The sequence below is a fragment of the Streptomyces sp. NPDC058145 genome (assembly GCF_042884245.1).
Classification (GTDB): domain Bacteria; phylum Actinomycetota; class Actinomycetes; order Streptomycetales; family Streptomycetaceae; genus Streptomyces.
In genome coordinates this window covers 113036-170706 of the sequence record NZ_JBHVUH010000017.1, presented here as the reverse complement: position 1 = coordinate 170706, position 57671 = coordinate 113036, and the positions used below count along the sequence as shown (strand labels likewise).

Genomic DNA, 57671 nt, shown 5'->3' with positions numbered 1-57671 from the left:
CCTTCAGAGCGGGGAGATGGTCGGCGGGGAGATGGAGGTCTACGAGCAGGGTGAGCGCGAAGTAGGTGTCGAGTTCGTTCGCCTGCACGGGCCGGATCGTGATGGCGGGGGTGTGCGGGAGGCTGGTCATGTGCGGGGCCCTTTCGGTCCAGGAGAGCGGGGGCCGGACTCGCCTCAAGGGGGCGGGGTCCGGCGGCGTCCGGACCGTGACGGGGCCAGGGGTTAGCGGGGCAACCGCCGCCGTCACCGGATCTTCGGGACGGCGGCCGAACGCGGGCGGGCTCATGCCTGGCAGGGCCGGGGAACAGGTCAGCCCCACGCCCGGGGGCGGGGCGCGGTGGCTTGGGGGCCTGCGGTGCGTCAGCCGGTTCGTCGGGTGGTTTGGGCGCGGGGGTCGGCGGCGCGGGTGGTGATGAGTGCCCACTGCTCGCGGCTGACGTGGTGGTGGGAGAGGGCGCGCAGTGCGGTGAGTTGGCGGCGCAGCCGGGCGGCGTCGGCCAGGGCCTCGCGGGCCCACCGGCGGCACTGGCTGGGCCGGTAGTTGGGACAGTGGGGCGGAGGCTTCCGGCCACGAGTAGCTGGCGGTGTGCAGGGCGCGGCGGGCCCGGCGCAGGGTGAGGTCGTCCAGGTGGCAGCGTGCGTACACGGCGGTGGTCATCGCGTTCCTTTCGGTCGGGGTCAGTGCAGGGAGACGGTGAGCGCGAGGGCGGTCAGCACGATCAGTACGGCCGCGGTGATGGCGGTCTTCAGACGCTGGACGGTGCGGCGGGTGCGGGTGCGATGGTGTGACATCACGAGTCCAAGGCGCCCCTTCGCAAAGGAGGGCGGGTTCGGAGGCCGGACCGCCCCCGGGGTGTGAGGAGGGGGTGGGGGCGGCCCGGTCGGCCGGGGGCTTCGACCGACACCCGGCAAGGGGGGTGCGGGAGCAGGCCGCGGCGCCTACACTGCCCCGAGCGCGGCCAAGCCGTGCAAGACCCAGCCGGGTGGAAGCGCACCAGGCGGCAGACGGGCGGGGCACGGCCGGGCGGGGGCGCACGGGTACGGGCGGCGCGGCCGGACGACGTCAACGGAGGACCCGCGGCGCGGACACCCAGCCGCCGGGGCACGCCCGGGGCGCTGGGGGCACTCGACGAACCAGAGGCGCCCGGGACGGATGCGATCGCACCGATGCGGCGCAGCCACGAGGTCAGGCCGGTGTCGTTTCGGCCGAGCCTGATGTGTACGTACAAGCCTGATGTGTACGCACAGGAGGGTGTCGGTGACGGGTTGGCAGATGCAGACCCGGGGCTGGTCGACGAGGTCGGTGTGCGCACGCATAACGGGGTGTGTTCGGCGGGAAGCGTGAACACCGCGGCCAGGCTGCGCAGGATCCGGCCGACGGGTCGCGCGTGTGTGGGCGGGTGCTTGCAGGCAGTCGATGTCGCCCGTGACGCCTTCGGCCCGTGGCGGCCCGCCCGTCCTCGCCGACGTTTCCCGCCTCACGTCCCCACCGCACTGACGTTACGGGTACTGCTCTCAGCGCTGCGGGAAGCGGTGCCGGGTCTGCGGGCGTCAGGTGGCGGTGGGCCAGGTCCGCAGCAGAGCGGCGATCTTCCCCGCGGTGCAGGCGGGGTCAAGGAGCAGGTCTTTGAGCGCGATGGCGTCCTCGCGGGCGGGTTTGAGGGTGATCCCGGCGGCTTCGAGGTACATGACGCCGGATGCGGCGGCGACGGCGAGGTTGGAGCGCTCCAGCCAGCGGCAGCGGCCCAGCGTGTGCACTAGGGCGGCGGCCTTGGCGTAGGGGCCGTCGTAGACGGGCTGCTCGAACAGTTCCGCCCGGTGGCGGGCGACCGCTGAGACGGGCACGCCGTAGTCGTCGGGGGTCGGATCGTTCGCCCCGGCGGCTTCGGCGACCTGCAGGATCCAGGGAACGTCGATGTTCAGATCCATCAGGCTGCGCGCGCTCCGCGAGGCGTCTGCTGGGAGTGTTCGGCCTCGTCGAAGACCGCCTGGTGTTCGGCCAGGAAGCGGGCGGCCGCGTCCACCGCTCGGGCGCGCAGGCCGCTGGTGTCGTCCTGCACCAGCCGGCCGAGGTAGTCGCCGATGCTCAGCCCCAGGTCGGCGGCGCGCTTCTTCGCGAGTTCCGCCACGTCCTCGTCTACGCGCGCGCCCAGCTGTGTCTTTGCCATACCAGCATGGTAACAGCTGTTACCGAAAGTGGGGCGGCAGCGGGCGGCGTGCCCGCCCGGCCAGTCCCGCCGGAGACGGGCGGTCTACGGGCGCACGTGGCTGATCATGCCGGTCACGGTGGAGGGGGGCTCGGTGTCATGGCGGGGATCTCCTGCCGGCGGGGCGGGAATGGGACCGGCTTGCGGGGTTTGCGGAGGTCAGCGCCCCCATGGACCGGTGCCCCGGGCCATGAGCAGGGCTCAGGCTAGACCCGCAGCCGGCCATCGGCGCGGGGGCAGACGTCGGCCCTCGGCCCCTCCGTGCGCGGCATCACTGAGGGAGGGCGACGAGCGGGGCGGGGCGGCGGTCGGCCGGTCGATGCAAGCTGGGGCGGCCGTGCTCGTGCTGGCGGCCGGGAGAATGCGGGACGGGCCGCCCCCAGGTATGGGGGCGGGCCGGAGGGTGCTGCGGGCGGTAGCGCGGGGTCAGTCGTAGCAGGGGCCCGCTGTGGTCGGGCCGTAGCTCTCACCCGGCTGGCCGGCTGCCTGGGGACCGCTACCGCCGCCACCATGGCTGAGAACGCGCCAGCCGCGGACCGCGTAGTAGCCGGTGCACTGCGGGCTGCACGGCTCTTCCTGGTAGCCGAGGAAGTTCCCGCCGCAGGCACAGGCTTCGGACCACTCGGTGACGATGAGCTGGCCCGGACGGGGGCGCTCCGCGGCAGCCAGGCTGCGCAGGATCCGGCCGACGGGGCGTTGCGTTGAGCGGGTGCTTGCGGGCATGGATGGGCTCTCCGGAAGCTCGGGGTCTCGTTCTGGATGCGGCGCGGGTGCAGGGGCCGGGCCGCCCCTTGAGGGGTGAGGGACGGCCCGGCGGCCGGGGGCTCGACCGCACGCGGCAGGGTGGTGCGGGAGCGGGTTCTTCTGGCAGCACCGACACTGCCCCGGCCGGCACCAAGCCGTGCAAGGCCCAATGCCGTTGTTTTAGTCCGCGGGCGTACGCTGCTGCGTAGTGCTTCCCGGGGGTGGTGCGGGTGTCTGCGGATATCGGCGAGTTATCGGGGTTAGGGCTGCTGACCTGGGTGTATCGGCCCGGGTTGGTGGATCGTGTGGTGGCTGCCTGTGGTCGTGGTGAGCAGCGCAGACGTCTGCTGCCGACCCGGCTGGTGGTGTACTTCGTGCTCGCCCTTGCCCTGTTCTCGCCGGCGCCGTATCTGGAGGTGATGCGGCACCTGGTCGAGGGCTTGCGGGACCAGGGGCTGCTGGGCGAGTGGCACATCCCGGCGAAATCGTCCCTGTTCCGGGCCCGCCAACGCCTGGGCTCGGAGCCGCTGCGGGTGCTGTTTGCCACGACCGTAAAACCGATGGGCACCGAGGCCACACCGGGGTGCTTCTGAGCGGCAGTTGCGGGACGGGTCCTGGCTCTCGCGCATCCACGCCGCCACCGATCGCGCGCACCGTGATCCGGTCACGGTGCGGGTGGTCGCCTATCAGCTGCACGGCACTGCCCGCGAAGGCGAGGACTACCGTCTGGTGACCACCCTGCTCGACGCCCGTCGCTTTCCCGCCCGCCAGCTGGCCGCGCTCTACCAGGAACGCTGGGAGGCGGAGGCTGTCTTTGCCGAGCTCAAAACCCATCAACGCGGAGCCCGCACCGTGCTCACCAGCAAGACGCCCGACGGCGTCCTGCAGCAGATCTGGGCGCACCTGCTGGTCCACCACGCGCTGCGCGAGCTGATGGTGAGAACGGCCGCCACCCGCGGCCTGGATCCCGACCGGGTCTCTTTCACCGAAACCCTGCGCTCTGCCCGGCGCAGCGTGACCGTGACGCCGGGCAGTTTTTCCCCCTGAGCTGCTGGTCAGAGCCCTCGTCCTGCTCCAGCACGACCTGCTCGAACGCCTCCTACCGCCCAGACGCCTGCGCAGCCAGCCCCGCGTCGTCAAACGCAAGATGTCCAACTACCGGCTCAAACGGGCCGACCACCACGGCTGGCCCCAGCCCAACCGCGCCGGCACCCGAGCAGTCCGCATCCAACGACCCCAACCCGCGGAGCCCTAAAACAACGGCATTGGTGCAAGGCCCTGACGGCTGCGGGGTGGCGTCCGTGCTGGGTCGGCGCCTCCCTTGCCGTCATAACCAGCTGAGGCAACGGGCAGAACGGCAACAGGCGGGCGGTGGGGGGAGTCGTGTGCGGGTCGGCGCGTTGTGGTGCCGGGGGGGTGTGCGAGGGCGCCGCTGGCGGCGGTCTCCTGTAGCGCGGGGCGGGCAGGGCGCGGCCCCCGGACTCCCGCCGTGCGGGGGCGGGGGCCAGGGGTTCGGGACGGGCGGGCGGCGGGTCAGCCGATCGTGAGGTGGACGCGGAGCCGGTCCAGGCCGCTCGCGTTGCGCCGCTGCCGGGCACGCAGAGTCCGAACGACGGCTTCTTTGCGGTGGCTGGTGTAGGGCAGGGCGAAGTCGCGGACCACTGTTGTGGCGCGGGTGGCGTCGCGTGCCGCGGGGTCGGCCGGGTCGTAGGCTTCGGCGACCTCGTCGAAGATCAGCCGGGCTATCCGGTGGGGGCAGCCGTTCAGGAACGGCTCGGCGTCGGGGCCCTCGCTCTCGAACGCGGTGATCGCCCTCTCGGTGAACTCCCGGTGGCTGCGGGTGCGGGCGGCCTCCTCACGCAGGTGGTCGAGGATGTTGGGACGGGTTAGGACGTAGCCGCTGGGGGTGACACGCATCTGGGGGGCCTTCCTGTGGGTCGGGCACCACGGGCTGGTGACCGGTCGTGGGGCCGACAGTGGCCTGTCACACGGTTACGACGTTGTCGGCTATTGATGTTGAGGCGGGACGACCTGAGAGTTCGGCTGGTGGGCGATTTAGCAGGTCATCGGGCTGACGGGCACGAGTTCGGTGCTCGGTTCGCGGCGGGTGGGCCGCTGGGCGGCTCGGTCGGAGACCAGGCCGGCGACGGCTCGGTGCGTGGCCGGGTAGTGCTCGCGGCGGCCGAGGAAGCGCTGAAGCGGGCGCCACTGCTTGTGCTCGGCGTTGGCGTGTTCGACGCAGATCCGCGCCGAGGACTGGCGGCGCCGTTGCTCACGCCAGGCGTACCGGTCACCGAGCGGCACGTCTTCCCTTGGCTTTTTCGGCGGCGCACTGACCTGTTCGGGGAACTCGTTCGCCAGACCCCGCTAGCCCTCATCCACTTCGGCTCTCACGTCTGGGTGGAGGCGGAACTGCTCGGCAATGCCCTCGGTGCGCATGGCAGTCTGATCGTGCATTCTTCCGGGCCGGTCGGCCCCGGACCACATGGTGCGGCCCTGGCCATCGCTGATCGTGGTGGACTTCATGGTGTTCTGCTTTTTCTTGCCGGAGACGAACGCGCAGCGGCCCGGGCGGTGGGCCTTCGGGCGGCGGACCTGGGTCTCGGTCCCGTCGATCCGCAAGGTCACCCCCTCCGCATCGGCGTAGGCGAACACGTCGGCCAACGTTCGCAGGCGCAGTCCGGGCTGGTTGGGGACGGCGAAGCCGCGGTCGGCGAGCAGCGGGCGGATCTCGCCGATGGCCTCGGTGACGGTGGAGCGGCCGACCCCGTACAGCTCGGCGAGCGCGGCGTGCGGGAGCTGAGTGCGCAAGTGGACCAGTGCGACCAGCACCCGGTCGGTGAACACCAGCTCGTGCTTACGGCCCGCCCCGGCGGCACGGTGACGCTTCCCTCCCCGCCGCTGATGCAATGCCGATTCCCGTCGGGCCTGCCACGGCCCGGCCAACTCCTCGATTAAACCGCCGAGATGGGCACGCGAGACGCCTGTGAAGACAGGATGGGACAAGGCCGCACGGGCCCACTTCTTGGTCACACTCGAAGAACCCGTGCGACCGTCCACACGACACGGCCTGTGACCGTGCTCATGGTTGGCGGGCAGGACGGGAGTTCTCCTACAGGAACGCCAAAACCGCCTCGGTGAACGCCTCCGGCGCTGCGTGGTGGATCAGGTGTCCAACCGGGATGGTGACCACTCGCCCGCCGGGGATGCGGCGGGCCAGCTCGGCGACGCCGTCCTGGGGAACATGGCTGTGTGGGCCGCCGGCGAGCACGAGGGTCTTGGCGGTGATCTGGCTGAGTCGCTCCAGCCATCTGGGGTCAGGCACATCGATCTGCCGCCTGACGGCCAGCGCCATCTCCCAGTCGAAGGTCAGGGCGCCGTCCGGCCTGGTCGGGGTGGTCTGCTCCCGAGGACGCGGGATTGGAACGTCCTCCAGGATGAGTCGACTCACCCGCTGCGGATGGTGCTGTGCGAGCAGGTAGGCCACAATCCCGCCCATGGAGTGCCCGATCAGATCCACTGGGCCAAGTCCCAGTGTGTCCAGGAACCGAAGCACATCGGCCTGCATGAGTTCAAGCGAGTAGTCCCCCGGCCAGTCGCTTCGGCCGTGCCCGCGAAGATCGAGGGCATACACCCGTCGACTCCGGGCGAGAGCGGGCACAGCCGCCTCCCAGTCGGTGGCATCCTCGCCCAGCGCGTGCAACAGGACTAGCGGCGGAGCGTCCGGCGGACCCGAGATCTGATAGGCCAGCCGGACCGCGCCAACGTCGACCGAACGTTGATCAACCATGTCCGGAGGATATGCGGGCGGGTCCTGTCGGAGGATCGGCGTTCACCAGCGGCCGAACCACCATCCCCAGTCAGCACTTCGGGCCCACAGCCACACGGTTCTCGCCCCGATCTTCAATAGCCGACAACGCCGTTAGCGGGGCAACAAGCACGGGGCGGCGGCCATCCGCCTGAAGGTGCCACGACCACACGACACCCCCACCCCGCGCTACCCGGGGACGCGCGGGGGCGCAGGGGCGTGGGGGTATGGGGTTCCTAGTCGCCGGGGGTTGGGGCGGGTGGGGCGTTGCGTAGGGCTTGCCGCGCCATTTCGCGGACCAGGCGTGCCGAGGACGTCGGCGACCTGGCGCACGGTGGCGCCATTGAAGAGCGCCAGGTCCGGCCAGTCTGCCTTGACGGCGGCAAGCTGGTCGTCGGTGAGGCGGTCGATGGTCCACGCCGACGGGGCGGCGCTGTTGATGATCCGGCGCTCGGGCATCGCCTCGTCTATCGCGCCGAAGTCCTGCACGATCTGCGCGGCGATGTCGTCGCGTTGGTCCAGCAGAGCGATGTCGTAGGCGAAACCCTTGCCTCGCCGCTCGTCACATGTGTGCCGCTTCAGGCTCGCCTGCCACTTCGTGATGTTCTCGCGGAGCCGGGCGAGCCGGGTGTCCAGGTCAGGCTTCTCGTACACGGGAGGATGCTTGCCGTTCGGGGTCGGTGAGCGCCTCTCCCGGCCCCGCGCCCCCTGGGTCCCGCCCCCCGAGGGCGGGACCCAGGGGGCGCGGGGCGGGTGGGGTGGTGTCAGGCGGCGGGGTGGAAGAAGACGTCGCCGACCGCGCTGGAGTGCAGCGTGACGATGCAGCTCGGCAGCTCCAGGTGGACGCTCACCGTGCGGGTCTGAGCGGCCTGCCAGGCGATGGAGCGCAGCCAGTCCCCGGAGACCGGCTCGTCGTAGGTGAACGCGCCCTTACGCAGGCTCAGGCAGCGCACCCGGCTCAGGTAGCGGTCACCGGGGATCAGGCGTGTCTCCGTGGGGGTGAGTCGGCGTACCAGCGTGAACTGGCTGCCCGGCATCGTCCTGGTCCGCCACCAGCCGGTCACCTCCCGATCGGTGAGGAACACGCCGTCCGGCTGTCCGGGAGCGATCCACCGGCTGAGTCTGCGCATCCACTCGGTGCCGCGCGGGCACAGCACGCAGTCCCCGTCCCTGAAGACCGGCAGTGTGGTCACCGCACGCCCCTGCCTGGCCCGGGCGAAGAAGTCCGCGGCGGCGATGCGGGGCCCGTCGTAAGGCGCCAGATCGGCGGATGCGGCTGGAGCGGCAGCGACTGGAGCAGGCTCGACCACGGTGGACGCGATCGGGGCGGGGTTCAGGGGCTGGGGGGCAACGACCGGGGCAAGGGACGCGGGCATGACGACTCCTTGGAACGGGAGGGGCGGGAAGAGTGCGAGAGCGGGCCACGACAGGGCCATCGCCGATTCGAGGCGGGAAGGGCTCGACCACCCCCGGCCAGTGGCCGGGGGGGAGCCGCGTCCTCGATGCCCTCACACTGACCCGACACCCACCAAGCCACGCAAACCCCCTCGCAGCCGGGCGCGGTCGTCGGGGGCGGCAGATGGGCGGTGACTCCGGCGCGCGGCCGCCGAAGTGGGGGCGGGCGGCGCCGCCGGGGCACGGCCGCCGGGGGCGGCGGGTGGCTGACCCCCGGCGGGCGCCGCGACGGGGTGCGGCCCGGCCGGTGATGGTGCGGGTGGGTTGGTGTGCGGGCGGCCCCGCGCCGGGGTCAGGGGGTGTCCAGGCGCGAGGCCGGGGCCAGCAGCAGGCCCAGCCGGTGGTAGCCCGGTGGGGCGCGGCCAGGCGCGGCGGCGGGGCCGGCCGGGCGGTGGGCTAGGAGGGCTGCCCGTTGGCGAAGGCGTGGGCGCTGACCACCTGCCGGTGATCGCCGTCGGCGTGGACCAGCCACTCCCCCGGCCGGGGCTGCGGGTGACCGGCCGTGCTTTGGGTCAAGGGCGGGCGCCGTGCCGTGGCGTCTTGCTCATGCGGCGCAGGGTATTGGTGTGGTCCGGGGCTTGAACACCACGATGTGAGCGGGCCCCGGGCCGGGACGGATGTCCGGGCGCGGGGCCGGTCGTCACGGAGCAGGGACGTCAAACTTGAAGGTTGTTCCTCCTGGTACGCGCAGCGGCTTGTCCGAGGGGCCCTTGATACGGAGCGGGATGATCTCCTCGCGATGTTCGTGGTGGTCGAGGGCGGTGTCGTTGAGTTTGTGGTGCAGGTAGGGGTTCAGGCAGGTGCTGCGGCGGTAGGGCGGTACGGGCCAGCGGCATGACCACTGAACCGTGCGGCGGCCGTCGGACGCGGCGGCGTCGCGGTGGGCCGCCGTGGACGCCGGGCGAGAGGGGGCTGCTAGGTCGATCACCCGCACGGAGCCGTCACCGATCTTCTGGACCGCTCCTGACCTCTTTGCCTTTTGGCCTGCCTTCTTTCGAGCGGCGGGCGGCAGTGAGTGTCGGATGGTCTCGGTGAGCTGGGATTTGCCTGTCTGCTGCATGATCTGCCAGGTGGTGTAGACGGTAGCGGCCCAGTGCTGGACGGTGCCCGGCTTGGGGTCGGCGAAGGTCTCTCCTTCGGGAAGTACGAGTTCGTTGTTCCAGGCGAGGGGCCCGAACAGGTCGGGGTCCCATCGTTGGAAGGCTGTGTCTGCCAGAGCCGACTCAGCGGCGGTGATCAGGCTGCCGTCGGGGCCGACTGCTACTGCCTGGCTGGCGTCAACACCGAGCATTTCGCTGGTGCGTGGGGCGTAGAACGTCATCCAGATGCCCCTCATCCCCCGGCAGGGGACGATGGCGCCGTGGCTGCTTTGCCTGAGCCAGGTCACCGCGTGTCCGTCGACGTGGTCCTGGCTTCCGTCCCACAGCGACCAGGAGACGGCCACGATCGGCGTGTGGATCTCTGCGCTGCTTCCGTTGGCGGTGCGGTAGGTCTCGGCGTCGGAGCCGATCGGGTCGGTGAAGAGCATCAACCCGCTGGGGCTCGGGGGGCGGTTGAGGCTGATTGGCTCCTGAGGGGCAGATCCGGAGCTCGCCGCGACAGCGAGGCCGGTGGCGTTGGGTCCGATGCTGTAGGTGCGCGCTTCGCGCAGGCGGTCCGACTCGGTCAGCATCAGTGCGCGGGCGGCGAAGTCTGTGACGGTAAATGTGGTGGCCTCATCGGCCAGGGGCATCATCGTCCAGTGACCGCCCCGGATCGCCGTCTCCAGCATGCGTTGCGTCAGATTCGACCGGGTGAACAGTTCCTGGCGGCGTTGCCAGTCGAGGACGCTGAGCGGGGAAGGGGCACGCCAGCCCGTCGGCTTGGTGATCTGGGGCGCGGATGACACGGAAGGCTCCTGACAGCAGTCGTGATAGGCGCGGGGTGGCCCGGGCCTGTCTTGGCGGAGCGCACGGTGCAGTGGCGTGACGTAAGGGGCGCAAGGATGGGTTCGGCGGGACGAGTTCGGGCTCGTGGATGAGGTTCGCCAGCCGGTAGTCGCTGCTGAGGGCGGTGTCCTGCCGGCGGCGGTGCGGGGCGACGGCCAGACCGTGGCTCACGATTGCGGGGCTGACACCCCGCACCGCGGCGTGAGCATCCCCGTCGGCGTGCAGGCGTTCGCGACCTGCTCCCGTACGGCCTGGGGCCCAAGCCCCACCCACGGCGGCCTGAGCCCCGACGAAGCAGCCGTCTACATCAGGCGCCTGTCCGCGGACAAGCGCTACGTCCGCGAAGTCTGCTGACAGCACGGCATGCGGTGGGCATAGCGGGTGGCGACGGCCTGGCCGGGGAGGCCGGGAGCGTAGAACGGACGCTGTTGGTCGCGTGTCGCGGGCAAAGCAGAAACGGCAGTGGGGGCGGCTGGCGGAAGGGAGACTCGAGATCTCCTCGCTGGGTTGGAGTCGGGCGGTCGGGCCTCTTCGTAGGCCGATGAGCCCGTATCGCCCCGTACCCTTCGTGTTGTCTACGGCGTCACATAGCGGGCGCCAAACCACTGGAGGCAACACCCCGTGCTCATTGCTCAGCGTCCCTCGTTGACCGAAGAGGTCGTCGACGAGTTCCGCTCCCGTTTCGTGATCGAGCCGCTGGAGCCGGGCTTCGGCTACACCCTCGGCAACTCCCTCCGCCGCACTCTCCTGTCGTCGATCCCCGGCGCTGCTGTCACCAGCATCCGCCTCGACGGCGTCCTGCACGAGTTCACCACCGTGCCGGGCGTCAAGGAGGACGTCACCGACCTGATCCTCAACATCAAGCAGCTGGTCGTCTCCTCAGAGCATGACGAGCCGGTCGTGATGTACCTGCGCAAGCAGGGCCCGGGTCTGGTCACCGCCGCCGACATCGCGCCCCCGGCCGGTGTCGAGGTGCACAACCCGGACCTCGTCCTCGCCACGCTCAACGGCAAGGGCAAGCTGGAGATGGAGCTCACGGTCGAGCGCGGCCGCGGTTACGTCTCCGCCGTGCAGAACAAGCAGGTGGGCCAGGAGATCGGCCGTATCCCTGTCGACTCCATCTACTCGCCGGTTCTCAAGGTCACGTACAAGGTCGAGGCCACGCGTGTCGAGCAGCGCACCGACTTCGACAAGCTGATCGTCGACGTCGAGACCAAGCCGGCCATGCGTCCACGTGACGCCATGGCCTCCGCCGGTAAGACGCTGGTCGAGCTGTTCGGTCTGGCCCGCGAACTCAATGTCGAAGCCGAGGGCATCGACATGGGCCCGTCCCCGGTGGACGCCGCCCTCGCCGCCGATCTGGTGATGCCGATCGAGGAGCTCGACCTCACCGTCCGTTCGTACAACTGCCTTAAGCGCGAGGGCGTCCACTCCGTGGGTGAGCTCGTGGCCCGCTCCGAGGCCGACCTCCTCGACATTCGCAACTTTGGTGCGAAGTCCATCGACGAGGTCAAGGATAAGCTCGCCGGCATGGGCCTCGGTCTCAGGGACAGCCCGCCCGGATTCAACCCGACCTCCGCTGCGGACGCCTTCGGCACCGACGGCGTGGACACGGGTTTTGTGGAGACCGAGCAGTACTGAACGCTGCGCTGCGCCGGACATAGCGACACTGCGGGCACGGGGGCAGGAGAACCTCCGCGCCGCCCGCTGGGCGGTCTCGACCGGCCGCGACCGCTTCGAGGAGCGCGTCAAGGACTTCGTTTTATACCCCCGACGGCGGCGGTCACAAGATCATGGACCGCCGCCAGGCGATGGACAACAAACTCGCCACCACCGACCGACGCCGCAGCTGCAAGCCGGTGACCGGCTACTCGTTCGTCCACTCCGCCGTCGACGACTACTCCCGCCTGGCCTACAGCGAGGTCCTCACCGACGAGCGCAAGGAGACCGCCGCCGGCTTCTGGCAGCGGGCGAACGCCTTCTTCGCCGCCCACGGCATCACCGTCGAACGGGTCCTGACCGACAACGGCTCCTGCTACAAGTCCAAACTGTTCACCCAGACACTGGCCACGTCCGGCATCACCCACAAGAAGATCCGGCCTTACCGGCCGCAGACCAACGGCAAGGTCGAACGCTTCAACCGCACCCTGCGCGATGAATGGGCCTACCTGCGGTCCTACGCCAGCAACGAAGAACGCACCGCCGACCTGGCAGACTTCCTCCACGCCTACAACCACCATCGCTGTCACACCGCACTCGACGGCCACCCACCGATCAGCCGTGTGAACAACGCTTCAGGTCAATACAGCTACGACGTGGCCAGGTCTTGGAGATCGGCGGCCTTCGGAAGTCGCCTCGCACGGTCTACTCGGGCGCACTACAGCAGTGCTAGGAACCCAACCGGTCTTCCCAGCACACGGAACGGGCCGGTGAATACCTCTGGGCCGATCGCCATCTCACCGAGACCGAAGGCGAACAACAACGCCCCCAGCCGTAGAGGCGAGGGCGCGCGATCCCCGGTCGGACCTTCGGGAGCATCCATCCGCGAGTGATCGCCGCGATGCCGAGGACGGCGTTGACCAACGCCGCCAGTACGACCAGTGCCGTGAGACAGACGAAGAACACGACCCCCCCTTTGCGTGCCGGAACCACGCCGGACATCGGCGTGACACTACAGCCCTCGCGCCGCGCGTCCGTGCCTCCCCGCGAACCGCAACCGGCCCCGTCCAGTCGAACACCCTCAGCTACGCCCAGGGCGCCACGTCCGGACGGGGGCACGCCTTCCGCATACGTTTGGTACGCGCGATGTGCGCTTGATGAGCGGGCACGAGCTGCTCGGCGCCGAGTGGGGGATGAGCGCCCCGGTCTGCGCGTCAGTCGGACAGCGAGCGCCCGCAGGCCGCTGGACGGGCCAGGACCGAGAAGGCGGGCTCCCCGCCCCACAGGCGCTCCTTGACGCGCACGCCATCCGGGGACAGGTCCATCGCGGACAGGGCGATGCCCGCTGTACGGCGTCCCGGGCGATGGCGGCGCCGTCCACCCCAACGGCGCCGATCCATGCCTCCATCTCCTGCGGCCACAGCCCCGCCCGGATCCAGACCCGCGCCCGGCTCCGCAACTCGGGCCCGCGCAGGCGCACGACCTGGCGGCTGACCGCTCGTGCGAATTCGGCCCCGCCGATACCGCCGACGAGGTCCACACCATTGGTTGTAGCCGTCGTGAAGCGGCAGTCGGCATACCTGCAGATCGGCTCAGGTTCGTGGCCGCTCCGAGCACCTTTTCGGCTGCCCAGAGCGTCAAACGAGCGTCGCAGCCAGCCCGATGGCCACTCCTACTTAGCGATAGCAGCGAGGTCCTCCAACAACACATCGGCTACCAGCTCCTCGACCACGGCGGTGCCGTGCTCCGCCATAGCGTCGGCCAACTCAGGATCCCACGGTGCTTCGGTAATGCGCCCAGGCTGAGGACCGTGTGCATTACAAACGACCGCGGCTCGGTAGTCTGCCGCCGCCATACGCCAGGGGTGCGCCCGTGTCTTGTCCAGGACGTATGCGGCGATGCGGATGCCCTCGCCATCGAAATCACCGTGGTAGCGGAGAGCAGCACCGCGGTCAACAAGTACGCGCAGGAGCTGGATCGCGGCGCTGTTGGGCCAGCCGGACGTGCAGACGACCGGCGGGCAGCCGGGGCCGAAGCGGCGGAGGGCGAGAGCCAAGATGCTGGGGTTCTCCACCACGTGGACGACGGGTGGGGCAGGGCCGGTGGGCAGAACGAGCTCGCCCGGGTCCCGGACGTGGGCGAGGGTCAAGCTGGCGGCCTGACCGGCCTCGGTACACAGACGCACCATACGAGCGAGCAGGCCCTCGCCGGCGGGGCTCAGTCCGCCGGCAACGACGGTGCTGGACAGCTCGTCGTCGGCGACGCCCGCGCGGGTCCACAAGGCTCGCCGTTCCTCCGCGGACTGCGGCGGGGCGGTGTCGTACAGGGTCGCAAGCGCACGGAGGACAAGGGTGGACAGAGGTGTGCCGTCGTCGAGGGCGTGCGCGTGGCCGTTCAAGACTCGGGCGGCGAAGACAGGCAGGGGTTCGGCCTGGCCGGGAAGTTCGGCGAGCACCTTGAGCGCGTCGGTGAGCAGTGTATGGGTACGTTCCGTCGAGCCGCCGACCATGCCTGCGGCTCGACAGGACGCAGCCCAGTCGGCGAGCACCGGCTGCGCTCGTACCGTGTCGTGACCGGCCAGCCAGGCCCACAGACTGGCACGTTCGTCGTCCTGGCGGCGGCGCTCACCCGCTCTGTCACCAAGTGGGCCGACGAGGGCGGCGACGACTTCTCGTACGGTGCGGCCTGAAAGTTCGGTGACGGCCTCTTCCAGGCGGGCCAAGGTGACGGAGGGACAGGCGTCCGGCAGACGGTCGAGACCGAGGAGGTCGGCTAGGGCCTCCCGCTGGATCTCGTCCAGCGGTCCAAGGCGTACCCGTGTGACGGAGCGGCCGGAGGAGAGACGGCTGTGAACCGTCTGCCAGAGGGGGCGAAGTTCGGGGCGGCGCAGGGTGGCTTCGCCCGGGCCCGGTTCCGTGGCGGTTGTCGCGTCCGTGGTCGTCATTCCGCCTCAATGCCGGTGCCGTTCCAGACAAAGCGCGCGCTGGTGACGGCGTCGTCGTTGCCGTCGGTAAGGAGCTGGTGGACAGCGATTCCGGGCAGCTCGCGGTAGGTGCCCCACTCGTGGTCGGAGGTGATCATGAGGTCCAGGTCGAGCGCGGTGAGCAGGGCAAAGACCTGTCCGCGGTTGACGGTGTCGACGCCGACGAAGACCTCGTCGAGCAGGATCGGGCGAGGTGCCAGGGGCACATCCTCGTAATGGGCGGCCACGGCGGCGAACAGTGGCAGGTGCAGGGCAATGGCCTTCTCCCCTCCAGAGAGCGCGCCGTGCAGCCTCTTGGTCAGCGGCTGCCAGCCGTTTCCGTCCGCCCGGTCGAGACGGACGATGAAACGGTGCCAGGCGGTGTAGTCGAGCACCTCGCGGAGATGTTCCTCCCAGCTCGCGGTCGTGTCGCTACCCTTGGCCTCCTCGATGCGGGCGCGGAAAAAGGTGTGCAGGGCCTCCCGGTCGGACTCGGTGACCCGGCCGGGGTCCTTCAGGAGCAACTGGCGGGCGGTGCGGGTGCTGTCGGGGAGGTCCGGACGGACGTCCCAGACGAGCTGGACCGCGACGTTAGAGGCTGTACGGACCCGCTCTAGGTGCCCGTTCATGTCCTCGACGAGCTTGCCGGCCCGGCGGATCCGGGCGGCGAGGTGGCGGCGGATGTCGCCGGAGAGGATCTGGTCGAAGAGACGCCGCTCGGCAGTGCTGATGTCGCCTCGGCTGCGGTCGCGTTCCTGAGTGAGCGTGGTGAGCAGGCCTGCCGCCCCCACGCGTACGCCGTCCAGAGTGGCGGTGAAGAGCTGGACGTCGTCGTCGGGCTCCAGAGCCAGGTCGGCACGGACGCCCAGGTGTCCGCGAGCCTCGTGGACGGCTTCGGACAGACGGGTGGCAGCATCACCGAGGTTCCGCGGGGCGTGTGGGAGGCCGGGCCACTGGGCCGCGATGGCACGGGCAGCCTCCAGGGTGGCCTTGGCGCCGTCCCCAGCATAGAGTTCTGGTGCGACTGCAGCGTCCTCGGCCAGACCGACCAGGCAAAGATGCCGGAACCGGTGTGCCGCGCTGTCCCGGGCCGCAGCGGCCTGCTCCCGTAGATCAGCGTCCTGAACGCTCGTGGCCCGCAGTTCTCCGATGCGGCCTTCCAGATCCACCAAGAGTCCGATCGCCCGGCGGGCTTCGTTCCGGCAGCGGTCCCGTTCGGACCGCGCCTCCGCGACGCGCGCGACGACCTGCCGGTAGTCCTCGCCGACGGTCACCTCCACTGCCTCCAGGCGCGCCGTCATCCCGGCGGCCTTCGCCTCGGCGGCAGTCGCGTCCCCGGCCCTCTCGTCGGCGATGCGGCGAGACCGGTCCGCCTGCGCGGCCGTCTGCCGAGCCCGCTCGGCAGCGACGATCGCGGTGAGACGGGCGTCGACCCAGGTGTCGGCAAGGTCGCGGAACCTCTCGGTGTCGCCGGAGAGGGTCCGCAGCCGATCGCGGTCAGTGGGCAGTCCGTGTTCGACGGCCCGGAAACTCAGCGTACGCAGCGCGTCCGCCACGCCGGTCTCGCACTGGCCAAGGTGGGTGGTCGCGTCGCGTACGACCTCGTCCCGGGCAGCCACCTTGTCCTCGGCCCGGTCCCAGTCCCGTCGGCGGGCATCGAGTTCCTTGTGGTCGGGCAGGGCAGCCTGGTCGGTCTCCAGCCGGGCGGCACGGGCATCGAGATCGCGGAGCTGGTCGTCGAGGGCGGCGAGGGCGCCGTCCGCTTCCCTGATGCGCCTGGTCAGTTCGGCGAGCCTGCGTTGCCGGGTCCGTTGCCGGGCCCGAGCACCGATGAATGCGGGTTCCGGCTTGCTCCAGGTCCCGGTGGCCAGCGCGAGGCGCCAGGCTCCTTCGGCGGAGACGGCCGCGGGGTGGCCGCTGGGCAGGGTGGTGCCGTACGCCACACCGGCGAGGATGCGGGCCACGGCGTCGGCCGGTACGGGGATGTCCTCCTCGGGCTGCAGCACGTCGAGCAAGCTGGGCCCCGGGGCGGTCTCGGCCAGGGCGGCCTCGGCACGGGTGTCGTGACCCGGCAGCGTGATCCCGTCCGAGGGGCTGACCCACGCGTCCAGGAGACCCGAGGCCTCCAGTGCCGCTTCCACCGCGGCCTGGACAGCGACCGCGACGCCTTCGCGGAAGGCCACCAGCCGCCACAACGGCGCTCCCGCCGCCGTTGTGCGGACGGTAGTGCGCGTGGGCGGAGCCGGTGGCGGAAGGTCGGTCTCGCCGCTGAGCTGGCGTACCTCTTCCTCAAGTTCGCCCCGCTGTTCCCCCAGCCTCCGGCGCGCGGCTCGGACACCGGCTCGCGCCGTGGCGATCTCCTGGACCAGCGGTCGTCCGGCTGCATCGACCAACGCCCGCACGTCCGCTTCGGCCGCCGCCCTAGCCGCGAGTTCACCGAGGTCGGCGATGCACAGTTCCATGCAACCCGCGGCCCAGGCCAACAGCCGTTCCGCTTGCGCGGCAACGGCGTCGTCCCAGGCTCCGGCGGTCGCGTCCCTGTGGACGATCGCCTCCCCGAGCCTGGTGCGTGCCTCGTCCAGCAGGCCCTCGGCGGCGCCCCGGTCACGTACCGCGCGGTCGTGCTCCTCGATCGCTTCGGTGATGTGGGTGACCTGCTCGCGTCGGGCGGTGACCGCGCCCCGAAGCAGTCGGCGGGCCCGGCGGGCTGCGTCCTCACCCACCGTACGAGCGACAGCACCGGAACCGTCGGACCGTCGGCCGCCCGTCCCGTTCCCTTGGCCGTCGGTGAGGAACGCCGCCGGTTCCGCTTCGAGGAGCGCCCTCACCTCGTGGTGGATGGACTCCATGCCCGCTGCCCGGGCTGACCGGTGTGCTTCGTCTACAGCCTCACGCGCGTGCTCGTCGAGGGTGCGGGCGTGCCCCGCAGTCTCGTCGGCGAGCTTGCGGTCCTTCTCCGCCCCGGTCTCAGCGGACTGAGCGCTGGCACGCCGCTCCTTGGCAGCCGCAACCAGATCTGCGGTTTCACGGCGGAGCCGGTCAAGTTCCTCCCCCTTCTGGTACGCGTCGCTCTCGCGCAGCCCCTCGACGGTCTCGTCCAGGGCGTCTGCCCGCAGCTCCTGTTCGTCGCGCAGAGTCTGCGTCGAAGCGCGTTCCGCGAGCGCCGTGCCGAGCTCATCGGCGCTCTGGCGGGCGGCGCGGGTGAGGTCGTCCATGTCGGTCGTCGCGGAGATCAGCCCGGCCGCGCCAGCACGCAGGACCCGGCGGGCATAGGCGCGCTGCCGGGAGGCGAGTGTCTCAGCCGCCTTCATTTCGGCGTCGAGCCTGTCGAGGTAGTCACGCTGCCGATCCAGACGTTCGAAGCCCTCGGCAAGCTCGGTGATCTCTCCCTCGCCGAGCGGGGGCAGGGCGCGGGACAGCAGGGTGGACAGCAAGGACGGGTCGAGCCGTTCGGACAGCTTGGGCTGGCGCAATTGGAGCAGGGCAGAGAGCAGCGACTCGTAACGCTGTTCCCCCATGCCCACGAAGAGTTCGCGCCGGACGGCGGTGCGGTAATCGGCGGCTGACAGGTACACCTCACCGCAGTCACGAAGAGCGTCGGCGAGAGCGGCCTTGGTCAGGGGCTGCCCCGCTTCGTTGACAAGGGGTACGCCGTCGGGGTGGGCAATCCGGGAGCCCGTGGTGAAGTACTCGGCGTGTGCCGTGCTGGTGTGCACGCTCGCATGCAGGCGCGCACCGCAACCGAACCACCGTTCGACGCCGTCGTCATCGACACGGTGGAACTCCATCCACACGTACCCCACACGCGTCTTGCCGGAGGCACCCGCACCGAGCATGTTCCAGTGCATGGTGCGTTCCGAACCACCGAACGTGGAAAGGCGGTTGGGACGGAGGCTGGCATCGAAGAGAAAGGGGAGCAACAGCTCCAGCGCCTTGGATTTGCCGGAGCCTTTCTGGCCGCGCAACAGCAGGCGCCCTTGGTGGAAGGAGAAGGTCTCGTCGTAGTAGCGCCAGACGTTGAGGATGCCCGCACGGTGGGGCTGCCAGCGTCTACAGGCGGCGCCGACCTCTCGAGCGGGCGGCACTTCGGCAGTCCCCTCGGGACGTCGCTGAAGGGGAAACTCTGTTACGTTCACTGCGTGTCTCCTTCCGCGGCAACGCCGCTGGAAGCGGTAGTGCCTTCCGGGTCGTTCTTCGAGGCTGGGCTCATGGTGTCCGTCAAGCGGTAGCGGTATGCGGCCGGTTGTGCGACGACGCGGCCTCGGGCTCTGTCAGCTAGGCCGACGTCGAGCAGGACGCGTACGGCGTCGTCGGCCAAGCGCGCCGGACCGTCCTCGGACTGGTACGCCCTGGCCCAGCCCGGGAAGCGGCGCAGCTGATCGGCTCCGGCCTCGGCCAGCTGCTCGGGCAGCATCCCTGCGGGAGCGGCGCAGAGCGGTTCGAGGAGGAGCAGCGCGGCGACTCGGGCGGTGGAGGTGTCGTCGGGGAAGCGGACGTCGGTGGCAACGCCATCGGGGTCTACGAGAAGGAAGCCTTCGGCCCGCTCCTCCAGGAGGAAGCCGGCCTGTTCGACCGAGCGGCGCAGGATCTGGCGGCCGGTCAGAGATGTGACGTATGCAAGTTCGTCCTCGGCGAGGTCAGCCCGGTACAGCACGGGATCGTCGAAGAGGCGGCGGAGTATCGAGTGGCGCAGTTTCAGGTTGCGTTGGGCGTCCGTGGTGGCAGTCTCGCCGGGCAACTCGTCGGCCGTCCCGTCGGTGGCCGCGCCACCGTAACGGCGTTCCCTCACCAGGCCGGCAAGGAGGTCCTCGAACCCTGCGGGCACCTCGTCCAGAGGCACGGCAAGCCGGGAGGCTCCGACGGGCGCAGCCGGCAGCCGCATCAGCAGCGTGTTGTCCACCCGGTATAGGACCTTCGCCTCTGCGGAGTCGACGTACGCCTCGGTCGTCCCGTCCACGGCGCGCAGCACGTCGTACGACTCCATTAGTTTCAGGACGTCGACGAACGCCATCCGCTCCGGTCGGTGGACCGGGTCGAACGCCGGCAGCGCCCGGTCGGCCGCGGTCGCCTGGACAACGCGGTCGGCGAGCATGCCGATTGTTGTCATCGGCATCGACAGCAGCTCGGCTGCGGTGACGCAGAGCAGGACGTAGCGTCGGCGGTCGAACGGGGCGCGGCCTGACCGCGCTCTGCGCGCCGGGCGGGAGCCATCGGGATTCGCGCGGATCTTGGTGAGGCGGGCGTACCCTCGGCGGGGCTCCACGACCAGGCTCCAGCCGCACGTGTAGTCGAACCATCGGGCCAGTGGGTCGCGCCGGCGCCGTACCAGTCCGAAACCGGTCGGGTCGGCTGCCTCGGTGAGTAGCGGGCGGGCCAGGAGAAGACGAATGGCGCGGGCTACCTCCTCCCGTTCCGCGGAAGCCAGTTGGTTGGCGAGCGTGCTCATCCAGCCGCCTCCTGTCCCGTGGCTGCGTGGACTGCCGGGAAGGCGACCGCTCCGCCCGCGGCCATGATGTGAACGACGTAATCCGGGCCTGCCAGCGTCCCCTTCTCGGTGTGCAGTACGGCGGTACGCGCGTCGGGGGGTGGCGACAGCGCGACCTCCACCCGGCCGTCCCCGGTCGTGGCACGCCGCAGACCGCTAGCGTCCGGCGGGGCGGCCAGGGCCCGGCCCAGCAAGTCCAGTAGGCGGTCGAAGCCCGCGGGATCCAAGGTGCCGAAGGAGGAGAGCCGCACGGGGCCGCCCGTCTCCAGCGCCTGCCAGGCGCGCGCGAGTTCCGCCCGCTCTGCACGTGCCCTCTCTGCGCGCTCGATCCTCGTGGCCGCGACGTCCCTCACTTTGCCGGTGCGGGTGAAGCGCTCCGTCCGTCCGCTGGTCCGCAGCAGCACCGACACCTCCACCGGCGGCGCCTCGGACCAGGAATGGGACGAGGGGATCAGCTCCGGGTCGGGGTGGGCAAGGTGGGCGTGGCGCGCCGGACCGAGACCGAAGGCCGCCGCCCACAGCCGGTGCAGGTCGTCCTCTTCGGGGGCCGCCGCGAACCAGCGTGCCAGCTCCCGGAAGTCCTGCACGGCGCTGGAGGAACGGCGCCGAGACTCGTTGATCCGCTCCAGAACCTGCAGGAGGGAGACGATGGCCCGCCGGGCGATGTCGTGCAGCTGCTCGATCCGGGGGCGTGTCCCGTCGTCCGGCAGGAACCAGGCCCGCAGGCCCGCCCAGCGTGCCCGTCGGCTCTCCAGCCAGCCGGTCGCGGGGGCCTCCCCCGGCACCGGCGGGAGCTCGGCGCCGCGCAGGGCCCGCTCGCGCAGCACGGCGATGCCCCGCTCCTCCACACGGCCCACGGCGGCGGCAACCGTCTCGCCGCGTCGGTCGAGGTTGACCAGGAACTCCTGGAGGTACGCGACGGTCGCGGCTTTGACCTCACGGAACACATCCAGGTCCGCACCCTCGGCGCGGAGGAGTCGCTGCAATTGACCGTTGAAGGCCTTGGTGTTCTCCACCAGGGCCTCCAGATGGCCCTCCAGTTCCCGCAAGGTGCTGAAAATGCGGCGGTCGGCCGCGGCGGGTTCGCTGGACAGCACAGTCAGCTCGTCGAGCCGGTCGGTGATCGCCTCCAGCACCGCGGTCTGCAGCGCACCCGTCGAGGCCAACACCTCCAGGGCGTGTCGCACCCCGGCCAGCGCGGCTTCGCCCTGGCGGGTCAGCGAGTAGTGCAAGTTGCGCCGCTCGTACTCCTCGGCCGTACGGTAATTCTCGGCGTGGTTGTGGACCACGTCGATGAGTCCCCATCCCACCATCCGATTTAGTACGTCGTACAGTTCCTCGTCCTGGAGGTCTGCGATCCAGCCCGCCGCATGCAGGTGCTCGCGTACGCCGTCGAGCCCGAGCGTGGTCTCCAGGTACTCGCTGGCCACGCCGAAGGCCTCGAGAACGGCCCCGTTCAGGTCAGCCTTCTCTCCCGTGGTGAACCGGAACATCTCCGGTGGAACTCTGCGCATGCCCGTACGTCCCCTCCTCCGCCGCCACCCCCGCGGCACTTCGACCCTCACGGTAGGGGGCGGCTCCGGATCCCGGTCTCGATTGGCTGTCATCGCTGTGATGGCTGTCACGGCGGGGTCTACTCCGTGCTTTCGAACGGGTAGATAAGGCTCTGCGCCCCCCGGATGCCGGAGACCAGCACGTTGTCGCTCGGCCTGTAGGGCAGGTGCTTCAGCGGTTCCAGGATGATCCTTACGGTGACCGGTGCCGTTCCTGCCTCCAGGCCGGAGACGACCACGAGGAAGAAGTCGTCGCTCTCGACCGCCCGCTGGAATTCCGCGGGGGTGAGCTGGATCGTGTCTGGCTCGGCACCGCCGTACGTCTTGAGCTCGTAGAACCGGGCCAGCTCGTCCACCGCGTCCGCGCCCAAGCCGTGCTGGGCCCTCAGGTCACGCAGCTCGGTCTCGTCCAGCGCCAGTGCCCGGCGCACGAGGTCCAGCGCCACCTTCTCCTGCTCCACGGTCGAGTAGGGACGCGCTGAGCTGCGCTGCTGGGGGACGGCCGAGCCGGACCGGGGCTGCGGCAGGCCGGACAAGCCCTTCTTCAGGACATTGGCAGGCGCGGGCCCGGTCCCGGAGGGCGGTGCCGTGAGGTTTCCCCGGTCCACGACAAGACGGAGGGCGCTAGGGTCCACCAGCCGGCGGGAGGGGGCGACAGGATGCCCAGCCGGGACGGAGGGGAGCCGGCCGGGCGCGATCACGGGCGGTACAAATCCCTGGCCACCGGTCGTCGGCGGCGCTCCCGCAGCCGGGCGCTTTCCTTTTGCGTTCGTCCGGCCGCGTCGGTCCACCTCTTCCTGCATTCCCCTGAGCCGACGGTCACGTTCGGCTGCGGCGGCTTCCTGGTCACGGCGCACTTGGTCCTCCGCGAGGCTGAGGTCCACGGCGGCACGGCCCTGTTCCGCACGGTCGTACGCGGCAGTCCAGGCGAGGGCCGCCTCCCGGCGGTGCCCCGGGAACCGGGCGGCGATCGAGGCACCACCCATGGAGGGCCGATTCACCGCCGACGGGTCGCGGACGTAGAGGGTGCCGGAGGCCCAGTCGACACCGGCGTCGACGGGCACTTCCGCCACGGCGCCAGGCAATTCCACCCGGCAGATCAGGTCGGATGCCACGCTCACTGTGACTGCCGCGAGCTCGTCCCAGGGGCACTCCAGGCTCCGGGCTACCGCCGGGGCGTTGCGCTGCAGGTCCTCTCGCAGGTGGTTGACGGCCTCACGGATCAGCTCCGTCGCTTCCGGGTCGTGGGAAGCGGGGATCGTGCTGTGCACCGTGAGCTGCTCCGCCCCGATCCAGGTGAGGTGCATGGCCCCGGCCAGCGGCCGGAACTGTTCCAGTTCTGCCCCCGGCCGCCACACCGCATGGTCACGACCTAGGCCTTCGGCGACCATGGGGTCCTCGACCGCGTACACCGGCCGCTTGCTCAACCAGCCCTTGCTGGTGACCAGGGGCAAGCGTCCTAGCAGTCCGGCTGTCAGCTCCTCCGGCCGGACGGCGACCGGGTCGCGGAGCATCTTCAGTGTCTCCAGAACAACCGACTGAGTGGTTCCTTCCGGAACGTCCCGACGCTCCTTCCTGTCCTGCTGCGCCAATTCCTTGATCACCTTCACCGCGTCGTCGACGGTCGGACGGCGTGCCCCGAGCCGCTTCCAGAACGCCTCGCCACCGGTGAACATGGGAGCGAAGGCTCGAGACGCCCCGAACAGCGGCTCCCCGATCAGACAGTCGCCCGGGCGCCGCCAGCCGGAGTTCGTGAGAATCAGCCCGTCGCCCGTCGTGAAGGCACGGAGGACGTCATTGAACGGCATCTCGCCCGACCAGCCCGAAATCCCCCTTGCGGTGACGCGCTCGGCCAGCGCCTCGTAGATGATCAATGCTGCGGGAGCGTTGCGGGCGGCCCCGTCCTTCTCCTCACGGCGGAGCCGCCGCAGGCACTCGACGAGATCCCGGGTCCGGGCGTCGCCGGCGACCTCCAACGCACGGAGCACCTCGGTACGCCGACGCGTCTGGTCCTGGATCTCCGGGTGCAGGAAGTGCGCGTCCCCGTCCCCGTAGACAGCCACGGTGCCCGCGGTGCGGGTACGGAGCCGGGGTGGGCGGGACGGAGTGCCGTTCCGGTCGTCCAGCCAGGCCACGTCGCGCAACTGCCAGAGCCAGAAGGCGGCGGTTCGTCCCTGGTTCTGCCAGCTGTAGTGGTCGTACGCCGCAACGACCTCGGCGCGTTCGGAGAAGCGGTTCCACGAACGGCCGAGTACGTGGAGGAGCGCGACCGCCCTGCGCCGACGGCGCGCGGGGTCGGCGTCCTTCGCGATGTCGGTCGCCACAGCGTGCAGGTCGGGGCAGTCGTAGTCGTCGAGGGTGTAGGTCGCATCAAGGGCGTTCATGGCCTTCGTGCGTGCCTCCGGCCCCGAGGCGAGACGTGCGGGCAGTCCTCTGGGGCCTCGTTCGAACCGCGCGCGCTGCCGGGGGTGACTGCGCGGCCGGGGGGCGGTCTCAGCGCCGAGGAACCGGAGGAACCTCAGGGCCCCGATGCTGCCGCCCTGCAGCACTTTGGCATAACGGGGCCGCAGCCACACCGGCCCGCAAGCTGGGCCGGCCGCGAAGGCGAAGCTCTCGTCGCGCTCGGCGCTGTCCAGAGCCGACGGAAGGTAGGCCCGGGCCGGAACGGTCTCGACGTCCTCCCTCTGTCCGTCGACGGTGTAGCGGTGGCCCTGGAGCCGTACGGCCAGCCCGACCTTTTTGCCCCATGACTCGCGCCGGTTGTCCGGCACGTGTGCGAAACCATCGCGCAGCGCCGCGAGCTGACCGTCTGTGAGGGACAGGCCCACGGTACCGCCTCGCGCAGTACTGAAGTCCGCGAGACGCTGGATCACCGCCGCCGGATGGTCGTCGTCTAGCAGCACTCCTTGCTTGCCGAGCCATTGCTGCACCAACCGCGCGTCGTCGGTGTCGGCGAGGAACGCCGGATGAATCTCACGGGCCAGCCCCAGTTCGACCGCCAGCCCGCGCGGAGACGCGGCGAACATCACCGGGACAGCGCCCAGCGTGCGATACCGCGCGCCGGAGCTGTCCACCAGCCAGTCGTGTGACGGCAGGCAGTCGACCCAACCCGCTTCGATGACTCGCGCGGCCAGTTGCACCGTCGCCTGCGGTGACCGTCCCTCGTCGCCGAGGAGGGCCCGCGCGACGTACACGCCGACCCGGGCCGGTGCGCCGGCCCCGTGTTTCTCCCAGTCCGACAGCACCTCTCGCCACCGGCTGTCCGGTCCCCGCATCACCCAGGGCAGCGCGGAAGGCACATCTGCCAGGCGGGCGACTTCCTCCTCGGTAACGACGCCCTCAAGTTTTTCGTCCTCCACGGCGAGGGAGCCGAGGCCGAGCGGACCCTTCCCTGGCACGTTCAGGAGCAGCTTCGTGGACACCAGCTGTCGGGCATGGTCGAGCAACCGACGTTCCAGCGCGGCGCCGGGGCCTTGGGCGTCACGGACGTCACCGGGCAGCGGAACGGCGCTCCACGCGTGGACCGGATCGTGCTGGAACTGCCGCAGGACGGCTGCCGTCCACAGATCGGCCATCAGCGGAACGAGCGCAGTGTTCCACGGGGTCTCGTCGAGCTTCTGACGGCTGGCAAGCGGATCAAACTGGGCACTCGCCCAGAGGGCCGCCCCGGTCTCCTCGACCGGCAGGCCGACATGGATCCGGCCGGGACCATCGTGTCCGAGCGGCAGCGCGACGGCGAGTGTGGTGGTAGGCCCGGCGGCCTTGTGGGCCCTGCCGACACCGGACGGGCTCGGCACGGTGGTACGGCATACCAGCCACCGGCGTCCGGTGTCACGGGCGAGATGGGTCTCGACTTCGGCTGGCCCACCGCCGACCTCGGCCTCGAAGACGGGTCCGGGCTCGCGGGTCAGAGCGAGCTGGCGCCGGACGTGGCCCTGAGCATCCAGGTGCGTGACTCCGGCCACCCGACCGAGGAAGAGCAGCGCGCCGGACGACCAGGAGTCCAGCCACTCGTCCACCGTCTCTGCGGCGAGGACACCTGGCTCCAGCGGGATGCGAAGTACGGTCCACGTGTCGTCCGCGAACCAGTCCGGCATGTCGAGTGGTTCGGCGACGGAGACGTACGGGTCCCCGATCCGGACGCGATAGTGGCCGTTGTGCACCTCCAGGTGGGGCGAGAGGGACTGCAGGGTCATCAGTCCGATGCCGAACCGCCCCGTCGACTCGGCCTGGTCGGCCTTGCTGGACAGCCACGGCAGGGCCAGGGCCACCACGTTCGGCAGCCGTACCGAGACACCGTTGTGGGCGACCAGGAGGTCTCGCTCTCTGGTGAGGACGCGTACGTCGGTGGCGCCAAGGTCCTCCGCGTTCTGGACGATCTCGGAGAGGCCCTGCAGGCGGTCGCTGGACAGATTGCCCGCGTGGTCCCTGGTGCGGTCGAAGGCGTGGCGCACCATCCCCGGAAGGGCCGCGAGCAGTGCCCCCAGGTGCTGGACAGCCGCCGCCGTCGCCACCTCGCCCTCCGGTTCCGATACGTCGGCTCCCTCCCCCATTCCCTCCTGGTCGAGGAGCCGTTCGGCGGACCGGCGGGCCCGTTCCACCGCCTCCGTGCTACGCGTCGCCATGTACCTCGTCCTCGCTGTCCTCGTCGGTGTCGAAGTCGAACGTGAGCTGCCCGCCGTCCTGAACGACGAGGGGCGCCGCGACCGGTCCCACCGTCGGGTCAACCGCCTCCTCCTCGTCGTGCGGCAGCGCGTACTCGTCCGCGAGCCCTGCCAGGTGGAGGGCGAGCGGCAGGCCGAGCACGTCCCGGTAGTCGTCCCTGCAGATGCGCTGCTGGTGGACGAACGCGGCCCATGCCTCGGGGTCGTCGCCAGGCTGGAGGCAGGCCAGGGTGAGCTCTAGCAGCTCGGGGTTCCACGCGTTCACCGTCGGCCGGTGGGCGCTCCGGCCGGTTGGGTTGACGTGCGGGGTCAGCTTCGCGTCGTCGTTCGTCAGCTTCGTCTGCGTGCTCGCCTTGTCCGCCGTGCTGTAGAAGACACGGCGGGGGGCTCCGGGCTCGTGAGGCACCCACAGCCCCATGCCGAAGCCGCCCCGCTGTTGCCCGGCCAGCTCAACCTCGCGCTCCTCCCGCTCGGCCCACCATTGGGGCGTCTCGTCACGGCCGCTGTCGGCGACCCTGATGACCCTGAGGTGCTTGCCATAGAGACCGATCCGTTGTGCAGGACCGCCGTCGAGGCCGATCCGGTCGGCCTCCAGCCCACCGTTGGTGAGCCACGGCCAGCGCTTGCGCATGTCCTGTGCGTGGGCCAGGACCAGGGTCGGCGTGCCGCGCAGGCTCGCCAGGGTCCTCCTGATGAAGGCCGCAGTGACGGCGGACTGTTGGGCCGAGGTCCTCAGGTCACTCCCCCGCACTCGACCGGTCAGGGTCCGGAGCAGGTCCGGGTAGGGCATCCACTCCGATGCGTCCGCTGTGCGCCCGAGAACACACGGTGCGTCCGGGCGGAGCAGCACGGCGATCGGGGTGAATTGTGCCTTGCCCGTGGGACCGTCGACCCGGCGCTCGACCAGATGGAAGGCCACCTGGTTCAATCCGAACGGGATGCGGTCGCCGAGAGTGTGCCTCGGCACGAGGCGGATCCCGGTCTGACGGAGCCCGTCCGCCCAGGCCGCTTCGGCCCGCAGAACGGCGTCTTTCTCGGCGTCGGCCTTGTCCATCGTGGTGTCCAAGGGGCGGATGAACTGGGTGACCAGGCCGGCATCCGCGCACCCGAGCCGGATCGCGTACTTGGGGTCGGTGCGCCTCGCGGGGCCCTGGAATGCTTCGCTTCCTTCCAGCTCGACGAGGGCGATCCGCGTCCCGGGTACCTGCGCCCGCAGGCGGGCCATCGTCTCGGCGACCTGCCCGCGCCGCTCGCGGATGGCCTGGTCGTGTTCCTGGCCCGCGCGCGCTAGCCGGTCCTCCGTGCCGAGAGGAGATCCGAGCTCACCGAGCGGGTGGGCGTGCAGGCGTACGGTGAGCTCCTCGGCCTCCCACACCCATGTCTCCGGTCCCTGTTCACGCCGGAATTCCGTGAGACCGAGCGCGCTCTCGGCGGTGGCGGCGAGCCGGTCCCGTTGGTCGTCGGTCTGGTGGACCAGGAAGCCAACGAGGTCGGCGCCATCCAGCGTCGAGGCGAGTGCCGCGCGGCGCACCAGTGCGTTCTCCGCCGCGGTCTGTTCTGTCCGCTCCAGGACGGAGGCGAGCTCTTCGGTGGTGGCGTTCTTGGGCATGGCGGGCCGCTTCGTGAGCTGCCTGCCGGGCGGGCGGCCGTACCGACTGCGCTGGAGCTTCGGCGCGGGGGCGAACTCGGGGGCAAGCGCCTGCTCGGCCCACTCGACGAGACGGCGGCGTTCGCTGGGCATCAGCCCGGTCCCGATGGGATGCCTGCCCATGGCGGCCTGGTGACCGACTGCCAGCCTGATGCCGTCCCTTCCGTCCCCGATCCACCGGTTGGCCTCCTTGACCAGTCGGTCCACCGAGGGGAGCCCGTCGAGTGCGGCGACGGCGGCGAGCATGCCGCCGTCGCCGCCCTGCCGCCAGTCCGTGGTGCCGTTGCGCCACTGCAGCATGGCGACCGAAAGTCGCTGGGACACCGGCCCTTCCGGCACGAGCGAGATATCCGGCAGCAGGTAGACCGAGACGCCCTTGCGGGAGGGCATCCACACCTTCCCGGTGACGAACCGACGGATGCCCGCGCTGAGATGGATCCGGGGAACCGGCGAGAACGGGACGGTGCGTACGCCGACGCGGAGGGTAGCCGCGTAGTACGACGGCTTGCGCTCGCCGCTCCTGCCCGCGGACTGGTACTCGATCGGCGGCCACGACATCAGTTCCGCAGTGCTGCTTCCGGCCTCGTATCCGCCGCTGACGCCGGCAACCTGATGGAAGGTGAGTTGTCGACCACCGTGCTCGTAAGCGCCTTGGCGCGTGATACGCGCAGCCAATTCGTCGGGGAGCAGCCGGTACACCTGACGGGCGGGCATGGCGGTGCCGCCGGGAGACGGCTGCTGTTCGAGCAGGTCGACGGTGTCCGCCCGCCAAGCCAGGGTTCCGGTGTCCAGATCGCGGAAGCACTCCGTGAGCAGACGCCGTGCGGCCGGGTCTTCGGTATCGCGAGGGAGGCTCCTGAGCCAGGTGGCGGCATAGAGGTTGGTCACCGCGGCGGGGAGCAGCTCGGCGCAGTAGAGCCAGGGGGAGTCCGCTCCGAAGGTGGCGTTGGACGCGATGGTGACGACGTCCGGGGCGGTGGTACGGATGAGCTGGTTGATCTCCCGGGTGGGGATGCGGCGTGGACCGTGCCAGCGGCCCTCCGGCCGGCCGTGGTCACGCAGTCGGCCGAGCGGCTCCTCCCAGTGGGCGGGCAGCGAGAGCGTGTGCCGTTGGACATGGAACGGACCCTGTGCCGGGTCGGGCACATACGAGGCGGTCCGTACGTGCTGGTACGCCATCTTGGGGGTCTCCTCAGATCGGAGGGAGGTACGGGAAAAGGTGTGGGGTGCGGGCGGGCAGCGTGGGCTCAGCCCATGTCGACGAGAGCGCGGAAGAGCGGCTCGTACAGTTCGCGGACGAGCGACTTGTCAATGGGGGAGGGTTCCGGCGGGACTTCGGCACCGTGGGCGACAACGTCGGGCTCGTCGAAGTAGGGGGCCAGTACGGCGCGCATGCTCGCCAGCAGGCTGGTGTCTGGGGTGTCAACGGCCTCGAATCCTGCCTCGCGGGGTGAGAAGGCGGCGTCCACGAAGACCACCCTGGCGGGCACGCCGCCGCGTACAAGACGACCGATCACCTGCCACATCACGACCAGCTGGTCCCAGGTGAAGGCGGCCTTCTCGTCGTCTCGGAGACTGGACCAGGCCAGTCGGCGGGTGAGGTACCGGTTCCACTGGCGGCGGGCGCGGCTGCGGAAGCCGATGGCGGCCTGGTGCGGTGTTGCCGCCGCGAGCGTCGCCTGCGTGAAGGCCCTGCCGGTATCGCGGAGCTGGCGTACCGCCCAGTCGTTGATCGACTGGATGGCGAGGGCGATGTCGTCGGGCCGCGGGTGGGGCCGGGCCAGGAAGTAGACACTGCCGATGGCCGCCTTGCCCGTGCTCAGCACGATGTTGTGCCCTCGTTCGACCGCGAGCAGCGGCGCGATCAAGAGTTCGCCGCCGGCCTTCGCGAAGGACTGCACGTCGCCTCGGGTAAGGGTGCGCACCGCGGGGTCTTCCGGCAGCCGGGCCCAGGCGGTGTCGGCGTCCGCGTCGTCCGAGGCCAGCTGGACGACACGGCCGTTCCACTCGGGGACGCCGTTGAGGAACTCGGCCGCGCGCCGCGCTTCGTCGTAGCTGCCGACGAGGAGCAGGATGCGGCGCCGGTCCTGGTCGGGGATCTCGTCCAGCTCGGTGTCGAGCATGCTCGATGCGCCTGGCAGGCTGCGGTCCGGGACCGCGAGCTGCCGGAGCATCTCGACGAGCGCTTGGGGCCGCTCCTGCGGACGGCAGCCCGACAGCCGCAAGGGCCGCGGCGCTTCGCTGCCCGGCCAGTGGAGGAACTCCTTGCGGAACTCGGTTCCGAGGACGGCTTGGACCTCCTCGTCCCGCGGTTGGAGCACAGCGCCCACCTCGGCGTGCAAGTGGTAACGGCTGGAGGCGCCGGCCCAGCTGGTCGCGGACATTAGCAGGACATGGGGGGCGGGTCGACCGTCCACCCGACACAGGTCGCCCATCTGCATGAGGAGTTCGCGCCCCACCCCGTTGCAGTGGAAGAAGCGCAGCTCACCGCTGCGGTCGCCGTCGCGCTCCGGGTCCGTGAGGCGGAACTGGAAGCCGAGGACGTTGCCCATCGGTGATTCGGGGATGACCGCCTCGTAGTCCTTGGGAGGTCTGCGGGAGAGGACGTTGGAGGCGTTCTCCAGGTGGAGTGCGGCCTCGACGCGCGGCCACAAGATGGTCATGAAGTCGAGTCGGCTGTGGAGTGCGGCGAGGAGCAGAGTGAACTCGAAGCGCCGGGCCTGTACGTCGATCCGGTCGAGGACTCTGGAGTCGTCGCCCACCACGGCGGCGAGAGTGGAGCGGAGCCGTTCCCGGGTGCGGGCTCCCTGGGGGGCGTGGAGCAGTTCGAGGGTCAGGTGGACGAAGGTGTTGACCAGGCGGGTCACCTGGTCGCCGTCGCCGGTGCTCTCGTGTTCGTGCAGGGGGTCGTCCCGGAAGCGCAGCAGCGCCTCGTCCAGCAGACGCGCCGTGGGCGGCGGCTGGTCGCCTGCGTCCCGGCCGGGGAACCAGCTGTCGATCAGCAGGTTGTGCAGGGTGAACGCGCTGAAATAGTCGACGCTGATCCACTGCCGCAGCTCTCCGTTCTTGACCAAAAGCGAGTAGAGCCGGTCGGTGGCGGCGCTGACGGTGTTGACGGCGTTCGTCCAATCGTCGACGTCGCGCTCGGACAGCTGGAGTCGCCCGTCCCGGGCCATCTGCCGGAACTTGTGGACGGCGACTTCGTCGAACCAGGAGTTCGGATAGGTGCCGACGAGGGTGCTGGCCGGGGCGAACACCGTGTCGAGCTGCATCTGCACGCGGTCCACCTCGTCGACGATGATCAGGTCGCTGAGTCGGCAGGCGAGTTCCAGGTAGCGGATCTGCTCGTCGTGCTGGTGCTGGGGCACAGAGCTGTGCACCAGCCCGGCGGGGGTCGCGACCCAGACGCGGGCGTCGACGAGATCCCGGGCGCCGCGATGCCTCGGGCAGCGGTTCCACAGCGGGCACAGCCGCCGCTGAGGCTTGGGCCGTGGCGCTCGGTCTGCCGGCTGCTCCGCTTCGACGAGTGGATCGTCGGGGGTCTCTTCCTGCTCTGCAACGGGGTACAGCCCGAGGCACGGGGCTTCCCTGATGCCGAGGGGGCTGCGTGCCTCCGTACCCCGCAGCGCGTCCACGGGGCAGGCGCTGCTCAGGTACGCGAAGCCGGGGTGGTCGTGTCCCAGCATCGTGTCGGCGCCTGCCACTGCAGTGCGGCGGTGCAGTCGTCCGATGTTCCGTTCGCGCGTGGAGTGGCCGAGGATGGGTGCCGCAGCCACCCCGAGCCGGTTGAACAGCTCTACGACGGCCAGGGTTTCGGCCACGTCGCCGACCACCAGGGTGACGCGGCGCGACGTCCGGGTGACCAGGTGGAAGGTGAGGATGTCACGGAGGGTCGACTTACCTGCACCGACCATGCCGACCATATGGAGCAACCGGTCGATCCTGAGGTGTTCACCCCGGGTGAACCGGCCGAGGGCCTCGTCCCGGAAGAGCAGCCGGACACGGCTCAGTCGACCGCACCACCCGCTTCGGGAGCCTCCGGCGACCTCCTCAGCCGCGTCCATGGCTGCGGCGGCCGTCTCGAGTTCCGCCCAGGTCACGTCGACGGGTTCCCCGCGCCCGGCAGGCGCCACGTCGAGGGAGTGCGGCCTGGGCAGGGCACCGAGCAACAGGTCGTCGGTGATCTTGACCGAGTGGAGCCGGTCCTGGGCCCGGAAGGTGTGCTCGCCCGCCTCGGCGAGCGGGACACGGCGGGTCGCGAACTCGGGTCCTGTGGTGAGCAGTTCCTCAAACACTTCGAAGCGACGGGCCGCCCGGGCGGGTACGCGTCGTCGCGGCACCGCGTCGACGCTCGCCAGGTCGTATCCGCGCAGCTGCTGCGGCACGCGCAGGTACTCCTCCAGCGCCTCGGTCCAGGCGTGTCCACGCCTGAGGACCCAAAGGTGGTGGCGGGCGCGCAGGATGCGCAGCCGCTGTTCGTCGGAGCGCACGTCCCCGAACGCCTCGCTGTAGGGGTATCCGCCGAGCAGGGGCCACGCGTCGATCGCGGCGCGCGTGGGCGCCACGCTCTGCAGCAGGTAGAGGCCGAGCTCGACGTCGAGGAGATCGGTGGCCCGGAACGCGCCGAGGCCGTCCGGCCATACGTCGGTGAGCCGGTGGGGCGAGCAACGACGGTGCCAGCCGCTGCGATCACGCATGGTGGTCTCCTTCAGGGCTGAGGGATCCGGCTTCCGTCCGGCTGGCGATCCGGTCGGCGATCTGTTCGGCCACGAGACGCAGAAAGGTACGGTCGTCGAGCAGGGTGATGCGCCCCGCCAGATCGTCGGGGAGGTTCCGGCGGAACTGGCGTCCGTACGCCTCGTTCTCGCGGAACCGATAGCGGGGCACGACCAGGAAGGCTCGGTCGAAGGGCGGATCGGCCCGGAAGTGGGTGAGCGTACGGGCGAGCAGGACGGGGTTTACCCGGTCCTTGACATCCACGGCCCAGTACCGGCCGCCGGGCAGCGGGACACGCAGGTCGTACGCGTCGAACTGGGGCCACATCTCGGCGTCGATGCCGAAGCGTCTCTTGAGGGCTGTCCCGATGTCGTTCTCGGCCAGGCCCGGGCTGGTGACGAACATCCGCAGCGGGCGGCTGAGCTGGTGGAGCCCGCTGCGGTCCGGGCGTACCGGGACCGCGGCAGCAGCGGTGCCGTCACGGCGGCAACGGTCCAACTCGCAGCGGTGACCGCCGCCGGGCAGCGGCACCATCAGGCAGCGGCAGCGTCCGCACTGCCGGTAGCTGCCGTCGTCGCTCCGATAGGTGACGGGGACGGGTCCGTAGCACTGTCTGATGATGCGATGGAGCAGGAGTCCGCACTCCGGGTCGCCACCGAGCAGGGCGAGCTCCGCACCAGTGAGCACGGGCCGGGTGGTCAGCAGGCACCGGAAAGCGCTGTACGCCTCGGGAGCGCCTGCTGCCCGGCATACGGTGAGGGCCTCCAGCATGCGCTGGTTCTCGAAGATCTCGGCGGCGGGGTCCGCCGCGTCCACTTCCCACTCGAGGCAGAGCTGGTGGGGCAGCCTCGTCCGAGGATCCACAAGCGTGCCGGTGGTTCCACGTGCTTCGGGAGCCAGGTCCAGCGGCCATCGTGCCAGCGGTCGTTCGCACGCCCAGCGCACCATCTCGGGGATGCTGCCGGGCGGTTCGACTCCACTCCGGAGGCAGTGCAGGACGAGGCGGTTGTAGGCGTTTTGGGCGGGCGCCGGGTAGACCGGGTGGGACACGCCGCGCTGCCGGGACAGACGGACGAGCGCACTGGCGATCTCCCGGAGTAAGGGCTCGTCCGAGCCCACGGCGGGTTGGGGAAGCGGGCCGGATCGGGCGACCTCGGCGTTCGATGTGGTCCGAATGCTCACGCCTTCCCCTCCGCGTCGGCGGGGTCCTGGGCGCTCGGGCACCACCGCGAGACCGGGCACCGGCGGCAATGCCCGCCCGGCCGCGCCTCCCACGCCCGGTCCTCGCGCCAAGGCCCTGCGTACCGGCGAAGCACCGCTCGCGCCTTGACGAGGCGCTCCGCGTCCATCGGGTCGATCACGTGGGGGTCGGATCCATCGGGCCGGAGGATCTCTAGCTCCACCCTCGAGCCAGAGGGATCGCCACCCAGCGCCGTCTGGGCGAGCAGGACGACGGCCAGGGCGAGCTGTGGATACGCGTCCAGCGGGTCCTTGCCGATGCGGGGCGGGGTGCGGGTCGTCTTGAGCTCCCACCACACCCAGGAACCGTCCTCCCGGTAGAGCAGGTCCGGCTTGGCCACGACCAAGGCCTGGGCCGCCGTATCGTGGAACACCCGGGTCGGTTCGCACTCGACCCGCTCGATGGCCCGGAGAGGCTGGAAGGGGCACGAGTCCACATGCTGCAGGAGCATGCGGCGGCCCGTTTCCGCTTCCTCGTCCAGGACCCTCCACCGGCCGGTGGTCCAGTTCTCCCCCTGCGGGGGCATGTCGTCGCGTGTGCAGGGGACCGGGCCTGTACGGCGGTGCAGCGCCTCGATCCAGCCGTGCACAGCCTGGCCGAGCTTGGCCGCGTCGCTGTACTCGTCGGTCTTCGGCAGGTGCAGGGAGCGCAGCAGGGACTGCGCCGGGCAGGCGGCGTGGTATCTGAGGTCGCTGATGGACACCTTCCGCAGCGGCAAGCCGCGGGAGGGCAGGGCCAATACCCCCGGAGACCGGTGCACCGCCCCGCACCCGGTGAACTGCTTGCAGTCGAAGCAGACCGCCCCGGGGCGCTCCGGGCCGCCTCTGATCACGCTCCTTACGTGGGCGTCGCCGTGGGCCTCGTAGTACGCCCTGGCCTCCTCCGCCGTCCCGTCGAACTGAACGGCCCGTGATCCGTCGCCCAGGCCGACCTCGATGATCCGGACCCTCGCGACGCGCCCCGGCGAGCCCTGGATCGCGAACTCCTGGTTCCAGCGACGCGGCCACGCTGCGTCGGCCCCGAACGCCGCGGTGTACGCGGCGACCGCGATCTCGCCCCGGCTCGACGCGCGGGCGTGCCCGTGTCTGAGGCGCCGGTATTCGCGCATCGTGCCGTCGGCCGACTGGTAGCGGCGCCACCATGCGTAGAGTTCCCAGCGCCGGCCGTTGTCCTTGCGCACCACCCAGTACGGCTGGACGGGCACGAAGGCGTCCGGACCATGGCTCGTGTACTTCCGCACCGCGTGCTCCACGTATGTCCGGTGCCCCTCGTGCAGAGCGGGCCGGTGACCGGACAGGGCATCGAGCGCCTCGTCCACCGTGGCGCCGCCGAACTCGATCTGGTCCAGTGCCGCACACACGGGACCGAGCGTGAAGGTCTCGTGCTCCTCCCGGGGAAGCTGCGACGGCACCTGCGCGCGGAGGCCCGGCCGGGCCTTCGCCGCGTCGCGGGACGGGCAGTCGTGCGGCTCGTCAGTTCCCCCTCTGGTGCCCGGCCCGATCCGGACCGGGCCCTCGTCTCCCGTCATCCACTGCGGCGCACGCCACGGCATGTCGTACGTCATGTCGTTCCCCTCCCGGCCGAAGCACGGAGTTCCACCGGCCGTCGTGAACCCCTGCGGCCGTGCCGGCGAGCGTAGCGCACAACTTTGGAACTCTTTGGAGAAGCTTGGAAATCGAAGGGGTTAGCGGTAGGGTGCGCGCATGACCGCATCGCTGGAGGAGCTCGAGGAACGCCTGTCGCGCCTGCGCACCCTCCTGCGAGAGGCTCGACGTGCCCGCGACAAGGCCGACACCACCCGCATCCGTGCCGAACTGCGCGAAGCGGAGGCCGCGTGGGAGCGGGCCCTGGACGCCGAGGAGGCGGAGGGGGCCGGTTCACCTGCCGCACCGCCCACAAGGCTCGCCACCACCGAGCCCGCAGCGCCGTTCCGGCAGGCCCACGGGAAGCAGGCCACCCACGGCACCGTCCCGGTCCGCGAGCAGGTGCACCAGGCGCTCACCCTGCTCGGTGCCCCGGCGTCGCCGAAGCTGATCTCCTCCATCTACGAGGCGTTCTTCACCGAACCGCTGATCGCGACGAAACTCGCCTCACTCCGCCGCGACGAGGAGAGGTCCTTCACAGCACAGGGCTATGCCCGCCCCTACTACATCTGCGCTGCTCTCACCCACGACCGGCTCACCCCCGCCCGTGGTCTCCTCGCCGTATCCGTCTGGCCCCTGGAGCGGCGCATAGTCGGCCCGCTGAGCCCACGCGCCGACTTCCTGGTCCACGCCATCGGCACCGCCGAGCAGATCCTGCGACTCGACACCGCCGGGTATCCGGCGTCCGGCGCAGCCCGCCAGCTGCTGCGCCGTTTCGCACTCAACATCCCCGGTGCTTACGACGACGAGGAGATCGACCCCGAGCGTGTGATCTCCGCGGCACGCACGGAGGCCGCCGTGCACCATGAGGCGGACAACTCTCAGCGCCGCACGGCCGCCGACCGCGCGCGCGACCAACTCGCCGACGTGCAGCAGCTCTTCGGGGCCCCGCCTCTGCACGACGCCCTGCGCGGTTCGGCCGGCTTCACCACCTGACCGACTGTCGCATTCCTCCGGTGTCTCCACAGAATTCCGCGTAAGAAGAGAAGATGCCTCCGCAGCACCCCTCTGCCCCCTCCCCGGGAAGGCTCGCCGTCCTGCGCGGACCGCGTCCCCCGCAGGAGTACACGGCACGCAAGATCACCGCCCTCACAGCCAATCCGGCCTGCTCCCGCCGCGCCGTACTCGACGCGGCGGGCGTGAACAAGGCGTTGCTCGCCCAACGCCTGGGCCACGAACCGCGTTTCGGCCAGTCCCCCTTCGCGATCCGGCGCGAGCAGAGCTTCGAGGCCCTGGTCAAGTGGGGCGGCTATGCGGAGCTCATCCGCCTGCTCCGGGAGCAGCTCGGCGCCCCGGTCGAGGAAGCCGCGGTGGCCGATCTGACCGAGGTGGGCGGCGACGCTTCGCTCGCCGTACGGGCGGGCGAGACCCGGCGGCTTCTGAACCGTCTGGCGGCCCGCGCCGACGAGCGGCTGATTCTGGACCGGCCCGTCCTGACCCTGGAGGTCGCCGGCCAGACCGCTCACATCATTCCGCAGGCCCTCAGCCATCGCACCGGCGGGCAGTTCTACGTGGTGGAGATCCGCTCCTTCCCAGCCATCGACGGCCAGGCGAACCCGTTGGCGGTCGCCCAGACCACGAAACAAGCCGCGGTGTCCGTCCTCGCCCTACGGCAGACCTTCGCCGAACTCGGCCTCGCCCCCGAGACGATCGCCCACGAGTTCCTCCTCATCTGCCCGAAGGACTTCTCCAACCGTCCCTACGGAAAGCTGATCGACCTCCGCCAGGAACTCGACTCCCTGCGGTTCCAGTTGTCCCGTCTGCGCCGGGCCGACGATCTGGCGCACGCCCTCTCTCCCGCCGCGACCCTCGACACCGAACGGCCGGAGGCCGAGATCGACGCCACGATGCGAGAGCTGGACGCCAGCTTCACCCCTGACTGCCTCTCGTTCTGCGAGATGTCCCGCTACTGCCGGGACGAGGCCACCGCCTGCGCCTCCCCCGCCCGGCTGGGCGGAGTGGTACGCAACAGCCTGCCCGGCATCGACTCCACCCGGACCGCCCTCGGGCACCTCGACGGCACTAGCGCCCCGGGCCCCGCGGAGGAGGCGGTCATCATCCGCCTGCGGGCCGCCGAACGGCTCCGCCGGCTGCGTGGAGGTGCGACCGCGTGAGCGAAATCGCCACGGTGGCCGCCCTCCGGGCCTCCGCGTCCGGAGACGCCGAGCGGCTGACGACCGTGCGTCACGAGCACCTGGACGACACCCCCTTCGTTCTCGTCCCGCTCACCCTCGCCGGCGAGGCCTGCGCGCCGCTTGCCGCGCTCGCCGGAACGGATCCCAACCTCCCGGTGCTCCTGACGGTCCGCCGCCCCCACGACCAGACCGAGCGCTTCGGCTTCGTCGAGAGCCTCGCGGACCTCCTCCTGCCCTACTTCGAGGAGTGCCGTGCGGCGCCGAAGGAGCCGTACACGGTCGGGCGCGGCAAGGACAAGGAGCAGCGGGTGCGGCCCCTGCGCGCACCCCAGCTCCTCGTCCCGAACGCCGGGGGAATCACGTACGTCAGGCTGCTCGGCCGCCTGACCCGACTGCGCGCGACGGATGGTCCGCACGCCGTCTCCCCGTCCGTACCCCTGCTCGGGAAGTGGCTGACCTGGTTCGCCGACCGGGCCGAGTTCCCGGACTCAGGCCTGCTCCAGGCCATGACGCGGTCCCTCTCCGCCCACTGGGCCACCGGACAGAGCCCCACCGAGAACGCAAACCTGGCCTCCCTGCTCGGCTGGATCGATCCGCCCGCCGGACGCACCGGGGCCGAGACCGCCCGAGAGCGCGAGGATCCCGCGGCGTGGCCGCCCACTGGCCCAGCGACCGACCCGGTTTTCGACCGCACGCTCGACGAATTGATCGCGAAGTACGAGGGCGCGCCCGGGCAGCGGGGGCGGGACGCCGCCGCCCGCACCATCGACCACGAACTGCGCGGCCAGATGCTGCCGACGTGGCATCTGATGTGGCAGGGGATCCGTCGGCTGCGCGAGCTTCCCCCGGGGGAGCACGTCGCCGGCCGACGGGCCTTCGACCGGCAGCTGTTCGGCGAGTACGCCGCCTATCTGGATGACGACGGCCGACCGCAGGCCCGCCGCGACCACGCGGTGGGGGCGGCCCGCCGCCTCGCTCGCATGGAGGAGGCCCAGGCGCGGTACGACGCCGAGCGCGCGTATGACGATCCGCTAGTGATGGCGGAGTACGAGCTGACGGGCGAGGCGTTCACGGGCGTCGTCGCGGCCCGGGACGATGAGCGCACCGTCCCGGGAAAACGGCCTGGATCCCCGCTGTGGCGCCCGACCGTCACCGTTCACTGCGACCTCCCGGTGTCCATGGCGGCCGGGACGGCGGTCAAGTGCCCGGCAAGGCCCGGGCAGAAGGCCGAGATCCTCGAGGTCGCCTCTCGCGGCGACGGGGCCGTCGTACTCATCCAGCTGAACGGCGGCTTCGACAGGAAGCGCAAACCACCGGCGCCCCCGGGCACGCTGGCCGCCCTGGGCGAGACGGTCACCTTCACTTCCATCGACCCTCAGAGCATGCCGTCCGCGCTCCCCGCCGAAGAGGACACCCCCTGGACTCACGGCGGCCCGCCACAGCCGTACGAGCCCACCGACGAGGACGCGGAAGAGGTCTGGGAATGACAGCCACCCAGGAATCCGACAATGGCATGTCGCCCGGGGCGCTCGCCGACCGGGCGGTCAACGGCGTCCTGGCCGACTTGGACTCGGCCACGGGGCGCGGCATCGTGGTGGACTCCCCGCCGGGCGCCGGAAAGTCCACGCTGGTCAAGCGTGCCACCGGCCACCTGACGTCGGCCGGCCACCAGGTCATGATCGTCGCGCAGACCAACGAGCAGGTCGACGACCTGGTCGACAACATCGCCCGGGAGTACCCCGATCTCCCGGTCGGCCGCTTGCACGCGAGCGGCTTCACCCTGCCCGAGCGCGTGACCCGACACGCGAATGTGCGGAGCAACAAGGAAGCACCCGCCCTCCGCGACCTGCCGGTCGTGGTCTCCACCGCCAAGAAGTGGTCATACGTCACCCCGGAGAAGTGCGCTCCGTGGCGCTGGGCCATCGTGGACGAGGCCTACCAGATGCGGTCGGACGCACTCCTCGCGACGGCGCCGCTGTTCTCGCAGAAGGACTCGCAGGTCCTCTTCGTCGGCGATCCCGGTCAGCTGGACCCCTTCGCCACCGTGGACACCGACCGCTGGCACGGCCTGACCTGGGACCCGCTCCGCAACGCGGTCGACGTGACCCTGGCGCACAACCACGATCTGCTGCTGCGGCACGAGCTCCCGGTCTCCTGGCGACTGCCGGAGATGGCAGCTCCGCTCGTACAGAAGGCGTTCTATCCGTTCTCCTCCTTCGTCTCCGGAACCACGGCGGCGGACCGTGTCCTCAGCTATCGCACTGCTCCCCATCGCAACACACCGCCGGATGCCGTCCTCGCCCGCACGGCCGAGTCGGGCTGGGGCCTGCTGGAGCTTCCAGCACGGCACACCCTCGACGACGACCCCGAGGTAGCCAAGGCCCTGGCTGAGACAGCGGCCCGGCTGTTGGAGCGAGGGGCGCTGGTGAACGGGGAGCCGCTCGCCGAGTCCCGCATCGCGATCGGCGCCGCCCGCACGATCCAGGCGGACGCGGTACGCGCGCAGTTGGAGAAGTGGCGCCTCACGGACATCACCGTGGACACTGCCAACCGTCTCCAGGGCCGTGAGTTCGACGTCACCCTCGTCTGGCACCCGCTCTCCGGCCGCCAGGACGCCTCCGCCTTCCATCTGGAGACCGGCCGCCTGTGCGTCCTGCTCTCCCGCCACCGTTTCGCCTGCATCGTCGTGGCCCGCGCCGGCATCACAGACCTCTTGGACCGGCATCCCCGCAGCAGCCCGGTCTACCTCGACGTACCTCCGAAGTTCCCAGACGGGTGGCGAGCGCACCAAGTGGTCATGGACTACCTGGAGAACGAAGCTCGTCCGTGCCCGTAGACGGTCTTCTCACTCGCCCTCGACGTCGCGGACAGGGCAAGGGATCCAAGAGGTTGTTTTCATCTAATTTGCGTCGCCACACACCACCTTCCGGCTCACACGCCATTTCACTTGGTGAGTCTGCGGTGACATATGAGAGTCGCGGCGATGGCGGTGAAGGCGAGGAAGTGTTCCGGCTTGCGTTCGTAGCGGCGGTGGAGGCGTCGGCAGCCTGACAGCCAGGACACGGTCCACTCCACGACCCAGCGGTGTCGTCCCAGGCGTCGGGATGACTCGATGCCCTTGCGGGCGAGGCGGTGCCGGATACCGCGAGAAGCGAGCCATCGGCGCAGGTGCCGGTACTCATAGCCCTTGTCTCCATGCAGCTTGTCGGGCCGTCGGCGTCGCGGGCCGCGACGTGAGCGGATGGGAGGTGGTTGTGGCCGCCCCCGGGTGGGCAACGCCGCGATGAGCATCGGGCTCGAAAAACCGGCCGGTGAGAGCACCGCAGGCCATGAGGGTCATGGGGGCCGGATCAGTGCCACGGCCCCCACTTTGTTGTTCCCACATCTCGACGAGCGGCAGCGGCGGCTGCTGATGGGGGCCGAGGCAAGGATCCTGGGCCACGGCGGTATCCGGGCGGTCGCGCGGGCGGCCCAGGTCAGCGAGACAACGGTCCGCAAGGGCGTGGACGAGTTGGAGGCCGGCGAGGAGCCGCTGGGCCGGGTGCGCAAGCCTGGTGGGGGCCGGAAGAGGTCCGCAGATCTTGATCCGGGTTTGCGGCCCGCGTTGCTGGCACTGGTGGAACCCGACGAGCGGGGTGATCCGATGTCGCCGCTGCGCTGGACGGTGAAGTCGACCAGGAGCCTGGCGGCCGAGCTCACCGGTCAGGGGCATCGGGTGAGCGCGGACACGGTCGGGGACCTGCTGCGTGAGGAGGGTTTCAGCCTGCAGGCTGGCGCCAAGATGCTCGAGGGTAGGCAGCACCCGGACCGCGACGCCCAGTTCCGCTACATCAACGAGCAGGCCAGAGGGCACATGGGCGCCGGCCAGCCGGTGATCAGCGTGGACACGAAGAAGAAGGAACTCGTCGGCGACTACAAGAACGCGGGCCGCCAGTGGCGGCCGGCCGGTGAACCGGCCCCGGTCAAGACGCACGACTTCCTGGACCGGCAGGGACCGGGCAAGGCAATTCCCTACGGGATCTATGACATCGCCGCGAACACCGGCTGGGTCAGCGTCGGCACTGATCACGACACCGCCGCGTTCGCCGTCGCCTCCATCCGCCGCTGGTGGCAGGCCCGGGGCCGGCACGACTATCCGGATGCCACCCGTCTGCTGATCACCGCGGACGCAGGTGGGTCCAACGGCTACCGCACCCGCGCCTGGAAGACGGAACTCGCCGCCCTGGCCACCGAGACAGGATTGGACATCACGGTCTGCCACATGCCGCCGGGCACCTCAAAGTGGAACAAGATCGAGCACCGGCTGTTCTCCCACATCTCCATGAACTGGCGCGGCAGACCGTTGACCAGCCACGACGTCATCGTGAACAGCATCGCGGCGACCACCACCCGCACCGGGCTGACCGTCCGCGCCGAACTCGACCCGGGCACCTATGACACCGGCATCAAGGTCACCGACAGCGATATCGACGCTCTGCCCCTGCACCGGCACCGTTTCCACGGCGACTGGAACTACACGCTCCACCCCCACCCTCGCGACACCACCAGCGCAGCCACGACGCCACGGTCGGCCGGCGCCCCGTCCCCGCAGCCCTGGACCGGGTGCCTGCGCAACCCGGAGCTGACCGGCATGCCCGGACCGGCGCTGGACGAACTCGTCGTCCAACTGGAACAGAAACTGGATGAGTTACGTGAGCAAGGACGGCTCCGGCAGCGAGGAGGCGAGCGCATCCGTGCTCGGGGCGCTGGGGCCAAGGACAAGCTGACCACCGCCGACAGAGTCCTGGCCACCGTGCTCTACCTGCGCAGACTCGGCACCCGCGACCTGCTCGCCCAGCTCTTCGGAGTCAACACCAGCACCCTCACCAGGGCCGTTCACCAAGTCCAGCCCCTCCTGGTCGAGCACGGCTGCACCATTCCACCCTCGACGGCCAGGTTCCAGACACCCGCTGACGTCACCGCGTTCCTCACCAACAGCAGCCCCACGAAGATCAAACCAACATGTTGATTCTCTGCGAGCCCTTACGAGTTGGTGCGTGATAGCGGGTGAGGCGTGTTCCTCCTGGTCGTGGCCGATTACTGTCCGCGCCGGGCGGTCCTGCACCTCCTTTCAGGGTGTCGCCCTCGCGCAGCAGCTGCATGATGAGGTCGAGCTTCGGGCGGGACGCCTTCGCGCCGCTGGCGACGTCGAGGTGGATGTTGTCGCGGTCGACGCCGTGGCGGAGGAGTGCGTCGATATGATGATCAGGGTTCTGGTCGGCGTCGATGTGCGGCAGTAGCCGATGAGCATTGTCGGAAACTACCCGAAGGACCGTTCACCGACGTTGATTCCCGACGCAAGTTACCGACACTGCCCACCTGCGGGTTCTTGAACGCGAGGCCGAGTGTCGACAAACGATGGCACCCTCAAGTGATCAACGCACCACCCACGGATGATCATGTGATCGTGGAGGCACAGGTGCGTGACTACGGGTTTTCGCCGGCTCAGCAGGATGAGATCTGGAGACGCTGGCGCGAAGGGCAGTCGTTCAGCTTGAATCGGGCGGGCGCTCGGGGCACCGATGCAGAACGCTCGTCGGTTTCTGCACCAGAGCGGCGGCGTCCGCATCACTCCGCAGCAGCGATCAGAGCGGCATCTGAGCGGCAGCGAGCGCGAAGAGATATCCCGCGGCATCGCCGCCGGGGAATCTGGCCGGCAGTTGGCCAGGCGGCTGGGCCGATCGCCTTCGACCGTCTCCCGCGAGATCGCCCGCAACGGAGGCCGGGACCGCTATCGTGCCGCATCCGCCGATGAGGCCACCGCGCGCGGGCGCCGTGGCTCTGTGCTGGTCTCCCGATCAGATCGCAGGGTGGCTGCGACGTCAGTTCCCTGGCGACATCACCATGCAGATCTCGCACGAAGCGATCTACCTCTCGCTCTACGACCCGCGTCGCCGCCAAGCAATCGACCGCAGCCTCACTCAGCGCCTGCGGTCAGGTCGGCCCATGCGCCGCCCGAAGATCGCCCGTCGACCTACCGGGCGGGGCATCATCCGCGGCATGGTGTCCATCACCGCCCGCCCCGCCGAGGCCGAGGACCGGAAGGTCCCCGGTCATTGGGAGGGCGATCTCGTGATGGGCACCAGGCCCTCGGCCGTCGCCACGCTCGTCGAGCGAACCAGCGGCTATACGACCATCGTCGCGCTGCCGGACGGCATCAAGGCCGAGCAGGTCACCCCGCACCTCACCAGGAGCCTCCTTAGCATCCCATCCCACCTGCGGCGGACTCTCACCTGGGACCGCGGCCGGGAGATCGCCGAGCACCAGGCCATCACCACCGAGACCAGGATGCCGATCTACCTCTGCAAGCCGCGGAGCCCGTGGCAACGCGGCACCAACGAGAACACCAATCGGCTGCTTCGGCAGTACCTCGCCAAGGGCGCCGACCTCCGCACGTTTAGCCAAGCCGATCTGGACGCCATCGCTCACGAACTCAACCACCGTCCGCGCAAGACTCACGGCTACCGCACTCCGGCAGAGGTCTACGCTGACCTCCTGAACAGCAGTGATGCGCTGACCGCTTGAGCTCGCCATCGTTTGCTGGCACTCGGGCAGGTGGGAAGGGGGGAGGCTCCCGCCGCTGTCAGAAGTGGTCCGGCAGCCAGGGCTCGAACTGTGCCGTGCTGCGGACGAGGGTCGTGAGCGCCTTCTCCGATGTGGCGTGGACTCCGGCCATACGGGCCGAGGTGGTGGACCGGTAACCGCCGGCGTACCAGACCGCGAGCTGGCGCCGGGTGAAGGCCACCTGTCCCTCAACGTGGGTGGGGATGATCTCGGCCGCTCCGTCATTGAACCGGAGCATCCACCGGGCCCAGTCGCCGGTCTCGTTCTCGATCTCGATCGGTACGGCGGTGGTGAGGTCGGTGGGCCACCCGCGGAGCCGGATGGCCTCGGAGGTGTTGAGGATGCGGAGCATCCAGGGGTGCCAGGCTTCGGCGGTTGTGCGGTGGTGGCGGAGTCCGTGGAGGAGGGTGGGGTAGGGCGGGAGGGCGCCGCGCCGGAACTCGATGGTGCGGGCGCGGGTGTTGTGGTGGCCGAGGAAGGCGAGCATGGCGGCGGCGGTGGGCTGGTCGGCGGCCCAGAAGTCGTGGACGGCCAGGCTCATGCCGTGGCGCTCGTGCCGTTTGGTGGTGAGGCTGAGCAGGCCGGTGGCGGGGTGGCCGGGCCGGGTGAAGCGGTAGGTGGTGAGGTTGCTCTTGTCGTGCTTCCACCGGGGCCACCAGGTGGGTCGGTGGACGGGGCCGTTCCACTGGCGGGCGAGGTCGCGTTGGAGGGCTTGGGCTTCGTCGGTCAGTCCGTGCTCAGCCTCGAAGTCCTCATTGGCGAAGGAGTGTTTGAGGTCGTCGGTGGCCACCTTCCACGCGAGGACGCCGGTGGGGGCTTCCCATCCGAGGCGGCGGGCGTAGCCGGTGGAGGAGGTCACGATCGTGGAGATCACCGCTCCGCGTTCGATCAGGGGGCGCAGTCGTTCGGTGGCCATGTCGGCGGCCAGGTGCTCGCCGCGCTCCTCGGGGGCCACGCAGCCGTCGCCGAGGCAGGCGCTGGGGACGGAGGCACCGCCCAAGAACTGATCGACGAGGAGGCCCAGTCCGCCGGCGACGACCCGGCCGCCGCGGACGGCGACCTGGAGGTCGGCGTGCTTGCGCAGGTGGGTGATGTCCCCGACCGGGTGGCCGTAGGCGCGGGTGGCGAGCTGGTCGTACTGCTCCCACAGGCTGTCGTCGGCCGGGGCGAAGGTCAGCTGCTGGTTCATGGTCCGCCCTCAGTAGTGGGTGGCGTCGCGGGCGGCGTCGGCGTCCAGAGGCACGAGGAAGGTGCGGGTGAAGGCCAGGACGCTGGCGCTGTTCTGGTTGTGTGCGCTGGTGTGGCAGGTGATGACCCCGGTGTCGGGACGGCTCTCGGAGGCCCGGCGGGTGAGGATCTTCGTCTCGGCGTACAGGGTGTCGCCAAGGTGGACGGGCGTGGTGAAGCGCACGTGGTCGACGGCGAGATTGGCGGTGGTCAGGCCGCTGATGCTGCGGACGGTCATGCCGGCCACAAGGTTGAGGGTGACGCCGGAGCAGACCAGGATGCGGCCCCACTGGGTCTGGCTGCTGTAGTGGGCATCGGTGTGGATGGGGGCGACGTTGCCGCTCAGGGCGGCGCCGAGGAGGTTGTCGAGTTCGGTGACGGTCCGGCCAGGCCGGTGTTCGATGATCAGTCCGGGGGCGAGTTCGGGGTAGGAGAGGCCGACGCTCTCGCGGATCCGCTCATCGCCGATCTGCCGGTAGCCGTGGGGCAGGCCGGCGCTCATGACGTACGGTCCGTTTCGGCGACGAGCGCACGGGCCCGGTTGAAGAAGGGGGTGCCGCGCATCTGCCCGTCCACGGTGGTGACCGTTCCGCCGCTGGCGTCGGCGGCCGCGACGATGGCGCGGGCCTGTGCGATCTCCTCGGTGCTCGGGGTGAAGACCTCGTTGATCACCTGTACGTGGCGGGGGTGGACGCAGCCCTTGCCGTGGAAGCCGATTTCCTTGGCCCGTTCGGCGTCACGGCGCAGGATGCCGGGGTCGTCGAGTTCCCAGGTGGGGGCGTCGATGGCGGGGATGTTCGCGGCGGTCGCCGCGTTGATGAGAGCCGAGCGGGCGTAGTGGAGGGCCTCCCAGCCCAGGCCGCAGCGGACGGAGGCGGCGTAGTCGGCGGAGCCGAAGAGGACACCGCCGAGCCGGGGTGCGCGCATGATCGCGGGGAGGGTGTCGAAGGCCCGGGGGCTTTCGATCAGCGCCCAGATGTCGGGGGTGTAGCCGTCGGCGTCGAGTACGGCGGCGACGAGTTCGATGTCGCGGGGGGATTCCACTTTGGGGACCACGATGAGGTCGGGCCGGGCGGTGTAAGAGGTGAGGGCGGCGAGGTCTTTGATGCCGTCGATCGTGGTGAGGCTGTTCATCCGGATACCGAGGGTGCACGGCGGGTCGGGGCGGGCGAAGAACGCTTCGGAGGTGGTGCGGGCGGTCTGCTTGTCGGGGACGGCGACGGAGTCCTCGATGTCGACGACGGCGACCGCGGCGCCGGACTTCCGAGCGGTGGCGAAGTGGTCTTCGTGCAGGCCGGGGGTGATGATCCAGGCCCGTCCGGGCGGGCGGCCGTTGCTGGTCATAGGGGTGGTCACCTTCCGTTGCGCTTGGTGGTGATGAGGAGGTCGAGCCGGCCGAGGGTGGCGGCGTTCTTGATGTCGCTGTCGCTGATGTCGATGCCGTAGCGGTCGGTGAGCAGGACGGACAGTTCGACGACGGCGAGGGAGTCGAATCCGGCGTGGTCGAGGCTGGCGTCGTCGGTGAGCCGGTCGGCGGGCAGCTTGAGGTCGTCGGTCAGGATGCGGGTGAGGTCACCGGTCATGTCCGGCCCCTTTCGGTGGGATGGCTGTGGCGGAGGCCGGGCCAGGTGAGGGTGGTGGCGCCCCAGGTCAGTCCGGCACCGAACGCAGTGAGCAGGGTGCGGTGGCCGGGCTTGAGGCGGCCGTCGGCGGCGGAGCGGGCCAGGAGCAGGGGGATGGACGCGGCGCCGGTGTTACCGGTCTCGGCGATATTGCTGAGTTGGTGGTCATCGGGGACGCCGAGCCGGCGGGCGACGAGGGCGGTGATGCGGCTGTTGGCCTGGTGCGGGATCAGGCGGTCGATGTCGCCGAGTTCCCACCCGGCGGCGGTGGCGGCCTGGCGGGAGGCGGTGGACATGCGGTCGACCGCATGGCGGAAGACCTCGCCTCCGTCCATGTGCAGGGTGCCGGGGCGGGAGGCCCGGATCAGGTCGGCGCCGGTGCCGTCGCTGCCCAGCACCATGGGCCCGAGCGCCCCGGCCTCGTTCGTGCTGCCGCGGCGCAGCACCACGGCCCCGGCGCCGTCGCCGAACAGGGGGACGGTCGTTCGGTCCTCGGGGTCGGGTAGGGCGGCGAGGCGGTCGGCGCCGATGACCAGGACGGTCCGTACGGTGCCGGCGGCGATGAGCCCGGCCGCGGTGGCGAGGGCGTAGAGGAAGCCGGTGCAGCCGGCCGCGAGGTCGTAGGCGGGGATGCCGGTCAGGCCGAGCCGGGTGGCAACGGCGGGGGCGGTGGCCGGGCAGCAGCGGTCCGGGGTGGTCGTGGCCACCACCAATGCCTCGACGGAGACCGGCTCCCCGCCGGCGAGGGCCTGAGCGCCGGCCCGTACGGCGAGGTCGGTCGTGGACAGGCCCGCCCCGGCGACGTGCCGTTGGGAGATGCCGGTCCGCGAGCGGATCCACTCGTCCGTGGTGTCCAGACGTGCGGTCAGGTCGGCGTTCGCGACGGTGTGCGGGGGCAGTGCCGCGCCGACTGCGCAGACCACGGCCGCCCTCCCGCTGGCGACGGATGCGGCGGTCATCGGGTGGCCGCCTTGAGCTGCCGGGCGACGTCGCCGATCAGGTCTTCCTGCCCGGCGACGACCTGCCGCTCGCCGAGGGCGAGGAACAGGTCGATGGGGTCGACGCCTTCGACGTGTGCGGCCTGAAGGACGGGCCTCCTGAAGCCGGAGAACACCCCTGCGATTCCGCTGGCCACGGCGATCGAGTCGATGGACGGTGGGGCCTTCATCAGGCGGTCGGCGGCGATGTCGGCGGCGGCCAGGACCTCGCGCAGGCCGATCCCGGTCTCGGCGCCGCGGCGCTCCAGGACGGCCACGAGGACTTCGAGCGGGGTGTTGCCGGCACCGGCGCCGAACCCGCGGGCGGTCGCGTCGATGACGGTCGCCCCGGCGTCCACGGCGGCAAGGCTGTTCGCCACGGCCAGGCCCAGGTTGTTGTGGCCGTGGAAGATGACCGGCACGTCGACGGCGTCGGCGATGGCGTGCACGCGCTCGGTGACGTCGGAGGGGAGGTAGCGCCCGGCGGAGTCCATGATGCCGACGGCCTGAGCGCCGAACTTCATCATCAGGGCGCACTGTTCGGCGAGTTCGCCGGGGTCGGCCATGTGGCTCATGAGCAGGACGCCCTGGGCTTCGGCGCCGAGGCCGCGGACGACGCCGAGGTGGCGTTCGGTGACGTCGGCCTCGGCGCAGTGCGCGGCGATCCGTACGACGTCGGCGCCGTGGTGGACGGCGGCCTCCAGGTCGTCGGAGGTGCCCCAGCCGGGGGCCATGAAGACGCCCATCCGCGACGAGGTGAGGGCTTCGCGGACGGTGGTGAGCATCGTGGCGTCGTCGAGCTTGGAGCGGCCGATCTGGAGGCTGGAGGCGCCCAGGCCGTTGCCGTGGCCGACCTCGACTACCGGCACGGCGGCGGCGTTCGCGGCGATGGCGTAGGCGCGGAGCTGGTCGGCGTCGAGTTGGTGGCCGACGGCGTGGTGGCCGTCGCGCAGGGTCGGGTCGTGCAGGAGGATTCGGGGCCGCTCGTGCGGGTGTGTGTTCACGGGTGGTGTTCCCTTCATCGGGAGACGGCGGCCGACTGCTCGGCGAGCAGGACGGCGGCGGCGTTGATGATGTCGACGCTTCCGGCGTGAGGGGGCAGGCGGCCGCCGCCGGCGGTCACCTCCACCGCGACCGAGATCCGGCCCGGGTCCACGGCGAGCGAGGTCACCTGGAACCCGGGCGTGTAGGCGCGCACGGCCTGGGCGGCGGCTGCGATGCTCGTGCGGACCGGTGCGGCGCGGAAGCTGTCCGCGAGGACGGTCATGGCCACCCGGAACGGCGGGGCGGGCCGGGCAGGGCTGAGGTTGACCATTACCTTCACGTCCCGTGTGCCGGTGAAGGTCCGGATCGCGGCGGAGGTGGTGGCGATGTACTGGTCGAGGTTCAGGCGGGTGGCCCGGCCGGCGCTCGCGCTCGCCCCGGTGGAGACCACCTCGATGTAGGCGGGGGTGCAGTGCACGGAGATCGCGTACAGGACCGGAATGGCCGCCTGCCCGCCGCAACTGACGAGGTTCACGTGCCGGTGGGTCGCCGACCGGTGGCTGTTGACCCCTGGGACGATGACCGTGCCAAGCTCCGTGGGGGTCAGGTCGATCAGGGTCGTGCCGGTCGGACGCAGCGCCGCCCAGTGTTCGGCGTGGCTGTCGGCGTTGGTGGCGTCGAAGACGACATCGAAGGGCCCTGCGTCCACCACGGCGCGGATCCCGCCGGCCGTGGTCGGGTGGCCCATCTCGGCCGCCCGTCGCAGCCCCAGGCTGTCCCGGTCGCGCCCTGCCACCAAGGCCAGCTCCAGCTTCCGCGACTGGTGGATCTTGTCGGTGAGGTCGACGCCGATCAGGCCGGCGCCGAGTACCGCGACACGCAGACGCTGTTCATCAGCAGCCATCGGCCGCTCCTTCGTTCGAGGGGAGGGGGTGGTGCGTGAGGGAGAGGTGCCGGGTCGGCAGGGTGCTGCGGGTCAGCGCACGCGCAGTTCGACCGGCGGAAGATGCGGCGAGCGGGCGCGCACCGTGCTCCGGTCTCCAGCGGGAGGCTGGCGTGCACGGCTCCGGCCAGGATCAGCTGCCCGGCGCGCAGTCCGCCGCCGGCGCGGTGCAGCCGTCCGGCGAGCCAGGTCAGGGCCCGGAGCGGGTCGCCGAGGACGGCGCGACCCTCTCCGGTGGCCACCGCGGTGCCGTCGACGCTGACGACCAGCAGTTCGGCGGCCAGGTCCATGTCCGCGTCGAGCGGCACCATGGGCCCGGTGACCACCCGGGCACAGGACGCGTTGTCGGCGATGCTGTCCGCGACCGTGATGCGCCAGCTGGTGAACCGGGTGTCGATCACCTCCAGTGCGAGGAACACCTTCTCCACCGCCGCCCGTGCCTCTTCCGTGCTGACGCTCTCGCCCGCCAGGTCACGGCCGAGCCGGAAAGCGATCTCCGCCTCCACCCGCGGCTGCATCAGCACGGACCGGGCCATGGTGCTGCCGGTGGGCAACACCATGTCGTCGAGCAGAACCCCCGAGTCCGACTCGTCGACGCCCATCTGTTCCTGCATGGCACGAGAGGTCACCCCGGCCTTGTGGCCGACGACGCGGGCTCCGCCCGAGATCCGCCGGGCGACCCCCGCCCCCTGCACCCGGTAGGCGGTCTCCAAAGACAGACCCGGCCTCCGGACGGTCAGCGCGTCGACCGGCACCCGCTCGGACTCCGCCGCCAGCAGAGCCGACGCCGTAGCGGCGATCCAGCGATCATCCGGCTCGTCCATGACGATCCCTCCTCGGTGGCATGGGGCATCACCTACGGTTCGCAGACGTGGGCACGGGAGCAGAACCGGCGCGGCGCCGACGCCGCCGGCCGCCAGATCCGGGCCTGATGAACAGTCAACCGGCGGGCTCATCGCAGCGGTACGGTGATGGGCAGTCCAAGCGGTATATCGCGTATATACGGGGCAGGTGCTCATGACCACGCGCACGCCGAACGTCCAGCTCAGCGCCCTTGCCGCCGAATCCGGCCTCACCTACCAGGCGCTGGCCAAGGCGGTCCGCGCGGTCGCCGCCGAGTGCGGCACTGACTTACGCACGAACAAGTCCAACATCGAGCACTGGCTCGGCGGATCCGTGCCCCGTGGCGACACACCCCGCTACCTCGCGGTCGCGCTCTCCCGGCGCCTGGGCCGCCTCCTGACCACCGCCGACCTCGGCCTGCCCTTCCCGGCAGAGGCCGAGGATGACACCATCGGACTGTCCCTGGAGGGTGACCCGCTGGACGCTCTGCTGCCGATGTGGAGGTACGAGTTGGACCGCCGACGCTTTCTGACGGCCTCCGCCTACTCCGCGGCCTGCGCGGCCTTACCCCTCAGCCACGTCCAAGACATCGCCGCCCGCACCTCGGCCGCCCGCACCGGATACACCGTCGGCATGCCTGAAGTCGCCGCCGTCCGCGACATGATCCACGCGTTCTCCGAGATGGACGAACGCCACGGCGGACAACACGGCCGCAGCGCCCTGGTCACCTACCTTCGCGACGACGTCGCCCCGCTGTGCCGGGCCCGGTTCCGTACCGACGAAGTCCGCCAGCAGATGCTGTCCGCCGCCGGCCGAGGGGTCCACTTGCTGGGCTGGAAGAGCTACGACGCAGGTCAGCAGGGACTCGCCCAGCGCTACTACCTCCAGTCCTACGCTCTGGCCGCCGAGTCCGGCCTGCGCGGGCACGACGGATTCGTGATGCGCACGATGGCCATGCAGGGCCTCAAGCTCCATCGCCCCGAGCACTGTCTGGGCCTGGCCGAGACCGGACTGAACCGGGCCAAGGGACGGGTGGACGCCCAGACCGAAGCGCTCTTCCGTGTCGTTCACGCCCACACCCTGGCCAAGAGCGGCAAGCGCCGCGCGGCCCTGGCCGAGGCCGAACACGCACGCACCCTGCTGACCGGCGCCCCTGGCGACGAGGTGCCGTTCTGGGCACTGGCCTGGGGCCCGCCAGCCGCATCGGTGTACTCCCGCACCGCCAAGGTCCACGAGACTGTGGGCGACCACCGGGCCGCCGCCGAGCAGTACGCGCTGGCCGCCACGGCCCGCCCGGCGGACACCTACGCGCGGATCGTCGCCCTGGACCTGGTCGCGGGCGCGGAGATGCACCTCAAGCGCGGCAGCATCGAGCAGGCGTGCGCCACCTGGCACCGGGCCATCGACCACATGGACGGTGTCCGCTCTGTCCGCACCCGGAAGGCGGTCTCCCGCATGCGCGGTGACCTCGCGCGCTTCCGGGCCCGGGGCCTGCGGTGCGTGGCCGATCTCGACGAACGGGGACGTGACTTCCTGGCCGGTGCCTGACCTCAGCGGCACCCGGAGAAGCGGCTGACGATCGGCTTGAGGTAGTCCGCGTGCGGACCGGCCAGACCGGCGAGTTCGTCCGGTGCGCGCACCAGGGCGATGTCGTCGAGTTCGGGTTCACGGCCCTGGACGCGCTCGGCCGCCGCAGCGGCGGTGAAGTCCGCGCGCAGTACCGCTTCGGGAAGAGCCGGGGCAAGGTAGGTCAGGCCGACACTGCCGTTCTCGCCCCGGGTGACGACCCACAGCTTCAGAACCTCGGCCGCCGCGCTGATCCCCAACTCTTCGGCGAGCTCGCGCGCGGCTTGGCCGGCCAGTGCCGATTCGTCCAGCACCGCCCCGTCCTGTGGCGGTTCCACAGATCCACCCGGCAGCTGCCAGCGGCCCGGGGCGACCGTGGAGGGCGACATCCTCGCTGCCAGCACACGGCCGTCGTCGGTCGGCTGAACGACGTTCACGAACAACGAGGGCAGTGCCGCGGCGCCGGGAACGCGACGCAAGGCGTAGTGCCGGTAGGTCACCCGCACCCAGGACAGGCGCAGGATGCGCGGGTCGGTCCGCTCCAGTCCCCCGCACGCCACCACGGGCCCGTCGAAGAGGGCGGGGTTGGCCCGGACCGCCATGTCCCACACCCGGTCCCGGGCCTCGGCGTCATGGGGCGGCAGTGGTGGTTCCGCGGCTTCGGTCAGCAGGAGCCGTTCGGCGTCGAAGAGGTCAATGCCCACGGGAGGCAGCGTTTCTGTCACCGGCTCATCGTAGAACCCGCTCCAGGCTTGACCGCCAACTCGGCCGAATACGCCCATCTATGGGCGCCCGGCTGGCTGCTGGTCGCCTGTGTCCGCCGGCGAGCGGGGGCCCGGCACGGTGGCCGCAGCCAGGTTCAGACGGGCGCCCATGTCGATATTTACCTCCCCGTACGGCCGCACGTGTGACCAGAAGAGCGGGGTCAGGCCGCGCCGGTCTGCGGGCGTGAGCAGGTCCGCCCACTCCGGCTCACCGAGGATGTCCTGAAGCATCAAGGTGTTCACGTAGACCAGGGCCGATTGCAAGATCCGCAGGCAGAGCACGAACATCTCCTGCTCGTCGCGCCGGTTGGACGCGATTTCGCCGCCCTTGCCGTAGGCGATCACGGAGTTGGCGCCGTTGGAGGACTCCATCACGTTCAGGCCCTCCTCGATCTCCCGCTGGAGGTCCCGAAGCCGCAGGTAGCGGGCCACGAAGATGGTCTTCTGGGCGCGGCCGACCTCCAGCATCGCCGCGTAGGTGGGGTGGGAGGCGTTGCGGGTGAAGCGGCGCAGGATCGCCTCGGTGGACGCGGTACGGGTCCGGATCGCCGTCGCGTACTTGATCATCTTGTCGTACTGCTAGGTGATGAGTTCCCAGCGGATCGGACGGGTCAGTGCCGGGGTCAGCTGCGGGTAGGCGTCCGGTTCGCCGGCGACCGGCCGGTACAGCTTCACCTTGTTGATCCGCTTGATCCTGGGCAGCAGGTCGAAGTTCAGCAGCCTCGTAACGCCAAACCCGATTTCCGACTGGCCGTGCGAGTACGTGTAGTTGGCTTCGACGTCCATGGTGGTGCCGTGCCGCATCGCGCCCTCGATGATCGCGGCGACCTCGGAGGCGGTGCAGTGTGGATGGCCAGGGACTTCTTCTCCACGTGCCAGTACATGAGCACCCCGCGGCCCCCGTAGCGCGAGTGCCACTCGGTGAACAGGTTCTGGTCGTAGGCGCGCACGTGCGTGGAATCGGAGGCGACCGCAGTCGATCCCTGTCCCCACAGCTCGGCGCTGCGGGCGGCGAAGGTGGCGTTCGCGATCTGTACGGCGATGGCATGGGCCGACTCCGCCGACAGGTACCGGCGGCGTACGTAGCGCAGTTCGTCCTCGGTGTGGCCGTGGCCGCCGGACGCCACGGCCTTGATCCCGGTGTTCGTGCCGTACGCGTAGATAACCAGCAGCAGGAGTTCGGCCAGCACCTCCGGCGAGAGGCTGCCGCCGCCGGAGACGGAGGTGACCGCGTCCAGGCAGCCGGTGCGCAGCACGGCTTCCTTGAGCATGTCGACGAGCGGCACGATGCCCCAACGCCTCTGCACCTCGGCCTTGACCCTGCGCAGGTTGCGCGGCTCGGGCTGGGCCTCGGCCGCCGTGAGCCGGATCGCCCGGACTTCCGCTCGGCGATGTCCAGCCAGGGCAGCTTGGGTATCAAGGTCGTTGAGCAGGGTCAGCTCGGTGGTCATCTGCTCGCGCAGCTCGTCGACGAACACGAGATGGCGTCCGTGCGCACCAGAAGGTCCTCGTGAATCAGACCTCCGGTGGCGACGAACGTCCATGGCTTCGCGCCCTCACGCATGCGCTCGGCGTCGGCCTTGAACAGGACAGCAGGGGTCTGCACTACGGTGTGCGCTTTCGAAGCCGCCCCGAAGGGGCCGGCGATTGACCGCTTACGGCTTGGAGGGACCGACCAACGCGGGTCTTTTCAGTGAAGAAGGTCCGTCCGCAGGCGTGGTGGCCGGCCCGGGAGATGAGGTCGATCCCGGTCACCTGCTCGATCAGCATGCCCAGCAGGGGGCCCGTCAGGTGGGCCGCGACACTGATGACCCGTGGCCCAGTCGAAGTGAACCGCATCCGGACTTGCGCCGTGCCTGAGCGGTGGCCCAGAGCAGCCAGCGCCCGGCTCGCCGTGTCCTCTACGGCGAACGCGCAGACATCGTCCGCGTCGACCACCACCTCCCCAGGGAGCAGTGCGGGCTCAGCCTGCAGGTCGAAGGTGACGTGGGAAATCGCGGCGACCATAGGGCCGGTTGGTGAATCGACCGTGTAGGCGGTGGCCTCGATCCCGTCGAGAAGCGGCTCTATCACCGTGCCGGTGCCCGGCCAGGTGGCGGCGCTGGCCGCTGCGAACGCTTCCGGGAGCTCGGGTACCCCGCTCACCTGGCGCGCGGCGTACCGCGTGCGGGGCGAGGCCGGCTTGCACACCAGCGGAAAGCCGAATTGATGCGCGGCTTCCAGGACCTCGTCGTAGGAGTCCGCGTGGAGGGCTCCGCTGTTGTCCACACCGGCATCGGTGAGGAGTTGGGCCGTGCGGTGCCGCAGTGTCATCGCTTCGATGGTCGTCACGGACGGTCCTGGCAGTGCGAGTTCCCGGCGGAGCTGAGCGGCCGTGCGGGTGTGAGCGGGGTGAAAGGTCAGCACGCCGGCGACGGGTGGGGTGAGGGCGAAGTCCGCTACCGCCTCCATGACCTGGGGAGGGTTGAGGAGATCGGCGGTTCGGGCGTCGGTTAGATGTGGGCGCTGCCAGTTGGGCGGCTCCGCGTTGATGAGAAGCATCGGCCCGATGGCCGCGAGGCGTTGCATGGCGTGCTCCCACTGCGCCTGCGAGCCGCTGCCCAGGACGACGAGGGTCCCATTGGGGCCCTCTTCCCGGTGAGACGCGTGGGTGGTCACGGGCAGTGCTCCAGAATGTAGGAAGTGGTGCGCTCGCCGGCGGCGCCAGGGGTTTGATCACTCTCTCCGGGCCTTTGGAGTGCGGCAATGGCTCCTCGCTCCCATTCCCCGGATGCGGGCGGTATGAGTCCGGTTGTGTCACGTAGCGGGACGTGAACTAAATTCCCAATCGCTGCTGGCGGGACGCGGTCCACGCGGTGGGAAAGGATGGCATTACTGCAGGTCACACGGGGTGTCTGCGGAGCGAGGGTCCACGGGGTAACACCCGCAGCCATCAACCGCCGTCCCGAGTCCTCACCCTGCCGCCCAAGGTGGCGCACGTCGGCGAAACGGGATGTGACCTGCGACTTTGGTGCTTGGTTGCGGTCAGATCCGAGGGCCAGCGGTGTGTTCGGGAGGGCGCTGGAAGACCCTCTTCCTGGAAGCGGTGGTTCCTCCACAAGAGCCGGTCCACCCAGTAGAGATGTGTCCGGCGGGACCCGTGAGGTGAGATCAAGTCCCGCAACCCCTACCAGGAGGGACAGTCGATGATCGACAACGATCTTGTCGAGGCCGCCGGCACGGTGGACGACGGTATGACCGCCCACGCCCGGGTCTATCTCGTTCTGCAGACCCTGAACAGCATGGGCCCCGGGCTGCACCCGCTGCGGCGCATCATCGACGAGTCCGGCGTCACCAAGTCGACGGTCCACCGCATCCTGCGTGCCGGGGTGGAGGCCAAGCACTTGATCTATCGGGCGCCGGGCCGCTACGGCATTGCCACCGACGTGGCCAATCACCGCCCGGATGCGAGCGTCCACCTCAATCTGCCTCACGACAGTGCCCTTGACCGCGAGACCACTGTGCTGCAGCGGCAGACCGCCCAGGTAGCCATGGCGTTCAGCGCGGTAATGATCGACGACACACCGGGCCGGCTGATGCTCGACCACACCTACGGTCGCCGCAGCGACTTTCAGGCGGCGTTCCAGCACGCCGATTTGGACACCAAGGTGGCCCTGCGATACGCGCCGCTCACCGCGGATGCCGCCGGGCTGGCGATCCTCTCGCACCTCGACGGCGCTCCCCAGAGCCACCTCATGCGCGAGATACGCTCCGAAGGCTACGTGCTCACCCAGTCGCCGCTACCGGACTGGAAGATGCTCGGCGTCCCGCTGTGGCGGGGCTCGACGGTGTACGGCTCGCTCGTGGTCATGGGGCTGCGCCCGCAGATGGAGCGCAACCGTCGGGAGTACGCCGCAGCTGGCCTGGCCTGCGCCGCACGCTTGAGCGCCCGCTGCGAGTTGGGAAGCGGCGCTATGCGGATGGCGAGCTGAGGGGCTCGACTTGTGATGCTTTGCACACATCTAACACGCTGTGATCATTTTGGTGGCGCGCAAACCTGCATCTTTCGACGCTAAGTCACGTTGGCCGCTCACCGCCCGTCACAGGAAGAGGGTCTTCTGGAAGGGAGTGTTCCTGGTCAACCCCGCTTGTCCCCAGATAGAGGTCGTGTGGACAGAACAGCAGCACCAACTGCCCCGGCTGACGTGCTGATCTGGCGCAACGGGGAGGGACCGTGAACACCCGCACACGCAGTTCGCGTCAGCGCGTCGAGCGCGACCGAACGAACGCAGTACTCCACGCGCTGCTGCAGCTCG

41 protein-coding genes and 5 pseudogenes (1 of these 46 cut by a window edge) are annotated in these 57671 nt (G+C 70.3%); 14 read left to right on the top strand and 32 right to left on the bottom strand.

The window, feature by feature from the left end:
* The 4 genes from ACFVVO_RS32830 to ACFVVO_RS32815 form a co-directional block, all read right to left on the bottom strand.
* On the bottom strand, positions 1-130 hold the 5' end (the start) of the coding sequence (locus ACFVVO_RS32830) for a GNAT family N-acetyltransferase (protein WP_390059853.1). The gene continues 494 nt to the left of window position 1, outside the view; only the first 130 of its 624 coding nucleotides appear in the window; the start codon lies at positions 128-130; its stop codon lies beyond the left edge, outside the window.
* A gap of 1421 nt (positions 131-1551) precedes the next feature.
* Positions 1552-1929: a fic family toxin-antitoxin system, toxin component gene (locus ACFVVO_RS32825; protein WP_390059851.1), complete on the bottom strand. Its 378-nt coding sequence runs from the start codon at positions 1927-1929 to the stop codon at positions 1552-1554.
* Positions 1929-2168 (bottom strand): hypothetical protein, encoded by a 240-nt coding sequence (locus ACFVVO_RS32820; RefSeq protein WP_390059850.1) that lies wholly within the window; start codon positions 2166-2168, stop codon positions 1929-1931. Before ACFVVO_RS32820 ends, ACFVVO_RS32825 begins: the two co-directional genes overlap by 1 nt.
* Positions 2169-2633: 465 nt before the next feature.
* Complete coding sequence (locus ACFVVO_RS32815) at positions 2634-2930, bottom strand: hypothetical protein (protein WP_390059848.1); 297 nt, start codon at positions 2928-2930, stop codon at positions 2634-2636.
* Between the two features lie 251 nt (positions 2931-3181).
* Here ACFVVO_RS32815 and ACFVVO_RS32810 point away from each other — a divergent pair, with 251 nt between their 5' ends.
* Positions 3182-3544 (top strand): transposase domain-containing protein, encoded by a 363-nt coding sequence (locus tag ACFVVO_RS32810; protein ID WP_390059847.1) that lies wholly within the window; start codon positions 3182-3184, stop codon positions 3542-3544.
* A 7-nt stretch (positions 3545-3551) separates the two neighbouring features.
* A complete protein-coding gene (locus ACFVVO_RS32805; protein WP_390059845.1) occupies positions 3552-3998 on the top strand; it encodes a transposase in 447 nt (148 codons plus the stop codon).
* Between the two features lie 486 nt (positions 3999-4484).
* On the opposite strand, the gene ACFVVO_RS32800 is transcribed toward ACFVVO_RS32805, so the two are convergent.
* From ACFVVO_RS32800 to ACFVVO_RS32775, 6 genes and pseudogenes are all read right to left on the bottom strand, one after another.
* The gene (locus tag ACFVVO_RS32800; RefSeq protein ID WP_390059843.1) at positions 4485-4868 is read right to left on the bottom strand and encodes a hypothetical protein; all 384 of its coding nucleotides are present in this window, start codon (positions 4866-4868) and stop codon (positions 4485-4487) included.
* Between the two features lie 138 nt (positions 4869-5006).
* Positions 5007-5984: pseudogene (locus ACFVVO_RS32795) on the bottom strand (transposase family protein).
* Positions 5985-6063: 79 nt separating this feature from the next.
* Entirely contained in the window at positions 6064-6741 is a 678-nt protein-coding gene (locus tag ACFVVO_RS32790; RefSeq protein ID WP_390059841.1) for an alpha/beta fold hydrolase, read from the bottom strand.
* Positions 6742-6948: 207 nt separating this feature from the next.
* A complete protein-coding gene (locus ACFVVO_RS32785; RefSeq protein WP_390059839.1) occupies positions 6949-7413 on the bottom strand; it encodes a hypothetical protein in 465 nt (154 codons plus the stop codon).
* A 110-nt stretch (positions 7414-7523) separates the two neighbouring features.
* A complete protein-coding gene (locus ACFVVO_RS32780; protein WP_390059838.1) occupies positions 7524-8135 on the bottom strand; it encodes a hypothetical protein in 612 nt (203 codons plus the stop codon).
* A 719-nt stretch (positions 8136-8854) separates the two neighbouring features.
* Positions 8855-9985: a hypothetical protein gene (locus ACFVVO_RS32775; protein WP_390059836.1), complete on the bottom strand. Its 1131-nt coding sequence runs from the start codon at positions 9983-9985 to the stop codon at positions 8855-8857.
* A 358-nt stretch (positions 9986-10343) separates the two neighbouring features.
* Between ACFVVO_RS32775 and ACFVVO_RS32770 the strand changes: the two genes are divergently transcribed.
* The 3 genes and pseudogenes from ACFVVO_RS32770 to ACFVVO_RS32760 all read left to right on the top strand — a co-directional run.
* Positions 10344-10496: a hypothetical protein gene (locus tag ACFVVO_RS32770; protein ID WP_390059834.1), complete on the top strand. Its 153-nt coding sequence runs from the start codon at positions 10344-10346 to the stop codon at positions 10494-10496.
* 267 nt (positions 10497-10763) lie between these two features.
* Entirely contained in the window at positions 10764-11783 is a 1020-nt protein-coding gene (locus ACFVVO_RS32765; protein WP_390059832.1) for a DNA-directed RNA polymerase subunit alpha, read from the top strand.
* Between the two features lie 128 nt (positions 11784-11911).
* Positions 11912-12448, top strand: a pseudogene (locus ACFVVO_RS32760) (integrase core domain-containing protein); the annotation flags it as partial.
* Between the two features lie 567 nt (positions 12449-13015).
* Here the strand turns inward: ACFVVO_RS32760 and ACFVVO_RS32755 are convergent.
* The 10 genes from ACFVVO_RS32755 to ACFVVO_RS32710 all read right to left on the bottom strand — a co-directional run bounded on the left by ACFVVO_RS32755 (position 13016) and on the right by ACFVVO_RS32710 (position 35633).
* The gene (locus ACFVVO_RS32755; protein WP_390059830.1) at positions 13016-13201 is read right to left on the bottom strand and encodes a hypothetical protein; all 186 of its coding nucleotides are present in this window, start codon (positions 13199-13201) and stop codon (positions 13016-13018) included.
* A gap of 272 nt (positions 13202-13473) precedes the next feature.
* Positions 13474-14745 carry a TIGR02679 family protein gene (locus ACFVVO_RS32750; RefSeq protein ID WP_390059828.1) on the bottom strand — a complete coding sequence of 424 codons (1272 nt, stop codon included), beginning with the start codon at positions 14743-14745 and terminating at the stop codon, positions 13474-13476.
* Positions 14742-18899, bottom strand: a complete 4158-nt coding sequence (locus ACFVVO_RS32745) for a TIGR02680 family protein (RefSeq protein WP_390059826.1) — start codon at positions 18897-18899, stop codon at positions 14742-14744. Before ACFVVO_RS32745 ends, ACFVVO_RS32750 begins: the two co-directional genes overlap by 4 nt.
* On the bottom strand, positions 18896-20209 hold the full coding sequence (locus ACFVVO_RS32740) for a TIGR02678 family protein (protein WP_390059825.1): 1314 nt from the start codon (positions 20207-20209) through the stop codon (positions 18896-18898). The genes ACFVVO_RS32745 and ACFVVO_RS32740 overlap by 4 nt, the downstream gene beginning before the upstream one ends.
* Positions 20206-21762 (bottom strand): TIGR02677 family protein, encoded by a 1557-nt coding sequence (locus ACFVVO_RS32735; protein ID WP_390059823.1) that lies wholly within the window; start codon positions 21760-21762, stop codon positions 20206-20208. The genes ACFVVO_RS32740 and ACFVVO_RS32735 overlap by 4 nt, the downstream gene beginning before the upstream one ends.
* Positions 21763-21881: 119 nt before the next feature.
* Positions 21882-26426: a sacsin N-terminal ATP-binding-like domain-containing protein gene (locus tag ACFVVO_RS32730; protein ID WP_390059822.1), complete on the bottom strand. Its 4545-nt coding sequence runs from the start codon at positions 26424-26426 to the stop codon at positions 21882-21884.
* Positions 26413-29292 carry a pPIWI_RE module domain-containing protein gene (locus tag ACFVVO_RS32725; protein WP_390059820.1) on the bottom strand — a complete coding sequence of 960 codons (2880 nt, stop codon included), beginning with the start codon at positions 29290-29292 and terminating at the stop codon, positions 26413-26415. The genes ACFVVO_RS32730 and ACFVVO_RS32725 overlap by 14 nt, the downstream gene beginning before the upstream one ends.
* A 68-nt stretch (positions 29293-29360) precedes the next feature.
* Entirely contained in the window at positions 29361-32810 is a 3450-nt protein-coding gene (locus tag ACFVVO_RS32720) for a signal recognition particle (RefSeq protein WP_390059818.1), read from the bottom strand.
* Positions 32803-34011 carry a hypothetical protein gene (locus ACFVVO_RS32715; protein WP_390059816.1) on the bottom strand — a complete coding sequence of 403 codons (1209 nt, stop codon included), beginning with the start codon at positions 34009-34011 and terminating at the stop codon, positions 32803-32805. The genes ACFVVO_RS32720 and ACFVVO_RS32715 overlap by 8 nt, the downstream gene beginning before the upstream one ends.
* A complete protein-coding gene (locus ACFVVO_RS32710) occupies positions 34008-35633 on the bottom strand; it encodes a PD-(D/E)XK nuclease family protein (protein ID WP_390059815.1) in 1626 nt (541 codons plus the stop codon). The genes ACFVVO_RS32715 and ACFVVO_RS32710 overlap by 4 nt, the downstream gene beginning before the upstream one ends.
* A 139-nt stretch (positions 35634-35772) precedes the next feature.
* Between ACFVVO_RS32710 and ACFVVO_RS32705 the strand changes: the two genes are divergently transcribed.
* From ACFVVO_RS32705 to ACFVVO_RS32690, 4 genes are read left to right on the top strand one after another with little or no spacing between them, the layout of a single operon-like run.
* On the top strand, positions 35773-36648 hold the full coding sequence (locus tag ACFVVO_RS32705; protein ID WP_390059813.1) for a hypothetical protein: 876 nt from the start codon (positions 35773-35775) through the stop codon (positions 36646-36648).
* A gap of 53 nt (positions 36649-36701) precedes the next feature.
* Positions 36702-37826: a hypothetical protein gene (locus tag ACFVVO_RS32700; RefSeq protein WP_390059812.1), complete on the top strand. Its 1125-nt coding sequence runs from the start codon at positions 36702-36704 to the stop codon at positions 37824-37826.
* Positions 37823-39334, top strand: coding sequence for a hypothetical protein (locus ACFVVO_RS32695; RefSeq protein ID WP_390059810.1), 1512 nt, complete (start codon positions 37823-37825; stop codon positions 39332-39334). Before ACFVVO_RS32700 ends, ACFVVO_RS32695 begins: the two co-directional genes overlap by 4 nt.
* Positions 39331-40683 carry an AAA family ATPase gene (locus ACFVVO_RS32690; protein WP_390059808.1) on the top strand — a complete coding sequence of 451 codons (1353 nt, stop codon included), beginning with the start codon at positions 39331-39333 and terminating at the stop codon, positions 40681-40683. Before ACFVVO_RS32695 ends, ACFVVO_RS32690 begins: the two co-directional genes overlap by 4 nt.
* Before the next feature lie 107 nt (positions 40684-40790).
* Here ACFVVO_RS32690 and ACFVVO_RS32685 read toward each other — a convergent pair.
* Positions 40791-41096: pseudogene (locus ACFVVO_RS32685) on the bottom strand (transposase); the annotation flags it as partial.
* A gap of 163 nt (positions 41097-41259) precedes the next feature.
* Here ACFVVO_RS32685 and ACFVVO_RS32680 point away from each other — a divergent pair.
* The 3 genes and pseudogenes from ACFVVO_RS32680 to ACFVVO_RS32670 all read left to right on the top strand — a co-directional run bounded on the left by ACFVVO_RS32680 (position 41260) and on the right by ACFVVO_RS32670 (position 44411).
* The gene (locus ACFVVO_RS32680) at positions 41260-42855 is read left to right on the top strand and encodes an ISAzo13 family transposase (protein WP_390059873.1); all 1596 of its coding nucleotides are present in this window, start codon (positions 41260-41262) and stop codon (positions 42853-42855) included.
* A gap of 28 nt (positions 42856-42883) precedes the next feature.
* On the top strand, positions 42884-43126 hold the full coding sequence (locus ACFVVO_RS32675) for a hypothetical protein (RefSeq protein ID WP_390059806.1): 243 nt from the start codon (positions 42884-42886) through the stop codon (positions 43124-43126).
* A gap of 161 nt (positions 43127-43287) precedes the next feature.
* Positions 43288-44411 (top strand): annotated as a pseudogene (locus ACFVVO_RS32670) (IS30 family transposase).
* 58 nt (positions 44412-44469) lie between these two features.
* Here ACFVVO_RS32670 and eis read toward each other — a convergent pair.
* Genes eis through ACFVVO_RS32630 form a run of 8 tightly spaced genes read right to left on the bottom strand, consistent with a single transcriptional unit; the run spans position 44470 to position 51027 of the window.
* Positions 44470-45639 (bottom strand): enhanced intracellular survival protein Eis, encoded by a 1170-nt coding sequence (eis, locus tag ACFVVO_RS32665; protein ID WP_390059805.1) that lies wholly within the window; start codon positions 45637-45639, stop codon positions 44470-44472.
* A 9-nt stretch (positions 45640-45648) separates the two neighbouring features.
* Positions 45649-46179 carry a MaoC family dehydratase gene (locus tag ACFVVO_RS32660; RefSeq protein ID WP_390059803.1) on the bottom strand — a complete coding sequence of 177 codons (531 nt, stop codon included), beginning with the start codon at positions 46177-46179 and terminating at the stop codon, positions 45649-45651.
* Positions 46176-47021, bottom strand: a complete 846-nt coding sequence (locus ACFVVO_RS32655) for an HpcH/HpaI aldolase/citrate lyase family protein (RefSeq protein ID WP_390059801.1) — start codon at positions 47019-47021, stop codon at positions 46176-46178. The genes ACFVVO_RS32660 and ACFVVO_RS32655 overlap by 4 nt, the downstream gene beginning before the upstream one ends.
* Positions 47022-47029: 8 nt before the next feature.
* Positions 47030-47260, bottom strand: coding sequence for an acyl carrier protein (locus tag ACFVVO_RS32650; protein ID WP_072489458.1), 231 nt, complete (start codon positions 47258-47260; stop codon positions 47030-47032).
* The gene (locus ACFVVO_RS32645) at positions 47257-48258 is read right to left on the bottom strand and encodes a beta-ketoacyl-ACP synthase III (RefSeq protein WP_390059799.1); all 1002 of its coding nucleotides are present in this window, start codon (positions 48256-48258) and stop codon (positions 47257-47259) included. Before ACFVVO_RS32645 ends, ACFVVO_RS32650 begins: the two co-directional genes overlap by 4 nt.
* Positions 48255-49280: a 4-hydroxy-2-oxovalerate aldolase gene (dmpG, locus tag ACFVVO_RS32640; protein ID WP_390059797.1), complete on the bottom strand. Its 1026-nt coding sequence runs from the start codon at positions 49278-49280 to the stop codon at positions 48255-48257. The genes ACFVVO_RS32645 and dmpG overlap by 4 nt, the downstream gene beginning before the upstream one ends.
* 14 nt (positions 49281-49294) lie before the next feature.
* Positions 49295-50164 (bottom strand): acetaldehyde dehydrogenase (acetylating), encoded by an 870-nt coding sequence (locus tag ACFVVO_RS32635; protein WP_390059795.1) that lies wholly within the window; start codon positions 50162-50164, stop codon positions 49295-49297.
* Positions 50113-51027 (bottom strand): 2-keto-4-pentenoate hydratase, encoded by a 915-nt coding sequence (locus ACFVVO_RS32630; protein ID WP_390059793.1) that lies wholly within the window; start codon positions 51025-51027, stop codon positions 50113-50115. The genes ACFVVO_RS32635 and ACFVVO_RS32630 overlap by 52 nt, the downstream gene beginning before the upstream one ends.
* A gap of 193 nt (positions 51028-51220) precedes the next feature.
* Between ACFVVO_RS32630 and ACFVVO_RS32625 the strand changes: the two genes are divergently transcribed.
* Positions 51221-52594: a hypothetical protein gene (locus ACFVVO_RS32625; protein ID WP_390059791.1), complete on the top strand. Its 1374-nt coding sequence runs from the start codon at positions 51221-51223 to the stop codon at positions 52592-52594.
* A gap of 2 nt (positions 52595-52596) precedes the next feature.
* Here ACFVVO_RS32625 and ACFVVO_RS32620 read toward each other — a convergent pair whose 3' ends face one another.
* The 3 genes and pseudogenes from ACFVVO_RS32620 to ACFVVO_RS32610 all read right to left on the bottom strand — a co-directional run bounded on the left by ACFVVO_RS32620 (position 52597) and on the right by ACFVVO_RS32610 (position 56034).
* A complete protein-coding gene (locus ACFVVO_RS32620; protein WP_390059790.1) occupies positions 52597-53316 on the bottom strand; it encodes an NUDIX hydrolase in 720 nt (239 codons plus the stop codon).
* 78 nt (positions 53317-53394) lie between these two features.
* A pseudogene (locus ACFVVO_RS32615) lies at positions 53395-54647 on the bottom strand (transposase).
* Positions 54648-54981: 334 nt separating this feature from the next.
* On the bottom strand, positions 54982-56034 hold the full coding sequence (locus ACFVVO_RS32610) for an acetyl-CoA carboxylase biotin carboxylase subunit family protein (protein WP_390059788.1): 1053 nt from the start codon (positions 56032-56034) through the stop codon (positions 54982-54984).
* Positions 56035-56561: 527 nt separating this feature from the next.
* Here ACFVVO_RS32610 and ACFVVO_RS32605 point away from each other — a divergent pair.
* Positions 56562-57347 carry a helix-turn-helix domain-containing protein gene (locus ACFVVO_RS32605; protein WP_390059786.1) on the top strand — a complete coding sequence of 262 codons (786 nt, stop codon included), beginning with the start codon at positions 56562-56564 and terminating at the stop codon, positions 57345-57347.
* Positions 57348-57671: the final 324 nt, after the last annotated feature.

What these genes read in the sequence shown, in the direction of transcription:
- ACFVVO_RS32825 (WP_390059851.1), bottom strand. Translation starts at nt 1,929, where the DNA reads ATGGATCTGAACATCGACGTTCCCTGGATCCTGCAGGTCGCCGAAGCC.
- ACFVVO_RS32820 (WP_390059850.1), bottom strand. Translation starts at nt 2,168, where the DNA reads ATGGCAAAGACACAGCTGGGCGCGCGCGTAGACGAGGACGTGGCGGAA.
- ACFVVO_RS32815 (WP_390059848.1), bottom strand. Translation starts at nt 2,930, where the DNA reads ATGCCCGCAAGCACCCGCTCAACGCAACGCCCCGTCGGCCGGATCCTG.
- ACFVVO_RS32800 (WP_390059843.1), bottom strand. Translation starts at nt 4,868, where the DNA reads ATGCGTGTCACCCCCAGCGGCTACGTCCTAACCCGTCCCAACATCCTC.
- ACFVVO_RS32790 (WP_390059841.1), bottom strand. Translation starts at nt 6,741, where the DNA reads ATGGTTGATCAACGTTCGGTCGACGTTGGCGCGGTCCGGCTGGCCTAT.
- ACFVVO_RS32780 (WP_390059838.1), bottom strand. Translation starts at nt 8,135, where the DNA reads ATGCCCGCGTCCCTTGCCCCGGTCGTTGCCCCCCAGCCCCTGAACCCC.
- ACFVVO_RS32775 (WP_390059836.1), bottom strand. Translation starts at nt 9,985, where the DNA reads ATGCTGGAGACGGCGATCCGGGGCGGTCACTGGACGATGATGCCCCTG.
- ACFVVO_RS32755 (WP_390059830.1), bottom strand. Translation starts at nt 13,201, where the DNA reads ATGGATCGGCGCCGTTGGGGTGGACGGCGCCGCCATCGCCCGGGACGC.
- ACFVVO_RS32750 (WP_390059828.1), bottom strand. Translation starts at nt 14,745, where the DNA reads ATGACGACCACGGACGCGACAACCGCCACGGAACCGGGCCCGGGCGAA.
- ACFVVO_RS32740 (WP_390059825.1), bottom strand. Translation starts at nt 20,209, where the DNA reads ATGAGCACGCTCGCCAACCAACTGGCTTCCGCGGAACGGGAGGAGGTA.
- ACFVVO_RS32735 (WP_390059823.1), bottom strand. Translation starts at nt 21,762, where the DNA reads ATGCGCAGAGTTCCACCGGAGATGTTCCGGTTCACCACGGGAGAGAAG.
- ACFVVO_RS32730 (WP_390059822.1), bottom strand. Translation starts at nt 26,426, where the DNA reads ATGGCGACGCGTAGCACGGAGGCGGTGGAACGGGCCCGCCGGTCCGCC.
- ACFVVO_RS32725 (WP_390059820.1), bottom strand. Translation starts at nt 29,292, where the DNA reads ATGGCGTACCAGCACGTACGGACCGCCTCGTATGTGCCCGACCCGGCA.
- ACFVVO_RS32720 (WP_390059818.1), bottom strand. Translation starts at nt 32,810, where the DNA reads ATGCGTGATCGCAGCGGCTGGCACCGTCGTTGCTCGCCCCACCGGCTC.
- ACFVVO_RS32710 (WP_390059815.1), bottom strand. Translation starts at nt 35,633, where the DNA reads ATGACGTACGACATGCCGTGGCGTGCGCCGCAGTGGATGACGGGAGAC.
- ACFVVO_RS32705 (WP_390059813.1), top strand. Translation starts at nt 35,773, where the DNA reads ATGACCGCATCGCTGGAGGAGCTCGAGGAACGCCTGTCGCGCCTGCGC.
- ACFVVO_RS32700 (WP_390059812.1), top strand. Translation starts at nt 36,702, where the DNA reads ATGCCTCCGCAGCACCCCTCTGCCCCCTCCCCGGGAAGGCTCGCCGTC.
- ACFVVO_RS32690 (WP_390059808.1), top strand. Translation starts at nt 39,331, where the DNA reads ATGACAGCCACCCAGGAATCCGACAATGGCATGTCGCCCGGGGCGCTC.
- ACFVVO_RS32680 (WP_390059873.1), top strand. Translation starts at nt 41,260, where the DNA reads ATGGGGGCCGAGGCAAGGATCCTGGGCCACGGCGGTATCCGGGCGGTC.
- eis (WP_390059805.1), bottom strand. Translation starts at nt 45,639, where the DNA reads ATGAACCAGCAGCTGACCTTCGCCCCGGCCGACGACAGCCTGTGGGAG.
- ACFVVO_RS32660 (WP_390059803.1), bottom strand. Translation starts at nt 46,179, where the DNA reads ATGAGCGCCGGCCTGCCCCACGGCTACCGGCAGATCGGCGATGAGCGG.
- ACFVVO_RS32655 (WP_390059801.1), bottom strand. Translation starts at nt 47,021, where the DNA reads ATGACCAGCAACGGCCGCCCGCCCGGACGGGCCTGGATCATCACCCCC.
- ACFVVO_RS32650 (WP_072489458.1), bottom strand. Translation starts at nt 47,260, where the DNA reads ATGACCGGTGACCTCACCCGCATCCTGACCGACGACCTCAAGCTGCCC.
- ACFVVO_RS32645 (WP_390059799.1), bottom strand. Translation starts at nt 48,258, where the DNA reads ATGACCGCCGCATCCGTCGCCAGCGGGAGGGCGGCCGTGGTCTGCGCA.
- ACFVVO_RS32635 (WP_390059795.1), bottom strand. Translation starts at nt 50,164, where the DNA reads ATGGCTGCTGATGAACAGCGTCTGCGTGTCGCGGTACTCGGCGCCGGC.
- ACFVVO_RS32630 (WP_390059793.1), bottom strand. Translation starts at nt 51,027, where the DNA reads ATGGACGAGCCGGATGATCGCTGGATCGCCGCTACGGCGTCGGCTCTG.
- ACFVVO_RS32625 (WP_390059791.1), top strand. Translation starts at nt 51,221, where the DNA reads ATGACCACGCGCACGCCGAACGTCCAGCTCAGCGCCCTTGCCGCCGAA.
- ACFVVO_RS32605 (WP_390059786.1), top strand. Translation starts at nt 56,562, where the DNA reads ATGATCGACAACGATCTTGTCGAGGCCGCCGGCACGGTGGACGACGGT.